We start from the raw sequence: 57671 nt of genomic DNA, 5'->3' as shown, positions 1-57671 counted from the left end.
CATGCAGCAGGACGCCCAGCGCATCACCGAAATCCTCGGGGTGATCGGCGCCATTGCCGGGCAAACCAACTTGCTGGCACTCAACGCCGCGATTGAGGCCGCGCGGGCCGGCGAACAAGGTCGAGGTTTTGCCGTGGTCGCCGATGAAGTCCGCGCCCTCGCCGCCCGCACCCAGGCCAGCACCTCGGAGATCAACGAGATGCTCAGTCGTTTGACCCAAGGTGTCAGCTCTTCGGTGGCGGCGATGGAAAACACCCAGGCCAGCTGTCAGTCCGCCGCCGATGCGACAGCGCGAGTCAACGCCGGGCTGGACGAAATGGCCGGCTCGGTCAGCCACATCAACAGCCTCAGCACCCAGATCGCCACTGCCGCCGAGCAGCAAAGCGCGGTGACCGAGGAGATCAACCGCAGCATGGTACAGATCCGTCACATGGTCGAAGAGCTGGTACAAAGCGGTCACGCAACCGAGCTCAATACGCGCCAGTTGCTGGACGCCAATAGCCGGGTCAGTTCGATCATGGGGCGCTTCAAGGTCAAGTGAACCAGTGAATGCGGCCCGCGCGTTTCGCGTGGGCATCACCTTCAAGGGATATCCATGAATAACTTTGAAACATAAGCAGCCTTTTTCATCGGCGAAAATGGTCAAAATGCGCGGCGTGAAATGATCAATGAGAGACAACCGATGAAAACCACACTGCGTCTGGCCGCCCTTGGCGCCCTGTTCATCAGTTCCCTGGCCCAGGCCGCCGAGCTGATTCCGATTGATGTACACCGCGATGCCAATTGCGGTTGCTGCAAAAAATGGATTGCGCACCTGGAAGCCAATGGCTTCAAGGTCAACGATCACGTTGAAACCAACATGAGCGACGTCAAGCAACGCCTCGGCGTCCCGCCGCGATTGGCTTCGTGCCACACCGCGGTGATCAACGGCAAATTCGTCGAAGGCCATGTTCCCGCCGACCAGGTACTGGCCTTGAGTCAGTCCGACCTGCTCGGCGCGGCCGCGCCGGGTATGCCCATGGGCTCGCCAGGCATGGAAATGGACGGCATGGCCGATGCTTATCAGGTCATTGGGTTGACTAAAAATGGCACCGATAAAGTGATCGCCGACTATCCGGCCCGGTGATGCTCGTTGGCTATCTCGGGCTGTTCTTCGCGGCATTCGGTGCCGCGACGTTGTCGCCGTTGCAGTCCGAGGCCGTGCTGGTAGGACTGCTGCTCAACGGCGAGGCGCCCAACTGACACTGGTGGCCGGCGTGATGCGTGAACCCGTAGGGCGTTTCTTGCTGATCGTGACCTTCGCCAAAGGTGCGCGTTATGGTGTGCTGGCGCTGGCGACACTGGGCTGGATGCCTTGAACCTTGGGTGCGCCTCCTTGTTAATGTCGCCATAATCGCGATGTTCCAGCCTCGGCCGGCTGGTAAAACCACGACAACCCTTTGAAGAGGCGATGCTCATGGCAGTGCAGATTGCAGTGATCGATGACTGGCAGGACGTGGCCCGTAACGTGGTGGATTGGTCGGTGCTGGACGGTATCGGCGAGGTCAGCTTTTTGCATGACTACCCTGCCGACCACGCCACACTGAGCGACCGCCTGCGATCCTTCGAGGTGATTTGCGTCATGCGCGAGCGCACGCTGTTCGACGATGCGCTCCTGCATAGCCTGCCCAAACTGAAATTGCTGGTCACCGGGGGCATGCGCAATGCGGCCATCGACCTCAAGGCCGCCGCGGCGTTGGGAATTCAGGTCTGCGGCACCGACAGCTACAAACAGGCGGCGCCCGAATTGACCTGGACGCTGATCATGGCCCTGACCCGCAATCTGCTCGCAGAAGCCAACGCCCTGCGTGCCGGTCACTGGCAACAAGGCTTGGGTGGTGACCTGTATGGCAAGACCCTGGGTATTCTGGGTCTGGGCAGCATTGGCAAACGGATCGCCGAGTTCGGTCAGGTGTTTGGGATGCGCGTTATCGCCTGGAGCGAAAACCTCACCGCCGAGCGCGCGGCCGAAGCCGGAGTCACTTATGTCAGCAAGCGCGAATTGTTCGAGCAAGCCGATGTGCTGTCGATCCACCTGGTGCTCAGCGAGCGCAGCCGGGGCCTGGTCGATGAACAGGCACTGGGCTGGATGAAACCGTCTGCATTACTGATCAATACCGCGCGCGGACCGATCGTCGATGAAGCCGCATTGATCCAGGCGCTTGAGCAGAACCGTTTGGAGGGCGCAGCGCTGGATGTCTTCGAACGCGAGCCATTAGCCGCCGACCATCCGTTCCGGAGATTGCCCAACGTACTGGCCACACCGCATGTCGGCTATGTCAGTGAGCAGAACTACCAGCTGTTCTTTTCACAGATGATTGAAGATATTCAAGCCTGGACAACCGGCCACTCGATCCGGATGTTGAATTAGGCCATACCGTCCCGACACGCAATCCGTAGCAGCTGGCCGTGTCGTCTTCTGCAAGTTGTTCGCACCAATGCGGTGCGAACGGTGCTTTACCACGCCCCACTCTCTGGCAACCCTCCCCCCCTTTTTGTGCCTTGGCTGCGAAAGAACCTGCACTTCGTCGGTGCGGGCGCGGCTGATTGACCCCGGAAATCGTGACGCCGGACCGATTGTCGAACAATTTCAAATCGTCACACACCCCGCTCTAAGTTCTGACCTAGACTCCATTTCGTGACTGGAAACCGGCCGGTCATTTTGTGGGGAAAAAATCGAAACTTTCTGCCGAAGCAACGGGTCAGGTTAAAGGTGGGGCCGCAGCGACTGGTGCAATCCTTGCAACGACCACTACAGCCTTTGAGATTCAGCGCATCGACCAGCGTTTGCTGCTCCTTGCGTAGCGCTTTTGCGCCCGGCCACAGGAACTGGCCGCCTGCATCATGGGGTGAGATGCCTGAAACAGATCAATAAAACGGGAGAAACACATGAACGGTGCCGCTTTAGAAATCCAGGGAGAGCGTTCTCATCAGCAAATCGGCGAGCCGACCTCGATGTCGGTTCTTGCCCCGGGTGCGAAAACGGTACTGCCGGCTCCACGTCAGAATCCAAACAAAAAGAAAGTGCTGTTCGTGACCTCGGAAATCGCCGATCTGGTGAAAACCGGTGGCCTGGGTGACGTTTCTGCCGCATTGCCCCGAGCCATGGCCCAATTGCACGATGTTCGGGTATTGATCCCCGGTTATCCGCAAGTGATGCACAGCGAAAACCCGATCCACATCATCGGCGAGCTGGGCGGACACGCCGCCTTGCCACCCTGCAAGATCGGCCGCATGGACATGCCCGACGGGCTGGTCATCTACGTCTTGATCTGCCCCGAACTGTACGAACGTGAGGGTTCGCCCTACGGCGCCAACAATGGCCGCGATTGGCCGGACAACCACATTCGTTTTGCCCGTCTGGGCCTGGCTGCCGCCGACATTGCCGCCAACCTGGCACACATTCACTGGCGCCCGGATCTGGTGCACGCCCACGACTGGCCAGCAGGCCTGGCCCCGGCCTACATGCACTGGCGCGGTCAGCGCACACCGACCCTGTTCACCATTCATAACCTGGCTTACCAAGGCGTGGTCAGCCTCGCCTCTTGTCCCGAACTGGGTATTCCCGAACATGCCCTGCAGCAGGAAGGCATGGAGTTCTACGGCAAACTGTCGTTTCTCAAGGCGGGCATGGCCTATTCGAGTCATATCACCACCGTCAGCGCGACCTACGCCCAGGAAATCACTACCCCGGCCTTCGGCTGCGGTCTCGACGGCTTCCTCGCCAGCAAGACCCAGCAAGGTCTGCTCAGCGGTATCCCGAATGGCATCGATGAAAGTTGGGATGCGGCGACCGATCCCCACCTGTTTTGCCCGTTCAGCATCGGCGACTGGGACGGCAAAGCGGTGAATGCCGCCCACGTGCGCAAACTGTTCGGCCTGAAGGACTCCAAGGGTCCGTTGTTTGCCGTGGTCTCGCGACTGGTCTACCAAAAAGGCCTGGACCTGACTGAAGCCGTGTCCGAGCTCATCGTCTCTTCGGGCGGGCAAATCGCAATCATCGGCCGTGGTGAACCGGAAGAAGAACAAGCCATGCGCGCCCTCGCCCTGCGTTTTCCGGGGCAGATCGGTGTACGCATCGGTTTTAACGAAACCGATGCGCGGCGGATGTTCGCCGGCAGTGATTTCCTGTTGATGCCTTCACGCTATGAACCGTGCGGCTTGAGCCAGATGTATGCGCAGCGTTTCGGCTCGTTGCCGGTCGCGCGCAACACCGGTGGGCTGGCCGACACCATCGACAACGGCGTCACCGGTTTTCTCTTCGATGAGTCGACTGTCGCCAGCTACGAGGAAGCCTTGCGTCGGGCGTTCAAGGTGTTCGCCCACCCGCCCCTGTTGAACGCCATGCGTTGCCGGGCCATGGCCGCGCCGTTCAATTGGTGCAAAGCGGTCGAACCCTACGCTGAACTCTATGAGCAACTGGTCGCCAAGGCGTTGGGTCAGTCGGTCAAGCAGTGAGAGGGATTCTTGAATGCCGTTACGGACTCTGGAAACCTGGCCCCACGGCGCTGTCATGCTGGATGCCGAACACACCCGTTTCGCCCTGTGGGCGCCCGATGCGTTTTATGTGAGTGTCGAGCTTGAAGACGGGCAATCACTGCCGATGCTGCCTCAGGCGGACGGCTGGTTCGTGATCGAGATCCGTTGCCCGGCCGGCACCCGCTATCGCTACAACATCGATGGCGAACGCGACGTGCCGGACCCCGCGTCCCGGGCGCAGGCCGGCAGTCTTGCGTCACCCAGCGTGGTGGTTGACCCGCACGCTTACCGTTGGCAGCACCGCTTCTGGCAAGGCCGGCCCTGGCATGAAGCAGTGATCTACGAACTGCATGTGGGTGTGCTGGGTGGTTTTGCCGAAGTCGAAAAGCACCTGCCACGGCTGGCCGAACTGGGCATTACCGCGATCGAACTGATGCCCCTGGCGCAGTTTCCCGGCGAGCGTAACTGGGGCTACGACGGCGTGCTGCCTTACGCGCCCCAATCGTCATATGGCACACCTGATGCGCTCAAACACCTGATCGATAGCGCCCATGGCCTGGGTCTGGCGGTAATCATCGACGTGGTTTACAACCATTTCGGCCCGGACGGCAATTACCTGCATCACTATGCCAAGGGCTTTTTCCGTGAAGACCTGCACACGCCTTGGGGCGCGGCCATTGATTTCCGCCGTCGCGAGGTGCGCGATTTCTTTATCGACAACGCGCTGATGTGGCTCCTTGAGTACCGTTTCGACGGTTTGCGTCTGGATGCAGTACACGCCATCGAAGATCCGGATTTCCTTCAGGAGCTGGCGGCAACCGTGCGCGAGCACATCGATCCACCCCGCCATGTCTGGCTCATCCTGGAAAACGAGCACAATCAGGCCAGCCTGCTGGAGCAGGGCTTCGACGCGCAGTGGAACGACGATGGGCACAACGCGCTACACGTACTGCTGACCGGAGAAACCGAGGCTTATTACGCTGACTTCGCTCAGGGCACCAGCGAAAAACTGGCCCGCTGCCTGAGTCAGGGCTTCGTCTATCAGGGCCATACCAATCGCCATGGCCGTGCCCGAGGCGAACCCAGTGGGCATTTGCCGCCCAGTGCCTTCGTGCTGTTTCTGCAAAACCATGACCAGATCGGCAACCGTGCCTTTGGCGAGCGTCTCCACCAGTTGGCTGCACCTCAGGCGTTGCACGCGGCGACGGTCCTTCTGTTGTTGTCACCGATGATCCCGTTGCTGTTCATGGGCGACGAATACGCCGCTGACGAGCCGTTTCTGTTTTTCACCAGCCACCATGGCGTGTTAGCCAGGCAGGTGCGAGAAGGTCGACGCAATGAGTTCGCGGCGTTCAGCGCCTTCGCCGATCCGCACACCCGCGAGCGGATTCCCGACCCGAATGCCTTGCACACGTTCACCGCTTCGCGTCCGACACTGACCTCATCTGAACCGCTGACACAGCACGCGACCCTGACCCTGTATCGACAATTGCTGCTGATCCGTCATCGGGAAATCATCCCGCGCCTGCCCGGTGCTCACGCACTGGGCGCCACGGTGCTGGCAACGGGCGCGGTGAGTGCGCGTTGGCACATGGGCGATGGCAGCCTGCTGTGCATCGACCTGAATCTCACCGCGGAGCCTGTGCCCCATTCACCACAACCCCACTCCCGGTTGCTGTTCGAGTACCCGCAGCAGTCCTTCGAAGCCCTGCAACAAGGCACCCTCGCCCCCTACTGCGCGCTGGTCAGCCTGACGGCAGCGGCCCCCTTGCTACCCCCTACTGGAGAGCGCCCATGAGCGATGCGCAACTGGAAATCCTCGCCAGCCGTGCCGGCCTGGCAGTCGACTGGATCGACGCCAACGGCCGGCCACAAAAAGTCGCTCCGGCGGCATTGCGAGCGATCCTCACCGGACTCGGCCACCCGGCGGGCAGCGCTCAGGAAATCGACGCCAGCCTGCAGGAGCTGCAACAGCACCAACAAAAAAAAAGCTTGCCGCCATTGATGACCGTCGACGTCGGCGCCGGGCTCGACCTCGGGCGTCATTTTGCCCCTGAAACGCCCTGCGAGATTCACCTGGAAGACGGCGCGATCCTCCACCTTAAACTCGATGACGAAGCGGTTCTGCCGGGGTTGATCCCGGTCGGCTATCAGGACGTTCACATCGCTGGCCAATGCTTTACGCTCGCTGTCGCCCCCTTGCAGTGCCATAGCGTGGCCGCTGCCGTTGACAGCCCGATACCCCGGGCCTGGGGCCTGAGTGTGCAATTGTATTCATTACGGCGCCCCGGCGACGGCGGCTTCGGCGATCTGCAGGCACTGGAAAACCTCGCCCGCGTTGCCGGTGAACGCGGCGCCGATGCGTTAGCGATCAGCCCGCTGCACGCGATGTTCAGCAACGACACGCAACGCTTCAGCCCTTACTCGCCCTCCAGCCGTTTGTTTCTCAACAGCCTGTACGCCTCGCCGGGGGAAATGCTCGGCGAACGCGCCCTGCGTCTGGCCATCGATGCCACCGAATTGGCCGACGAACTCAAACACCTGGAAGAGCAACCGCTGATTGACTGGCCAGCCGCTGCCAAAGCCAAGCAGCAATTGTTGCAGGCGTTGTATGAAGGGTTCTCCCAGGGTGAACATCCCTTGCACGCAGACTTCAGCAGCTTTCGCCACAGCGGTGGCGAGGCCCTGGAAAACCACTGCCGTTTCGAGGCGCTTCAGGAAGCTTGTGCCGCCCTTGGCGAAAGCCTCGACTGGCGCCAGTGGCCTGAGCACTGGCGCGACCCGCGCAGTGCCGAACTGACGGTATTTGCCGAGAAAAATTCCCACCGCATCGGCTTCTACGCCTTTTGCCAATGGTTGATCGCTCGCAGCTTGCAACGCGCACAAACCGTTGCGCGCAGCAGTGGCATGGGCATCGGCTTGATCGCCGACCTGGCAGTCGGTGCAGATGGCGGTGGCAGCCAGGCCTGGAGTCGTCAGGACGAATTACTGGCGGACCTCACCGTCGGCGCGCCCCCGGACATTCTCAACCGCACGGGTCAAGGCTGGGGGATTTCTGCGTTTTCCCCCGAAGGGCTGATACGCAATGGTTTTCGCGCGTTCATTGAAATGCTGCGGGCCAATTTTGCCCATACCGGCGGTTTGCGCATCGACCATATCATGGGTCTGCAGCGGTTGTGGGTGATTCCCCTCGGTGCGCCGCCGAGTGACGGCGCGTATCTGTATTACCCGGTGGACGACCTGCTGCGTCTGGTGACACTGGAGTCCCATCGACATCAGGCGATCGTGCTCGGCGAAGACCTCGGCACCGTGCCCGATGGCCTGCGCGACAAACTCATCGCCCGCTCGATCCTCGGTATGCGCGTTCTGCTGTTCGAGCAGGACCACGGGGCACACTTCAAACCGATTCTCGACTGGCCGGACAACGCGCTGGCTACCACCAGCACTCATGACCTGCCGACGCTCAACGGTTGGTGGCATGGTCGCGACATCGAATGGAGTGTCCGGTTGCGGCTGGTCGACAGCCACGGTGAACAGCAATGGCGCGAACACCGTCAGCGCGAACGTGAAGGTTTGCGTCGAGCCTTGAGTCAGGACCCGCAAAACTTCCGCGAGGAGACCCACGAGACCGACCAGGTGCTCGACGCCAGCGTGCGCTTCCTGGGTCACACCCGCGCCCCTTTGGTGTTGCTGCCGCTGGAAGATGCGCTGGGCATTGATGAACAGGCCAACCTCCCCGGCACCACCGACAGTCATCCGAACTGGCGTCGGCGCTTTGCCGATAAAAGCGACGTGCTGCTGGACGATACGGATGCGGCACGACGGCTGGAACTGCTCGCTTGCGCGCGCCTTCAGGCAGCCGAGCGTGATCAATGAGTGAGGTGCCAACCGTCTCGGTACGGGCGACGTTGCGCATGCAGTTTCATCAGGGGTTCACCCTCGATGACGCCGTGCCGCTGGTGCCGTATTTCTGCGGTTTAGGCATCAGCCACCTCTATGCCTCGCCGCTGTTGAGTGCACGGGCCGGGTCGATGCACGGCTACGACGTGGTCGACCCGGGGCGGGTCAATCCCGAGCTGGGCGGCGAGGCCGCCCTGCGGCGACTGGTCAGTGCGCTGCGCGCCCAGAACATGGGGCTGATTCTGGACATCGTGTCCAACCACATGGCCGTCGGTGGCGCCGACAATCCCTGGTGGCTGGACTTGCTGGAATGGGGGCGATTGAGTCCTTACGGTGAGTTTTTCGACATTCAATGGCATTCGCCGGACCCGTTGCTCGAAGGCCAGCTGTTGCTGCCGTTTCTGGCCAGCGATTATGGCAGCGCCTTGCAGGACGGCACGCTGACGCTGCACTTCGATCCGGGACGGGGCAGCTTCCATGTCGAACACCATGAGCACCACTTTCCGATCTGTCCCACCGACTACGCTGAACTGCTCAAGCCTGACGACTCGCTCGACGTCGAACGGGCACTACAACTCAAAGTATTGGCCGATCAATTCACCACCCTGCATTACCAGACCGATGCCCATTCCCTTGCGCGCCCCTTGCAGCAAGCGCTGACGACACTGGCGACTGATCCGGCGATCCGGCGCTGCATCGAGCACAACCTCAGCCGCCATGACTCCCGCCAACCCGAAGGTTTCAGCCGGCTGCACGAGTTGCTCGAACGCCAAAGCTATCGCCTGGCCAGTTGGCGCACGGCGGCCGATGACATCAACTGGCGGCGCTTCTTCGACGTCAATGAACTGGCCGGGCTACGGGTCGAACGCCCGGCCGTATTCGAAGCCACCCATGCAAAAATTTTCGAGCTGATTGCCGAGGGGCTGGTGGATGGATTGCGTATCGACCACATCGATGGACTCGCTGACCCGCGTGGTTATTGCCGCAAACTCAGGCGCAGGGTGAACGCCCTGTCACCGTCGCGGCACGTACCGATCTATGTCGAAAAAATCCTCGGCGCCGATGAAACGCTGCGTCGCGACTGGCAGGTCGATGGCACCACGGGCTATGAGTTCATGAATCAGCTGTCGTTGCTGCAACACGACCCGCAAGGCGAGCAAGTCCTTGGCGAACTGTGGAGCCGACACACCGAACGGCCCGCGGCGTTCATCGAGGAAGCACAACTGGCACGCCAGCAAACTCTCAACGGTTCGCTGGCCGGCGACTTCGAAAGTGTCGCGCAGGCCTTGCTGCAAGTAGCCCGCGATGACCTGATGAGCCGAGACATGACCCTTGGTGCGATTCGTCGGGCATTGCAGGAACTGATCGTGCATTTCCCGGTGTACCGAACGTACATCGGCCCGTGCGGGCGCTCGGCGCAAGACGAGGTATTTTTTCAGCACGCGATGAACGGCGCGCGCCAGACCTTGGGCGAAGCCGACTGGCCGGTGCTCGATTATCTGGGGCAATGGCTGGGTGGGCAGCCCTGGCGCGAGCGCCCGGTGGGCCGTCAACGCAAGATCCTCAAGCACGCCTGCGTGCGCTTCCAGCAACTGACCTCGCCGACCGCTGCCAAAGCCGTGGAAGACACCGCGCTCTATCGCTCAGGCGTGTTGTTGTCGCGTAACGACGTCGGCTTCAACACCGAGCAGTTCAGCGCCCCACTCGTCGACTTCCACGCGGCGTGCAGCCAACGCCTCAACGAATTCCCGGATTCGCTGCTGGCTACCGCCACCCATGACCACAAACGCGGTGAAGACAGCCGCGCACGTCTGGCATTACTCAGCGAACGCAGTACCTGGTATGTCGAACAGGTCGAAGACTGGCGGATACGGGCCAGCGCCCTGCGCAGCGATCCGTCGACGCCCTCGGCTGCCGATGAACTGCTGCTCTACCAGACCTTGCTCGCCAGTTGGCCGCTGGAGCTGCATTGCGAAGACGCGCAGTCGATGACGGCCTACACCGAACGACTGTGGCAGTGGCAGCAAAAAGCCCTGCGCGAAGCCAAACTCCAGAGCAGCTGGAGCGCACCCAACGAGCCTTATGAACAGGCCACGCGGGCCTTCCTCGAGCGCCTTCTGCTCAGTCCCGAAGGCCTGCCGTTACGCGGCGCCATCGCCGGTGCTGCGCAAGCGATTGCCTGCGGCGGCGCGCTCAATGGATTGGCGCAAACCTTGCTGCGCATGACGGTGCCAGGGGTTCCGGATCTGTATCAGGGCAATGAGTTCTGGGACTTCAGCCTGGTGGATCCGGACAATCGGCGAGCGGTTGATTTCAGCGTCCGCCAGCACGCATTGCAAACCCCGGCGGACACTCGACAGTTGCTGCACAACTGGCGTGACGGGCGCATCAAACAGGCGTTGATCGCCCACACATTGGCGTTACGCGCGCACTACCCGCAACTGTTTCGGCGGGGCCGTTATCAGGCGTTGCAGGTGGTGGGTAGCCAGGCTGGGCGGGTGTTGGCTTTCGCCCGTGAACTCAACGGCCAACGGGCGATTGTACTGGTGCCGGTGCGGGTTGCGTCGCTGCTGGAAAGCAGTGCCACACCCCTGGTGCCTGCCCTGCTCTGGGGCGATACACGGGTCAAACTGCCGTTCACCACCGCTGAAGAAAAGCTGAAGGGACTTTTTACAACAGGTGCAGTCACACACCACAAGGAGTTGCTGATCAGCACCGCGCTGGGAGATTTCCCGGTCAATCTGTTTATCCAGACTTGAGTTCAACTCAGGAGCATTGCGATGAGTACCGATGACAAACGCATTCGTGAATTTGCCTATCTGATCTGGGAGTCCGAGGGGAAACCCGAAGGCCAGGAGACGCGCCACTGGGAGATGGCGTGCAAGCTGGCAGAAGCCGAAGCCCTGGCCCCGAGCAAGTCTGCCCGAACCGCCAAAACCAATAGCGGCAAAACCAACAGCAGCAAAACCAACAGCAGCAAAACGGCTGCCAGCAAACCCACAGCGGCCAAGCCCAAAACCAAAGCCACTGCAACCGCCAAGGTCGCAACGCCACCGGGTGACAAGCCTGTGACCGCGAAAAAGCCTCGAGCGCCACGCAAGCCAGCCAGTTGAGGGTGCCCGATCCTGATTGACCGCGTGGCGAGCAGATTCGCCACTTCGGGGATGGCGCGGCCTTGAGAGGCCAGCAATACCGGCGCCATCACCCAAGCCCAATTGCAGGAGCAATGATGACCACGCCAAAAAAAACCGCGCCAGAACCTCAGATCGAGGCCTCGCGAATCCGTGAAGGCTTGCCCTTCCCGCTCGGTGCGACCTGGGATGGTCTGGGGGTCAACTTCGCGATATTTTCGGCTAACGCCACCAAGGTCGAACTGTGTTTGTTCGACGACGCGGGTGAAGTCGAGCTCGAACGTATCGAACTGCCGGAATACACCGACGAAATTTTTCACGGCTATTTGCCGGATGCCCATCCGGGGCTGATCTATGGCTATCGGGTGTATGGGCCTTACGACCCACAAAACGGTCACCGCTTCAACCACCACAAATTGTTGATCGACCCCTACGCCAAGCAGTTGGTGGGCCAATTGAAGTGGTCCGAATCCTTGTTCGGCTACACCATCGGCCATCCTGACGCCGACCTCAGTTTCGATGAGCGTGACAGTGCGCCCTTCGTGCCCAAGTGCAAGGTCATCGACCCCGCGCACACCTGGGGCCACGACCATCGGGTCAGTGTGCCGTGGGATCGTACGATCATCTATGAGGCTCACGTGCGCGGCATCAGCATGCGTCACCCGTCCGTCCCGCAAGTGCTGCGCGGAACCTTCGCCGGGTTGATGGTCGATGATCTGCTGGAACACATCCGCAAACTTGGTGTGTCGTCGGTGGAGCTAATGCCGATACACGCTTTCGTTAATGACCAGCACCTGTTGCACAAGGGCATGACCAATTACTGGGGCTACAACAGCATCGCCTTCTTCGCCCCCGATCCGCGTTACCTGGCCAGTGGCAAGATCGCCGAGTTCAAGGAAATGGTCGCGCACCTGCACGAAGCCAATCTTGAAGTGATTCTGGACGTGGTCTACAACCACACCGCCGAGGGCAACGAACAAGGCCCGACCCTGTCGATGCGTGGCATCGACAATGTCTCCTACTATCGACTGAAGCCCGATGACAAACGCTTCTACATCAACGACTCCGGCACCGGCAACACCCTCGACCTGAGCCATCCCTGCGTGCTGCAAATGGTCACTGATTCGCTGCGTTACTGGGCCTCGGAAATGCACGTCGACGGTTTCCGCTTTGACCTGGCGACCATCCTCGGGCGTTACCACGACGGTTTCGAGGAGCGTCACAGCTTCCTCGTTGCCTGTCGTCAGGACCCGATTCTGCGTCAGGTAAAATTGATCGCCGAACCTTGGGACATTGGTCCCGGTGGCTATCAGGTCGGTCATTTTCCGCCGGGCTGGGTCGAGTGGAACGACCGGTTCCGCGACACCGTACGCGCCTTCTGGAAAGGCGATGACGGCCAGCTCGCCGACTTCGCCGCACGCATGACCGCATCCGGTGAGATGTTCAATCAACGCGGTCGCCGTCCCTACGCTTCAATGAACTTCGTCACCGCCCATGACGGCTTCACCTTGAATGACCTGGTCTCTTACAACGACAAGCACAACGAAGCCAACGACGAGAACAATCAGGACGGCACCCATCACAACCTGTCGTGGAATCACGGTGTTGAAGGCCCCACCGACAATCCCGAGATCAATGCACTGCGCCAGCGGCAGATGCGCAATTTCTTCGCCACCCTGTTGCTGGCCCAAGGCACCCCCATGCTGGTGGCCGGTGACGAATTTGCCCGGACCCAGCACGGCAATAACAATGCCTACTGTCAGGACAGCGAGATTGGTTGGGTCAACTGGGACCTGAGTGAAGACGGCAAGGCCTTGCTCAAGTTCGTCAAACGCCTGATCAAGCTGCGTCTGACCTATCCGATTCTGCGGCGCGGACGTTTTCTGGTGGGCAATTACAACGAAGATATTGGCGTCAAGGACGTTACCTGGCTGGCACCCGACGGCAGCGAAATGTCCATCGAACAATGGCAGGACGGCCACGGGCGATGCCTGGGTATGTTGCTTGATGGGCGCGCCCAGGAAACCGGTATTCGCCGCAAAGGCGCCGACGCCACCTTGCTGCTGGTGGTCAACGCTCATCACGACATTGTCAATTTTCAGCTGCCGGATGTGCCTGACGGCGGGTTCTGGACCTGCATGATTGACACCAACCAACCCTCGATTCAGGGCCAGGAGCGGTTCGACTTCAATCATCAATATTCGGTAACCGGACGCTCGTTGCTGCTGCTCGAGTTGCAGCATGAAGAGCAAGACTGATACGCAATTGTGCCCCTCATCGGCAGCGTTTGAGCCAGCTACGTCACAAAAACGCCCATTAGGGAGGTGACGGGGGCGACGAATGGTGATGTATGAGCAATACTCTGCTCGCAGCAATCCAGGGTTTGGAGCGCTGCGCCCTGCGATCATCCGGCCGCAAGGGGCCTGCGCCGGCGTGTTCAGCCAGCTGCAATGCACGAGAGACGGCACACCAAAACAAGGACGTATCGCCATGAAATCCACGACCCTCGTCGACAGTAGTTTGCCTGTGCAGATCTGGAACACTGCCCGGCAACTGGACAATATTCCAGTCATCAGCACATCTACCCTTATTCCCGCAGGTGCTCGCGCGGTGGTGATCGCACCGCATCCGGGTGATGAAGTAGTGACCTGCGGTGGCCTGCTGCAGTTGTTGGCAACCCTCGGCCACCCTCTGCAATTGATCTCGATCACCGACGGCAGCGCCGGTCATCCAGGCTCGAACCTGTGGTCGGAGAAGCGCCTGAGTGTGTTCCGCCCACAGGAAAGCGTCGAAGCCCTGCGTCGCCTCGGTTTGCCCATGCATAGCCTGAAATGGATTCGCGGCGGTTTCACCGACAACGGGCTGGCCGAGCGTGAACTCCAATTGACGCAATTCATCGCACGCTACCTGCGGCCAGGTGATGTGGTGTTCAGCACCTGGAGCGAGGACGGCATCATCGACCATGACACGGTAGGTCGGGCCACCGCAAAAGCCGCCCTTACGGTGGGAGCAAGTTTCAATGAGGTGCCGGTCTGGGCCTGGCACTGGCCCGCACGCGATCATGGGCTGATTCCCTGGCACCGCGCCCGCAAGGTTCGCCTCGACACCTGGACCGTCGCACGCAAATGCCACGCCACCCATGCGTATGCCAGCCAGTTGAACGGTGAACCGGAAATCGGCATCGCGCCGAAACTGCCCAGGGCTATCCTGGCGCGGATGCGTCAGCCCTATGAAATCATTTTTGTGTGAATGCGAGCTGCATTGCGTGCTCGATGTGCCGGGGCACACCGAAGTACACGCGATCTGTGTCCACCTGAGCCTGTTGGAAAGCCATCGCCAATTGCAGTTGGCCCTGCTCTGGCAATTGATCGAGTCGCTGCCGGATGACGCCCCCGGGATCATCGCTGGCGGTTGAAGTTAATGTTTAATGTTTCTCCTTGGGCTTGCAGGTGAATCCTTCGGTTTCTTCTTGTTACTGCAAACGATCCTGATTGCCAAATGAACCACATCTTTAAGCACGCCCCTCCCGTCAAAAAGCAGATTTGTCTGAAAGAAATTTCCGAAATCACCAAACAAAAACATGAACACTTGAAATTCCAACCTCCAAAAAATATACATACGCCTACACAACACCAGATCCAAAATCACACGCAACCTTTTCTAGGCCCGAGGCATTATGAAAAACGCGATATCGCCTACAAGAAATGAGAACTTTTCCGAGTGGTATCAACAAGTCGTCAGCCAAGCTGAACTTGCTGAAAATTCTCCCGTCAGAGGCTGTATGGTCATTCGCCCTTGGGGCTATGGAATCTGGGAACAGATTCAGCGAGAACTTGATCAGAAATTCAAAGAATCAGGACATGCGAACGCATATTTTCCACTTTTGATCCCGTTATCCTTCCTTCAGAAAGAAGCAGAGCATGTAGATGGTTTTGCCAAAGAGTGCGCAGTTGTAACCCACCATCGACTCGAACAATCAGCCAATGGAAAATTAATCCCTGCCGGTGAACTGGAAGAACCACTCATCATCAGACCCACCAGCGAAACAGTTATCGGCGCCTCGTTTTCAAGGTGGGTGCAAAGCTACCGAGACTTACCCTTGCTTATCAATCAGTGGGCCAATGTGCTCCGCTGGGAAATGCGCCCAAGGATCTTCCTCAGAACGTCGGAATTCCTGTGGCAGGAAGGTCATACCGTTCATGCGTCCAAAGCAGAGGCTCTGGACGAGACATTGAAGATGCTCGATATCTATGAGCGTTTCACCGTCGACCATCTGGCCATACCAGTTATCAAGGGTGAAAAGTGTTCATGGGAAAGATTTCCGGGTGCCGTCAGTACCTACACCATTGAAGCGATGATGCAGGACGGCAAGGCTTTGCAGGCCGGGACCTCGCATTTTTTAGGTCAAAATTTCGCCGAGGCCTCGGACATTCGTTTCGTCAACAAGGAAGGGATCAAGGAACTTGCCTGGACAACCTCATGGGGCGTTTCCACGCGATTGATTGGTGCCATGATCATGGCCCACGGAGACGACGATGGACTGGTGATACCGCCGTTGGTAGCACCAACGCAGATCATCATCGTTCCGATAGTTGGCAATGAGCAGGATGCCGAAGCTATCCATGCTTACTGCGATGATTTGAAAAAGAAGATCTCACGCAAGAAAATCAAGGGACAGAACCTCAGAGTCAGTGTCGATAAACGCGAGATGAATGGTAGCGAGAAAAAGTGGTATCACATAAAGCGCGGCGTGCCTGTTCGTGTGGAAATCGGGACAAAGGAACTCGAACAAAACATGGTCTCTTATTCTTGCAGAGACAACGCCAAGAGCATTATGAAAATTAACTACGATACCTTTTTAAAAGAAATTCCTAGCACACTACTTGCCATTCAGAAATCCATACTGGACCGTGCAAAATCAAAACTTTCCGAACACACCAAAACAGTGACCAGCCTCGAAGACTTCAAGAAAGCCTTCAAACAAAAAGACAATTTGAATGTTTTCGTTCTAGCGCCTTTCATTGAAGACGAAGAAGTTGAAAAGGCCATTGGAGAGTTCGGCATAACAGTCCGCTGCATTCCTTTGGCTCAACCCAAGGCTACAGCAACCTGTTTATTCACTGGAAAGCCAACCAATACGTGGGCTCTTTATGCGAAGTCATATTAATCCTTAATCAGGATCAGCCCCTCCGGAAAGGGGCTGTTTTTTTAAATAACTATTATTGAGCCAGCTTGCCGCCTTCAACATAAAAGATCAGCCCTCCCACCAGAAGCAAAACCATCAAATACAAGAGAAAATAGAGCGGATTCAAGCCGGAGAGGATAAAACCGCATACCACCGGTGTCGAGGCCGCGCCCAGGTACGTCAGGTTTTGCGAACTGTAATACGCCCCTTTCATCCGGGCCGGCGCAATATGGGTGATGTAAAAAAATTCCAGGGGTTGAATGATAATTTCCCCCACAGTAAAAATAGCAGTGAAGAAGATCCAGGCGTAGAGGGTCTGGGAAAAAGCGAAGCCGATCAGCCCGACTACGAATGCCAGAATGCACCCGGCGATCCAGATTCTGAATCGTTCAGCGGCAACCCGCCGACCGATCAGATACTGCAGCAGTATCGAAGTCAGGGCATTCGTGACAAATACAACGTTGATAATCTCGTACATCTGGGCCGTGGAGTGGGTCGTGATCAGATACTGGCCCACATAAATATGAAACTGCCCGAACACACCTGCCAACAGAACACTGGCAATGGTGAATTTCAACAGGTTGCGATCCTTGGCCATGATTGCCAGAGAACCGAACACGCCTTCGCCTTCGACGCTTTCCTGTTCGACCACACGTGGCAGTGCGAAGGGACTGGCAGCCACTAGGACAAAAAACAACGCCGATGCGCTGCAAAACAATAACGGCGAAACGCCTTGCCGATTAAGCCAAAGCCCGACCAAGGGCCCTAATGCATAGGCTGTGTTAGTGAAAGTGTACTTGAGCGATAGCACCGACGAGGTTTCCTGTGGGGGAAACAACCGAGCAATGCACATGCGTACCGCAGTTTCCAGCGTTAGATATGCAAAGTTGAGTAACAGACAAAGTACAAAAACCAGGGTCAGCGAGTTGAACACAAACAGACTCATGTACACCGCCGACTGAATGATCGATGACGTGAGCATCAGTGCCTTGATGCTCAGTTTGTCGAGCACCGCACCGAACAACAGGCTGGCTAAGGAACTCAAGAGAATAAAGCCGCCGACAAAAAGCCCGATCTCATCGACTGAAAGTGAAAACCTTTCCTTTAGAAAAATCAAAAAATAAGATAGGAAGACGGCCCTTGCCAGCGTCGGAAAGAAAGACAGTGGTACAACGATTGCCGAACCACTGAACAGCGAACCTTTTCGGATGGGCTTAAACACGGCCATAGACAACACGCGTTCTGTAATTGAGCGTGACTTCGCCGTTTTGTTGGTGTTCCTGATGTAAGGTGTTTAAAGCGTTACTGGCCGCCACATACTCGGGTGTCCCAGGCTGTGACGCATACGAACAGGACATGGTTCTTTCCAGCAGTCCCGATGCGCTCAACCGCTGACAGTTGTGGAAAGTCCGCTCCTGAAAGGGCCCGCTGAAAAACTGCCGAATCTTGTCTTCCAACGCATCGTCGATTTGCAATGTCTCCAAGTATCGGTCGAAGGCACCGCTCAACAGACGCTCGTAGGCGATATGAAACCCATCGCAATCCGGGCTTCGAATATTCCAGACGAGAAACACTGGATTATCGGTAGCCAGCACCCGCTTGAATTCGAGCCTGGTATTGTTCGGCTCGAACCAATGAAAGGATTGCCCGCATATCAACGCAGCCACACTACGGTCCCGGACGTTCAAGTGTTCTGCCGAGCCCTGATGATAGATCGCACTCTGTTGCCCCTCGTGCCGCTTGGCCCTGTCCAGCATCTGTGCGCCGCTACCCCCCCAGATAAGGACCACCTCACCTGGTTTGACCGTATGGGGGGCAAAGCCGTGGAGCATGCGATAGGCCGTCGCGCCGCAGAGCATATAGGAGGCCGCCTGCTCCCAACTCAAGTGAGCGGGTTTGGGTAGGATCGCCTGCCGCTTGACCCGGGTGAATTCGGCAAACGCGCCAAAGTTGATTTCGTACCCCCAGATTTTTGCCGATTTGTCCATGATCTCATCGGCAACGGAATCTGAGTCCCACCAACCACAGTGCAAAACAACTTCATCCCCAATACTTATATCGTCGACATCAGCGCCAACAGCCACCACGATGCCTGAGGCATCAGACCCGGCGATATGAAAATCATGTTTCTCACCACGGGATCTTTGAAGATCAATGACGTCGACTGGATATCCTCGTGCAGCCCAAACTCCATTGTGATTGACACCTGCAGCCATGACCCTGATTAAGCACTCATCAGATTGGAAATAAGGCACAGGTACAGACTCAAGAGCAAAAGCGCTTAAAGGTTCGCCATACCTTTCAGGTCTAATAGTTTGAGCCAGCATCATCTCAGGAACATTGAGATCTGTAGGATCAAGGATCATAACCACCCTATTCATATTCTGATCATCCTTGGGAATTTTTATTATTTGATTAGAAATCCTTTCTACCAGCCATACCAAACCCAACAAACAGCAGATCAATTAATCGAAGAACACCGCAAAGTAGACCGGTAGACAAATCGACGCCAGATCGCCGACAAACCAAAACTAGTACAGATAAAAAATTATCGCAAAGAAAACCCCAAAATTTCGGAACTTACGTACAATCAGCGAACTACTAATCCTAATTCAACTCCAGAAATTTCTCGAAATTGCGTAACTTTCTTCCTACAACCATATCAACACATGAACATCAATTTATTAGTTGCTTGCAAGACTCTATATTCACCGAAACAAAGCGAGCGGTAAGATTTTTTCTTGTTATGGAACGTAAGGCGGACCGTAAGCCGTTCGGAGGATGACACCTCCAAGAAAAATTTTTCACGGCACCACTCACGCCTTGGACCAAAGCCTTTGGGACGTGAAAGAAACCTCAAATTTGACGTCAAAATATGATTATCCAGATAAACAACAACTTAGATAATTACTAAAAATCAGTCAGTTGCAGCGCCTAAATTATCCGTACCACTCATCGTTCAATTTCTTGACGCAACGCCAGCAGTCTTCTTAGCTAAACGTTACTACCCCCGGAATTACCTCCTGGGGCACGCCTCGAAAACCCGCTGAAGCGGGCTGCCGGGTCTTGCCTCAATGAAATCGGTCGCCCCTCATTCGGGGTAGGAGAGACGCCAATTGGAAATATGGCATGCGTGCAAGGTAGACCTCCATGAGCACCTCCCTCATTCAACACGAGATCAAAATCACTCTGTACACCGTTTCCACTTCGTTGTTGCTGTGCACCTCCATGGAGATTCAGGCGTCCTCTGTCGAGGACGCGGCGATACCCTGGTATCAGCAAGATGTCCCGGCGCTCAGCCTCCCGACGCCTGATACGAGTAACAGTATCCGCTTCATCCGCAATCCCGGTCTTGATAACCAGTTGCTGACAGTCGAGCGAGCCGCTCCTTCTGCCTGGGATCGGGTTTACGGCCAGCCAGCCAGGCAAGCAGAACTCGATGTCCTCAACTCACCGTTTTCCGGCATGGCCGGCACCGAAGTCAAAGGCCCGGCAGTGCTTACCCTGCAAAGCAGCGCCGGCAGCACTCAGCGTGTTGGCCTGGTGGGCGGTACAAACCAGTTTCAGGGCAATGGCAATGGCCTGTTGATCAGCTCCGCCATCGTCGACCCGAACAACACCCTCAACGTGCAAGGCCCCAATCTTGGCGCTTATTGGAGCCTGACCGGCGCAAGCGGCTGGCATGTGGATTTGACCGCCAGCGGTGGTCGGGTCAGCGGCTACAGCCTCAATGATCAGGGCCAGCGCCAAGCCGCCGAAGGCAGCGCAATGACCCTCTCGGTGCAAGGCGGGTTCCCCATCGGCATCAGCGAAAACTGGGTAATCGAACCCCAGGCGGAATTGATCAACCAGCGTATTAGCCTGGGCACCCCGTATGCCGGTAGCGGCAATGCCTCATCCAGCGACCTGACGTCCTGGAGCGGCAGGGTCGGTGCAAGCTTGAAAGGCAGTTATGACATCAAAGGCCTGCCGATCGAACCCTATGTTCGTACCAACTTCTGGCATACGGTCAATACCACCGACACTGTGACCCTCGGTCAGGTCGACAAGCTCAGCAGCAGTCGAAATTCGTCCTCGATTGGACTGGGACTGGGCCTGGTGGCCAGAGTCACACCTTCTGTTAGCCTGTATGTCAGCGGCGATTACAACAGTGCGACCATCAACAACGACTTGAATGGATTGATCGGCAGCCTCGGGGTACGGATGCGTTGGTGACTGTCAGGAAGATTTACGAACCGTAGGCGCACGGTTTGCCAGCGATGGCAGCCGTAAGATCGCCATCGCCGGCAAGCCATGCGCCCACAGGCCGTGCGCAAAACAGCGCTGATGCAGGCTCTGCACAGCAAAAAAACCTGAATATCCCCCAAGCCAGCCCACAAAACCCAAAAAATCCCTGATCGCCGTTAGTCTCCACCCCCTGCGATGGATTAAAGTAACGCCCCCAGCCCTGGCGTTATTCGAACGCCTTTGCTCACCCTCTCCAGGAACAGTCATCGATGGAACATCGTGAAGCGCTGCTTGCGCTGCGAACCTTTCTTTCAACGCAGATTCTCGGTCAGGAAAAACTTATCGAGCGGTTGCTCATCGCTCTGCTCGCTGACGGTCACATGCTGGTCGAAGGCGCCCCTGGCCTGGCCAAGACCAAGGCCATCAAAGAGCTAGCCGAAGGTATCGAAGCGCAATTCCATCGCATCCAGTTCACGCCCGACCTGTTGCCTGCCGACATCACCGGTACCGAGATCTACCGCCCGGAAACCGGCAGTTTCGTGTTCCAGCAGGGACCGATCTTCCATAACCTGGTGCTGGCCGACGAAATCAACCGGGCACCGGCCAAGGTCCAGTCGGCCTTGCTCGAAGCCATGGGCGAGCGGCAGGTCAGCGTCGGGCGCAGTACGTATGAGCTGTCGCCGCTGTTTCTGGTCATGGCGACCCAGAACCCGATCGAACAGGAAGGCACCTACCCGCTGCCTGAAGCCCAGCTCGACCGTTTCCTGATGCACGTCAAAATCGGTTTCCCGGACGCGGCCGTCGAGCGGCGCATCCTGCAACAGGCCCGCGGTGAAGCGCTGCACGGTGAAACCAAGCCCGAGCGCCGGATCAGCCAGCAAGCGATATTTGCCGCACGCAAGGAAATTCTCGGTTTGTACATGGCCGACGCCGTGGAGGAATACCTGGTGCAGTTGGTCATGGCGACCCGCACGCCGGGCAAGTTCGACCCGGAAATGGCCGAGTGGATCGCCTATGGCGCCAGCCCGCGCGGCTCTATCGCCCTCGACCGCTGCGCCCGCGCTCACGCCTGGCTGGCCGGTCGCGACTTCGTCAGCCCCGAAGACATTCAAGCGGTGTTGTTCGACGTGTTGCGCCATCGCATCATTCTTTCCTTCGAAGCCGAAGCCGCTGGCATTGACCAGGACCGTGTGGTCCAGCGGATTCTCGACGTCGTTGCCGTCGCTTGACCCCGATGACCAAGCCGCTTGCGCCCGAACCGGGTATCCGCGTCAGCCTCTCCGAGCTGATCGAGATGCGCCATCGCGTGCGCGAAGTGCAGTTGTTTTCCACACCGAGCCAGCGCAGCCCGCTGATTGGCCTGCACCACTCCAAGCTGCGCGGGCGTGGCGTGGACTTCGACCAGGTGCGGGTCTATCAGGCTGGCGACGATGTGCGAACCATCGACTGGCGCGTCACCGCACGCACCCAGGAACCGCACACCAAGCTGTTTCACGAAGAGCGCGAGCGGCCGATTTTCATCATGGTCGAGCAAAGTCGCCGCTTGTTTTTCGGCTCGGGGCTGATGTTCAAATCGGTGTTGGCCGCGCAAGCCGCGAGCCTGATCGGTTGGGCGGCACTGGGACACAACGACCGTGTTGGCGGGCTGGTGTACGGCGACAACGAGCACTACGAAATCAAACCCCGGCGCAGCAAACAAAGCCTGCTGCAACTGCTCAACCGCATGGTGCGCGTCAACCAGTCCCTCACGACCGAAAGCGAACCGGATCGCGACAGCCTGGGCATGGCCCTGCGTCGCGCGCGCGAAGTGCTGCGCCCCGGGAGTCTGGTGATCGTGATCTGCGACGAGCGCGCCTTGTCCGAGGGCGCCGAGCAGCAACTGAGCCTGCTGTCGCGGCACTGTGATTTGCTGTTGTTGCCAGTCTCCGACCCTCTGGACCACGCCCTGCCCGCTGCCGGTTTGCTGCGCTTCGCCGAGCGCGGGGCTCAACTTGAACTCGATACCCTGAACTTCGACCTGCGCCAAAGTTATCGCGCCCAGGCCGAAGCCCGCATCGCCCGCTGGGAATTGCTGGCGCAGAAACTGCGCGTGCTGTTAATGCCGCTGAGCACTCAAAGCGAAATGGTCGAACAATTGCGTGAATACCTGAACCCGCAGCGTCCGGGTAAAAGCCAATGAACAGCCTCGATCAACTGCAACCGCTGATGACTCCACCGCCCATCGAGTTCTGGCCGCCGGCGCCGGGCTGGTGGCTGCTATTGGTGCTGCTGCCACTGATCGGCTTTGGCCTGTGGCAGCTACGCCGCTTTATTCCCGTCAAGCGTTCTACCGTGCGCGCCGAACAGCCGCTGGACCCGGTGCGACTGGCGGCGCTGGCGGAACTGGCGCAAATGCCCAAACCCTATGACGGCGCGCCGGCCGGTGCCTGGTTGCAGCAACTTAATGGGCTGCTCAAGCGTCTGTGCCGCAACCATTACCCCTACAGCCAGAGCCACACCCTGAACGGCCGTAAATGGCTGGCGTTTCTCGACAACCGTTGCCCGGCTGCCGGTCTGACCCGTTGGATGATCCTGGTTGAAGGCGCTTACAAACCGGAATGCAAACTCGACGACAAGGCCATTGCCGGCCTGACACAAGCCGTCGACACCTGGATTCGCAAGCATGTTTGAGTTCGCCTGGCCATGGATCTTCGCCCTGCTGCCACTGCCGTGGTTGATGCGGGTTGCGCTGCCGGTCGCCGACAGCGGCGAACCGGCACTCAAGGTCAGCTTTCTGTCCGACCTTGAAGGCCTCGCCCGGCGTCGCGCTCGTGCCAACCTGCCGACCTGGCGCCAGCAAGCACCGTTCATCCTGCTCTGGTTGCTGCTGTTGATCGCCGCCGCACGCCCGCAATGGCTCGGCGAACCGCTGCCGATTGCCGCCAGTGGGCGCGACTTGCTGGTGGCCGTCGATGTTTCCGGCTCCATGGATTTCCCCGACATGGAGTGGCAAGACGAAGACGTCAGCCGCCTGACACTGGTCAAACACTTGCTCGGTGACTTCCTTGAAGGGCGCGATGGCGATCGCGTCGGCCTGATCCTGTTCGGCAGCCAGGCGTATCTGCAAGCACCGCTGACGTTCGACCGGCGCACCGTGCGCATCTGGCTTGACGAAGCGCGGATCGGCATCGCCGGCAAGAACACCGCCATTGGCGATGCCATCGGCCTGGCCTTGAAGCGCTTGCGCCAACGCCCGGCGCAAAGCCGCGTGCTGATTCTGGTCACCGACGGCGCCAACAATGGCGGCGAAATCGATCCGCTGACCGCTGCGCGACTGGCTGCCGAAGAAGGCGTGAAAATCTACCCGATCGGCATTGGTGCCGATCCGGAGCAAGCCGGCCCTCTGGCTTTTCTGGCGGGAAACCCGACCATGGACCTCGATGAACCCGCCTTGAAAGCCATCGCCGAGGCTACCGGCGGGCGCTACTTCCGTGCACGTGACGGCAAGGAATTGCTGGAGATCAAGAAAACCCTCGATCAACTCGAACCTGTGACTCAACAACCGACCCAGGCTCGCCCGGCGCAAGCGTTGTACAGCTGGCCGCTGGCCGCCGCGTTGCTGATGAGCCTGTTGCTGGTGATCCGCGAGCGCTGGCCAGACAACCCGATGCAACGTTTTTTCACCCGGTCGAATTTTCTGCAACAGCACCCAGACTGGCGCCAGCGGCTTAAACGCCTGCGTCTGCGGAGGCGCCGATGATCGCGCTCTGGCCGTATTGGTTCCGTCCCTGGTGGCTGCTGTTGTTGCCGCTATTGGGCTGGTTGCTGTGGCAACTCTGGCACCGGCAAAAACGCGCGGGTCGCTGGCAGATGATCCTGCCGCCGGCCTTCCACGCCACCCTGCTCAGCGGTGGCAACGGGCGTGAAAGCAAGTTGCCGTGGGTCGCCCTGGGCCTGGCCTGGGTTCTGGCGGTATTGGCGCTATTGGGGCCCAGTTGGGAACGGGTCGAACAATCCGCGCAGAAACCTGCCGACCCCTTGGTGGTTCTGTTTGAATTGACCCCGGAAATGCTCGCCACCGACGTGCCGTCCACGCGCCTTGAACAGGCCCGGCGCAAGCTGCTCGATCTGTTGCAAGCGCGCAGCGACGCTCAGACCGCCATCGTCGTCTATGCCGGCAGCGCGCACACGCTGGTGCCGCTCTCGGACGACCTGGCCACCAGCAGCAACCTGCTGGAAGCGCTGAAACCTTCGATCATGCCCGAAGCCGGTCATCGCGCCGATCTGGCTGTGACCAAGGCACTGACATTACTCAACCGCGGCGCCCTCGGCCAAGGCCGGATTCTACTGATTGGCTCATCCCTCAGCGACCAGGAGCGCCAGGGAATTCGTCAGGCTCTGCGCGGCCAGGCACCGCAATGGTTGATGCTTGGCATCGGCACCCCGCAAGGCGCACCGATCGCTGACGAACACGGCAGTTTCCTCAAGGATGCGCAAGGCGCGATCCTCGTGCCGCGTCTCGACGGGCCAAGCCTTAAAGCCTTTGCCAGCGAAATGCAGGGGCGTTACCGGCAAGCGCAGCTGGACGACAGCGACCTGCGCGGTCTCGGGCTGCTCGATAGCCCGCATAGCGTGCGTAACGATGGCCAGACTCTGCGCCTGGATACCTGGGCCGATCAGGGCTATTGGCTGTTACTGCCGCTGTTGCTGCTGACGGCCTGCGCGGGACGCCGAGGCTGGCTGTTCTGCCTGCCATTGCTGTTCATGCTGCCGCAACCGAGTTACGCCTTCGAGTTCAACGATCTTTGGCTGCGCCCCGACCAACAGGGCCTGCACTTGCTCAAGCAACACCAGCCCGCGGAGGCCGCGCAGCGTTTTCAGGATCGGCAATGGCAAGGCGTCGCGCTGTATGAGGCCGGTGAGTATGCCGCTGCTGCCGAGCGTTTCGCCGAAGGCAACGACGCCCGTGCAAACTACAATCGCGGCAACGCCCTGGCTAAAAGTGGTGAACTGGAAGCTGCCGTCGATGCCTATGAACAAGCCCTTGAGCTGCAACCTGATTTACGCCCGGCGCAGACCAACAAAGCGCTGGTAGAAGCGTTGATCAAACAGAAAGCCTCCACTTCATCCAATGAGCCGGATAAAACCGACGGCGAAGAGCACCCGCAAACTCAGCAACCCCCGCCACCGGGTGCGTCGACGCAAACCTCGACCAGTGACGAGCAAAAGACCGACACGCAAACCGCGCAATCGCGCAACGACGCCAACAGCGAAAACCAGACGGACACCCCGCCACAACCGGGCAATAATGAAGTGCCGGGCAGTGAGTCGGGTGACGAACAACGCAGCACACCGCCGATCCGCACTGCCGACGCCAACTTCGACGGCGAGCACCGCCAGGCCCTGGAGCAATGGCTGCGTAAAATCCCGGATGAGCCGGGAGAACTGCTTAAACGTAAATTCTGGTACGAACAGCAACAACATCAGGATCAGGGAAAAACTCGATGACCCGCTTCACCGCTCTATTACTCAGCCTTTCGCTCTGGACCGTGGGTGCCCAAGCTGCGGGTCTGGTTGCCAGCATCGATCGCAGCCGCGTGAATTCCGGCGAGACGGTCGAACTGACCCTCGAATCCAGTGATGTCACGCAGTTCGGCAAACCTGACCTGAGCGCACTTGACCCACTGTTCGAGGTTCGCGGCACCCGCCAGGTCAATCAGCTCACAACCCTGGGTGACGACAGCCACGCCACCACCCGCTGGATCATCACCCTCCTGCCCCGGCACAACGGCACACTGGTCATCCCGTCCCTGGCGCTTGGTGAGTACAAAAGCCAGCCGATCAACTTGCAGGTGGTCGAAAGCGAGAAGCAGGACAGCGCCGACAAACTGGCACCCGTGTTCATCGAAACCAGCCTCGATCAGGACACGGTGTACGTGCAGGCCCAGGCGATTCTGACCTTGCGCATCTATCACTCGGTGTCACTGTATGACGACAGCAGCCTTACCCCGCTGCAAATCCCCGATGCGCGCGTCGAACAACTCGGCGAGTCGCGCACTTACGAAAAAGTCATCAATGACCTGCGCCACGGCGTGATCGAACGGCGCTACGCAATTTACCCACAACACAGCGGCCTGCTGACGATTCCCGCGCAGATGTTCAGCGCCACCCTGGTGGAGACGCAACCTTCTCAGGAGCCGGCCCCGCAAGGGCCAAAAGCGGGCAAACTGATTCGCGTGAGTTCTACCGGGCTCAACCTGACCGTCAAGCCCAAACCGGCCGACTATCCCGCCGACGCCCCTTGGCTGCCGGCGCGCAGCCTGAGTCTCAGTGAAAGCTGGAACCCTACGCCTGATCACGTTCAAGTGGGCGACTCCATGACCCGCAGCCTGACCCTGAAAGCCGAAGGCCTGGCCAGCTCGCAACTGCCGCCCCTGCCCGCCACCGAAACCAGCGGGTTACGGCGATATCCCGATCAACCACAACTGAGCAATCAGCCCGGTGACCGGGGGCTGATCGGCATCCGCGAAGACCGCGAAGCACTGGTGCCCATTCGTATCGGGCAAATCGAATTGCCCCCCGTGGACGTGGTCTGGTGGAACACCCTTCAAGATCATCTGGAGCGCAGCAGCCTGCCCGCTCGCACCCTGAACGCCGTGAACAACCCAAGCCTGATGGTCGACGCTCCGGCGGGTAACGTGCCGGCTACCATAGCGCCCGGCAGTGAAGCACTCTGGTACTGGAAGCTCAGCACCTTTATCCTCGCCTGCACAACCCTGCTTGGCTTCGGCCTCTGGTGGCGTGCGCGTTGGCAACCGGCCATTCTGCGCGCCGCACAAACCGGCCCGAGCCCGCGCACGCTACTCGACGACCTCAAGCGTGCCTGCCAGGCCAACGACCCTCAAGCCACCCGTCAGGCGCTCGACGCCTGGGCCCGTCAACAGCCGGAAACCCTGGCCGACATGGCCGCACGCTTCGTACCGCTGTCCGACGCACTGGACGGCTTGAATGGCGCGCTCTACAGCGAAACCGGGCATTACTGGCAAGGCGAAGAACTCTGGCGCGCCATCCGCGCCATCCCGATCGCCGAACGGGTCCACGACCCGGTCGGCGACAGTGGCTTGCCGCCGCTTTATCCGAAATAAACACCGAATGCCAGCTGCTACAAATGCCAACCTGGAACAATCACCTTCAGGATGATTGTTCCAGTGCTCAGGTCAGGATTGTTTGACCCAAAGCACATTATCGCCGACACCAGGCGCCCAATCCGGCACGTACGAAACATGTGCCTGAATGCATCTCCACGTGCTCCTCGAATGGCTGACCCGTGCGTCTTTTTCATACCTCGCATTCAGTTCCCAAGCCGGATAACCCCCTCCTCCCCCTTCGGTTCTGACGTCCAGAACGTTACTGGATGACGACAGTTTGCCGTTCTGGTCGAGCGCTTTCACAAAATATTCGTAGGTGGTATCTGGCGTCAGGCCTGGATCTTCAAACGTGGTCTTATCGCCGTCTGCGCGGTCGACTTCATGGTCGTTACGGAAAATGACGTATTGGGTAATCGGAGTTGTGCCGATAGAGGCACCCCACATCAGTCTGAGACTTTGCGCAGTCTGGCCCATGCTGTGCAGATTCACTGGGGCAGTGGGTGCTCCATCTTCTGTCAACGTATGCACTTCAATGGCCCGACTCGGTGCAGAAACCTTGCCCTCGTTATTGATTGCGGAAATAAAATAGCTGTATCGGGTTCCAGCCGCCACGCTGTTATCGGTCCAGGTCTGTTGCGTTGCGTCAATATCGACAGTGCTGATCCCGCTTCGTGTAATACGGTACTTGGCAATGGGGGCGACTGCCTGATCCCACGTCAGCACCACTTGCTTGTCAGTAACGTCGCTGGCCGTCAGCCCGGTCGGTGTGTCGGGACGTTCACCTCCGTCGGACGCCCCAAAGAGCAGATCAATTATCTGATAGAAAGCCATCCCCGTATCGGCAACGACATAAATAGCCAGTAACACGTGGTAGCCCTCACGTTTGGGCAACTGGACTTCATGTTCGGTGGGGGAAGGAGGCATCAATTCATCTGGATATTTCCAGAATGGTTGCCAATTGTTTTGCACCGTATAAAACGGCTTTGCGCCGAACTGATTGCGCGCCAGGGGCTTGCTGGAGTCCCAATCGTCTTCGGTTATGAAATAGTCCCAGCGCCTTGCGGGGTGGTTTGCAGTAAAGTTCCATGAGACAGGCAATGATTCGCCACTACGCACTTCGTGCTTTTGCCAGTGGTCACCGGGCTGATCCAGAAACGCACCGGTCAGTTGGCCCGCGCTGGCAATCTTTCCATCCAGAGGTGGCGTGGCGCTGAGCACATCGTCCGGAGCCAAAGGATCCTTCAAACCGCCAACGGTCTGCGGGAAATGCTTTCCAGACTCCCGCTGGTTCAGCGCGCCTTCATCCAGTTTCCCTTCCTGCCAGGCAAAATAGGCCCGTGAAGCGGGGGAAAAGACATGACCGTGACGCGGTGTGTTGCTTCGACTGATCGTGTTCGAGCTACGCTGTGACATAGTGTTTCTCCACGCTTGTTTAATCGCTGCAAGGTATTCATACCCTCCGCCACCATTAAACGCCCTGCCCTGCGCCACGAATACTGTCAGAAGTAACAGGCCGGCGCGCCATTGGTCGGTTATTAACCTCCGCGATCTGCAAGAAGCCCCTCAGCAACCCAAAGCATTTGCCAGTAAACTCTCTCCCCTTTCGCCGCCTCCATTTCCCTGCGGCCATCACCTTATTTCCTACGGAGTTTGCCTTGCGTCTGTTCCACACCTCCGACTGGCACCTTGGGCAGAACCTGCATGGCCAGGAGCGCGACTTTGAACACGGCTGTTTCCTCGACTGGCTGCTGCGTCAGCTGGGGGTGGAAAAGCCCGATGTGCTGCTGATCGCCGGCGATATCTTCGACACGGTCAATCCACCGGTCAAAGCGCAGGAACGTCTCTACGACTTCATCGTCAGCGCGCACGAACAGCAGCCATCGCTGACCATCGTGATGATCGCCGGCAACCATGACTCCGGCTCGCGGATCGAATTGCCTGCGCCGCTGATGCGCCGGTTGCGCACCCATGCACTGGGCCGGGTGTTGTGGCTCGATGACGGGCAGCTGGACGCCGAGCGTTTGCTGATTCCGCTGCCCGATGCCTCGGGTGAAATCGCTGGCTGGTGCCTGGCGCTACCGTTTCTGCGCCCCGCCGAAGTTACCGGCGCCCATTTGGGCGACAACTACCTGCGCGGCATTGGCCAGGTGCATGAATGGCTGATCGAAGCCGCCAATGCCAAGCGCCAACCCGGTCAGGCATTGATCGCCATCAGCCATGCGCACATGGCCGGTGGATCGGTGTCCGAGGACTCCGAGCGCAGCCTGATCATCGGCAACGCCGAAGCCCTGCCCGCCAGCCTGTTCGGCCCGAGCATCAGCTACGTTGCCCTCGGCCATTTGCACAAGCCGCAGAAGGTCAACGGCGAGGCGCGCATTCGCTACAGCGGCTCACCGATCCCGTTGTCGTTTTCCGAAATCGGCTATCAGCATCAGATTCTCGACATCACGCTCGACGGCGAGACGCTGCTCAGCGTCGAACCCCGGTTGATCCCCCGCGCGGTCAACCTGCAACGCCTGGGCCCTGCTCCGCTCAGTGAAATCCTGACGCAACTCGCAGATTTACCGAACATAGACCTGCTAGCCGATCTCCAGCGCCAACCGTGGCTTGAAGTCCGCGTGCGCCTCGACGAACCGCAGCCGGACTTGCGCCAACAGATCGAAACCGCCCTGCAAGGCAAAGCCGTGCGGCTGGTGCGGATCGCTGCCGAATACGCAGGCAATGGCGGTCGAGACGGCGCTGATGACACCGGTCAGTTGGTCGAACTGGACCAGCTCACGCCACAGGAATTATTCAGCCGTGCCTGGCTCGATAACTACGGCAGCGCCGTCGACGAACAGACACTCAAGGACTTTGCGGTGCTGCTGCAAGACGTTCAGCAGGAGAGCGAACAGCCATGAAAATTCTCGCGATCCGCCTGAAGAACCTCGCCTCGCTGGCAGGCCCCTTTGAAATCGACTTCACCGCCGAACCCTTGGCCAGTTCCGGTCTGTTTGCGATTACCGGGCCGACGGGGGCCGGCAAAAGTACCTTGCTCGATGCGTTGTGCCTGGCGTTGTTTGGTGCAGTACCACGCCTCAACAACACCGGACGCGACGCCAAAGTACCGGATGCGGACGGCGAGATCGCCACCGGCGACCCGCGCACCCTGCTGCGCCGTGGCACCGGTGATGGCTATGCCGAGGTCGACTTTGTCGGCATCGACGGCCGTCGCTATCGGGCGCGCTGGGAAGCCAACCGCGCCCGTGAAAAAGCCAACGGCAAACTGCAAGCCAGCCGTCAAAGCCTGCGCGACCTCGACACCGATCAACTGCTGGCCAGCCAGAAAGGCGAATACAAGACTCAACTTGAAGCGGTGCTGGGCCTGAACTTCGAACAGTTCACCCGCGCGGTGATGCTTGCTCAAAGCGAGTTCAGCGCGTTTCTCAAGGCCGATGACAACGACCGCAGCGAACTGCTGGAAAAACTCACCGACACCGCGCTCTACACGCGCCTGGGCAAGCGTGCTTTCGACAAAAGCAAGGAAACCCGCGAAGCCCACAAGTTGCTGCAAGATCAGGCCACTGGCGTAACGCCCCTTGAACCCGAGGCCCGCGCCGAACTCGATCAGCGCTTCAGCGACGCCCAGCAACAACTCAAGACCCAACAGGCACAGCTCAAGCAGCTTGAGCTGCAGAACACCTGGCTCAAGGAACTGCACCAGTTGCAGGACCAGCAACTGGCCGCCGCCGAACAGCTGCAACAAGCCCAGCAGTCGTGGGACGCCCAGGCTGGCGAGCGGCTGAGCCTGGCGCGCCTGGAGCAACTGGCACCGCAACGGCATCAGTTTGCCCGGCAAACCGAGCTGAGCGCGCAACTGAACCCTTTGGCTGCGTTGATTCAGCAACACAGTCAACAGCAGAGCGAGTTGCAAACCCGTCAGGTTCAACTCGAACACAGCCTGGAGTCCGCAAAAACTGCGCTGACCCAGGCCCAAAGCCAACACAGCAGCAACACCCCGCTGCTGCGTCAGGCCTTCGAAGAGCAGAGCAACCTTGCGCGCCTGACGCAGTCCATCAATACCTCAGCCGAACTCAAGCAGAACGCCGAACAGGCCAGTAACGAAGGCCAACAGACCATCGCGCGAATGCTCGAACAGCAACAACGGATTGCCGAACGCCTGGCGACGATTGCGACGCAACTGGAACAGAGCCTCCAACTGGCTCCCGTCAGTGACGCCTGGAACGCTTACCGCGAACGGTTGCAGCAACTGATGCTGGTGGGCAATCGCCTGAAAAAGGGTCAGGCCGAACTGCTCCAGATGGAGCAACGCGCGGCGGACACCGCGAACCAGCTCAGCGCACAACGCCAAAGTCTGGAGCTGCTCTACAACGAAGCCGGGGCCGAACCCGAAGCCGTTGCCGAGCAGATTCAGATCCTCGGCAGCCTGCTGCAAGATAATCGCAAACAGCAACGCGCTGTCGAAGAGCTGGCACGGCTGTGGGCCCGTCAGCAGGAACTGGACACGCGCACGCAGGAACTGCAACAGCGCCTGCAGACCGTGCAGACAGAACGCGAGCGCCTGACCCGCGAAGGCGTGCAGGCCAAGGCCGAACTGACTGTTGCCGAGCAAACCCTGAAAGTCACCCAGGAACTGCTGGAGCGTCAGCGCCTGGCGCGCAGTGCCAGCGTCGAAGAGTTGCGCGGGCAGTTGCAGGACGATCAACCGTGCCCGGTCTGCGGCAGCATCGAACATCCTTATCATCAGCCCGAAGCGTTGCTGCGAAGCCTCGGCCGGCACGATGAAAGCGAACAGGCCAATGCACAAAAAGCCGTTGACCTGCTCAAGGAAAAACTCGCCGACCTGCGCACCGAGGTCGGCGGGCTGATTGCCCAGCAAAAAGAACTGCTGCAACAACAGGAACAGCTGGCCACCCAGCAGCAGAGCCTGACACCGAGCCTTGAAGCGCATCCGCTGGCCGCCCAGTTGCTGACCCAGGAAGCCGGAAAACGCGACGCCTGGCTGAATCAGCAAAGCGCTCAGTTGACTCAGAGCATTGCCCAGGACGAACAACGACAAAGCGCCCTGCTCACCTTGCAGCAAGACGCCGCACGTCTTCAGCAACAACTGCAAGCCGCCGACCAGGCCAGCCAACAGGCTGCCCAGCAACTGGCGATCCAGCAACGCGAGTTGAGCAATGATAGCCAGCGCCTTGAAGAAGAACTGGCAGCGTTCAGCGCCCTGCTCCCGGCTGCGACCCTTGACGGTTTGCGCAACGAGCCTGCCGCGACCTTCATGCAACTCGATCAGCAGGTTGCCCAGCGTCTGGAACAGCTGGAGCTGCAACGCGAAGAGCTCAGCGAACAACAACAGCGTCAGCAAAACCTGGAGAAAGAACAGGACCGGCAGCTGACACGCGTGCAGCAATTGGAAGCCGCGCAGCAGCAATTCAGCGCACTCGCCGGGCAGCAACACGCCGCCCAACAGAAGCTCGCCGAACTGCTGGGCGACCAACCGAGTGCCGAGCAGTGGCAGCAGCAACTGGATCAGGCCGTAGAACAGGCCCGGCAGGCCGAAGCAACGGCCAATCAGCAGTTGCAAGAAGCACGTAGCCAGCAGATTCAACTGGCCGCCGAGCTCAAGGCCGAGCAACAACGCCAGCACGCGCTGGAAGCGGAAAGCCATGAGCTGAGCGGCAAGATTGCCCAATGGCGTGCCCTTCATCCAGAACTGGACGATGGTGGTCTGGAGCAATTGCTCGCGTTCAGCGACGAGCACGTCAGCCAACTGCGCCAACAACTTCAGCTCGGCGAAAAAGCCATCGAGCAAGCCAAGGTGCTAGTGCATGAACGCGAACAGCGCTTGCACAGCCATCAGGCGCAGCACAACGGCAACCTTGACGCCGAACAACTGGCCGGCGCGCTCAATGAGTTGCAAACCCTGTCCGGCATCAGTGAACAGCTCTGCGCCGAACTGCGTGCGCAACAAGCCGAAGATCAACGCCGCCAGGATGCCAATCAGGCGCTGGCCCAACGCATCAGCGATGCCTACAACGAGTGGCAGCGCTGGGCCCGGCTGAATGCCCTGATCGGCTCGGCCACCGGAGACACTTTCCGCAAGATCGCCCAGGCTTACAACCTCGATTTGCTGGTGCATCACGCCAACGCCCAGTTGCGCCAACTCGTGCGCCGCTACCGGCTCATGCGCGGCGGCAGCATGCTCGGCTTGCTGGTGATGGACACGGAGATGGGCGACGAACTGCGTTCAGTGCATTCACTATCGGGCGGTGAAACCTTCCTGGTGTCGCTGGCACTGGCGCTGGGCCTGGCCTCGATGGCGTCGAGCACGCTGAAAATCGAATCGCTGTTCATCGATGAAGGCTTCGGCAGCCTCGACCCCGAGTCACTGCAATTGGCGATGGACGCCCTCGACGGATTGCAGGCGCAAGGACGCAAGGTCGGGGTGATCTCCCACGTACAGGAGATGCACGAGCGAATCCCGGTACAAATCCAGGTTCGCCGCCAAGGCAATGGCCTGAGCACGCTGGAGGTTAAATGAGCACGCCGACGCTCTACTCCTTCCGTCGCTGCCCCTACGCCATGCGCGCACGCATGACGCTGCGTTACAGCGCCGTACCACTGGAGATTGTCGAGGTCAGCCTGAAGGCCAAGCCGCCGCAGATGCTTGCGCTGTCGAGCAAGGGTACGGTGCCAGTGCTGAGCCTCGAAGGTCGGGTGATTGAGGAAAGCCTGGAGATCATGCAGTGGGCGCTGGAACAGAACGACCCGCAGGATTGGCGGCTCAAGGACGATCCTGGGGCGCAGCAACGGGGCGCGGCGCTGATCGAAGCAAACGATCAGGTGTTCAAGTTGCACCTCAATCACTACAAATACGCCGAGCGTTACCCGGAACATCCGATGGAGCATTACCGCGCAGAAGGCGAAGTGTTTTTGCGCGAACTGGATGAGTTGCTGCAACAGCGGGCTTATCTGGTGACCGATCATGTGAGCCTGGCGGATATCGCACTGGCGCCGTTCATACGCCAATTCGCCCATGTCGACCGCGACTGGTTTGCGCAGACGCCTTATCGGCATCTTCAAGCGTGGTTGCAGGGGGTTCTGGAGTCAGAACTTTTTACTGCAGTCATGACAAAGATCTAGTGTGTGCGAGCCTGCTCGCGAAGGCGGTATGACAGTTGATATCAATGTTGAATGTCCGTCATCGCGAGCATCGGAATGGCCCCTTTCATACCCCCACGGCTCCCGCGACGTCGGAATGCTCAGCACTGGCGTGCTGCGCGTGTTCAAACTGGATGGCGGGATAAGCGACCTGAATCGGCGCTTGCATGACGCGCTGCGACTGAGCCGAAAGGCTGACCACCAGAACCATCACCACGTATAAACCAATGGCTACATACGCGCCGTGTTTGGCAGAAGAAAGGATTGCGCTGGCCATGGGATTCTCCGTGGGCAAGTTTCAGTGCCCACAGAATCAATCAAATAACCGGCTATGAATAGCGACCTTTATGCATAGTAGCCATCAGTTTAATTGATCGAAAATCCGACGACTTTCAGTCCTGCAACACGCTCATCAAACGCTCGTGCGCGGCTTCAAGCTCGCCGTCGACCGGTCGGGCAGCCGAGAGAATCGGGGTGGAATAGAGAAACAGCAGTACCACAGCCAGACGCATCGCCATGTCATCGATCCTTGGGAAAGATTGGGTCAATAAATTAGCGTCAAATTTAAACACATGGCCATGTGATATTACACGCGGTATTTGTGCTGATTGGGCTGCGGAGTCGCAAATACTTTATGCAGGAGCGACATCACTCTGGTCTTTCCAGCGAAAGGATCGCCGATCGGATCAAGTGACTTCGCTCCTGCATAAAGTCAGCAGGGTTTGAATCTCAGTGTTGGATCTTGTGATCCAGCGCGGCGTAGAAGTTGGCGCTTTGTTGCAGGTATTTCTGGGTGTAGCTGTGGGTGCCGGATTTTTTCGAGCTGATCTCAGTGTTTGCACTGGCTGGCAGAGCAACGCTGGCTGAGATGGCGGATGCGGCAATCACGGAGAAGAGATTGAAGTTCATGGCGGTAACCCTCGTAGATTCAGTTGGCTTTTGCCGGTGTAGACCGTGAAGCAAACTTACGCCCGAGGGTTGGCGCTCTTGAAATCTTTTGCAGCAGTAGCGGATATCACTCAGATTAATAGAACCGCGCAGGCCCCGGCGCACGGGGCCTGCAGCTTATTGACGCAAGAAGAACTTGATATCGCTGGGTGAGTCGAACGGCAGTTTTTGCACGGTTTTGCCCAGCAGACCGGTCTTCACATCACGCTCGATGATGACGATCTGGTTGCTCTTCTGGTTGGCGACCAGCACGAACTTGCCGCTCGGATCGAGGCTGAACTCACGCGGGTGATCCCCCTCCACCGAGCGGCGCTGAAGCTCCTTGAGCTCGCCACTGGCCGGATTGATGGCGAACACCAGCAACTCGTTGGCGGTGCCACGGTTGCTGACGTAGAGGAACTTGCCATCTGCCGAGGCGTGCAACGCAGCGGCAGCTTTTTGCGCCTGGGGCTTGCCGGCTGCCAGGTCGACCATCTGCCGCTGGGTCAGTTTGCCGGCCTGATAATCGAACACCGCGATTTGGGCGCTCATTTCCAGGGTCAGGTACGCGTGCTTGCCGTCACCACTGAACAGCAAATGCCGCGGCCCGCTGCCCGGCGGCAACTGAACCGAAGCTGGTGTGGCTGCGGTCAGCGGTCGCTCTGGATTGGCCTTGGGGTCATAGCGATAGACAAAGATCTTATCGGCGCCCAGGTCATTGGCAAACACGTACTGACCGTCCGGCGAGGACACTGTCGAATGCACGTGCGCCGACAGCTGCCGCTCGGGATTGATCCGGCTCGGCTGATGGCTGCTCAGTTGCACCGGCAGCGCCAGCTTGCCATCGGCGCTCACCGGCAATGCCGCCAGGTTGCCACCCGGGTCTTCGGCCACCGAGTAATTACTGACAAACAGGTACTTGCCGTCAGCGCTCAGGCTGGAATGGGTCGGCTCGTTGCCCAGGCTCTGTACCTGACCGATCAGGCTCAGCGCATGGGTGTTCGGCTCAACGGCGAAACTGCTGACGCGCCCTACCGGGTCGGCTTGCCCCGGACCATTCTCGTTGACCACAAACAGTCGACGCTGATCGCTGGACAAGGTCAGCCATGACGGGTTGGCACTCTTGACCACCTGCAACGGCGTCGCGTCGAGACGACCGCTCTGGCTGTCGAATTTGAGTCGGTAGATCCCCTGGCTCTGGCCTTGGGTGTAGGTGCCGATCAGCAGTTCATGGAGGTCGGCGGGGGCGGCCTGCACCCCCATCGCGCCGAAACTGCCGGCCATCAACAGTGGCCAGAGGTTACGCATCTTCATTGGTTTCGTCTTCGTCGTCGCTACCGCCGAACGCGTCCACGCAGACCAGACGATGCTCGCCGGAATCGCCGACGATCAGCCAGCTCTGCAGGCCTTGATCGAAGGTCGCAGCCTCAACCTGAGCCGGGGTGAACTCCCAATGTTTGGCCGCTCGGCCGTCCATGCATTCGATGTGCAGATTGTCGTCTTCGTCGAGAGCGAATTCGAAGGCGTGCAAGCCATCGATTTCGACCATGGCGCAGTGTTCGAGAGCGTTGAGAAGAGTTTCGGCAGTCATGGCAGTCAATCTTTGAGTTGGAAAAACGCAATGATAGCGCAATGCGGGAGTGGGCCTGCTGATGAAAGCGGACGTTCAATTAACATCATCTGCTATATCCCAATACCGCACTCACGACGACGAAATGCGATTTCCTGTGCTGGGCCCATTACCGGTCCGCTATCCCGACAGCCACGAAGGCACCGGATTAAAACAGGAAAAAGGATTTCATCATGCCCGACCCGAACACCCCCGCATTATCCACGCTTCCGAGCCAATTGGCCGCTCAGGCAATTCATAAACGTTTCGCCCATCGCCCGGCGCTGTTTTCAGTGGTTTTCAATGCCCTGCGCGACCAGATTCTGGAACACTATCCAACCCTGGAACTGGACCTGCGCTCCGTCAAACTGGCCAGCCCCAACTCATCTGGAGGCTGGACATTCCAACTATTGCTCAATGTCGCTATTGAACATGTACTGAACCCGCAACTGTTGGATCTGAGCCCACGGCGCGAACTGCCGTTCTACCTGACTCAAAAAATACCCAGCCGCCTGAAGACCCCGGCCCCGCCCTATCTCATCGACATGCAGGTCATTGCCGAAATCATCGCCGCGCTGCCATCAACGATCTACATTTATTTCCAGCAGGCGCTGGCCGACTACTGGAGCGAGGCCGACGTCCAGGGCAACAGTTGCTGGCAATGGCTCGGCGAGTTCCTTAACGGACAGATGACCGCTGCCGCGACGCGCGCAGACCTGACCCAGACACAACGGGACATGCTGTCACTCATCGCTACCTGGCCGGAACGGCTCAAACGCTCGTCCGGCTCTGATGCCTATTTCATCGAAACCACGCTCACCAGAGTCGGGAAAGAACTGCGCCTGTTGACACCGGACCTGCTGCTGGTACGTGACAAACAGGTGCTGCTGTACAGCGTGGCCGGGACTATCGAGTCGTTTGACTCCATCGATGCCTTCAGCGAAGCCTGGGGCATCCGGATGCAGCGCCAGTTCCAGTTCGACAGCGTCACCTGGAGGCGCAACGAGCCCGACGGCAATGTATTCGAACAACAGGCTGCCCTGATCCTCAATCAGCAACTCGAAGACTTGGGGACATTGACGTTTCAGGGGCAAAGCGAAAGAGCGCTTGAGCGCCGCCTGGAAAAACTCACGGATCCGGCGCTGCTTTTTTCCAACGTGCCCGAAGCTGCTCCTGCCCGGCTCCAGCAGGTGAGCAATCAACTGCCCGAGTGGATCAAGCAAGCCGACGCCGGCGACCGTTTTGCCTACCATCGTCATTTGCAGGACATGGCCCAAGTGTTGAAGCAGAACCAGGGGCGCTCATTCAACGAAGGCATTGAAAACATCCACAGCTTTTGCCGCAATGCGTTGCGCAAGCAGATGCAAACAGATCATGGTGACTATGATCCCGACGATGTGGTGTTGGACTTCTCCGTGGCCGCCGGCTACCCCGGCGGCGCAGGCATTATCGGCCACGTGCGAATGTCGCTGACGGAACTGGCCCTGAAGAATCTCGCCGGCAAACCCAAAGGCACCCTGAAGCTTTCCTCCAAAAGTGGCAAGACACTCCCGCACTGGCTGAATGAAGATTACGTGTTGGGCGGCAATGGACTGATCCAGTGCGTTGACATCGGCACGACCTACCCGCAGAAAATCAAGGATCTGCTGCTTTCCGACACTGCCGACGCCCGGCGACGGGAAACGCTGTTTGCTCGCGAACTCAAGGTCCAGTTGCCGATGCAGACGCTGGAATACAAGATCAGGAACCAGTACCGGGTTTCTGCCAAGGGCTACCACTATGTGAAGGCCCTGCTGGGTGAAACGGCCTCGGACAGAACCGTCGACGGCCAGGAGATCGTCCTGCGGCCACTGGCCCTGTGCAGAAAAGCTGGTGCCACACCCGATACAGCGAACAACATCTTTATTATCGAACCCCGCGACACAAACGTCGGCCCGCACCTGCTTTATCGGCCGCTGTACGCCGACTCCCTGTACGAATACCCGACCCGCCAGGACTTGCTGAATGCCATTGCCGCACCCGGCGACCTGCAGAACAGCGTGCTGACCTGGCTGACAGACAAGGCTCGCCCCATTTATGACCACGGCGGAATCAAAGAGCCGCACATCGTTCACTTCACGATCGGGGACGAGTTCGGACCCTATGAAAAACCGGCACCCGCAACCCTGGCCGTTGATGAGGGGGCTGAAGAATGGCTTCAGTCACACGTCAACGGCACGCTGCTCAACCATTTGTTCGACAGCACCGCACAGGCGCTGGTAGACCTGGCCGATCGGGATTCGGTGTCCAACAGCGAAAGTCGCTGGGCCATTGTGATGGAAGGTGCGTGGCTGCTGTTCAATACCTTGCTATTACCGCTGGTACAAGGGCCGGCCATGTTGGCGGGTTGGTTCCTGGTGTTGGTCAGCAGTCTGGAACAGGACCTGGCAGGTCTCGACAGCGATGACCCGACCATCCGGGAGCAGGCGTTGATCGACCTGTTGCTCAATACCGCGATGGTGCTGCTGCACGCCGCCACGCCATCCAACGGAACCCGACAGCCATTGACAGAACCGGCGCCGGAAGACAGCGCCCTGCACCTGGCGTCCTGGCGCCACCCCGCAGGCCTGCCCCATCAGGAAGGCGCTCCAGTGGTCCGACATGGCCCGGCGGCGCTACCTGGTGAACCCCCGGCGACAGGACACACCACATTGGATTTCAGCCGCTCCATTGCCAGCCCCAAGGCAAGCGCGAAGTTGCTGAACGCTTTGCTCGAAGTCCGTGTGCCTTGGCCCGAGTCCCTGCCGAACCCCGAGGCCGGCGGCCCCTTGAAGGGGCTGTACCGGATCGGCAGTACATGGCATGCCAGTGTCGGTGGATTGCTCTTTCAGGTCAGCATCGAAACCGGCTTCGGGGATGTTTACCTGGTCGATCCCGAGCGCCCGCACCATCCCGGTTTCAAGCTTGCCAGCGATGGCCTGGGGCATTGGCGTCTGGATCGCGGGGCAAGGTTGGAGGGCGGTATGCCCAAAGAAAGGGTCCAACGATGGAAAGGCGGAAATCAAACTCATCTGGATGAGTTAACTGCCCACGCGGAGGCTCTCAGATTACAAGCCCAGCCACTGGTTACGGCTGCACGGGAAGCCAGGGAAACAGTGATTAAAGCCCGCAAAGAACTGGATAAGCAGAAGAAAATCTTAAGGCTGTTGTGGGAGATCCTCGCTAAAGCGACTCCTGAACAGAAAGACAAGTACATCGGACGTTATGAGGAACAACGGTCCGAAACGGCGCGCGTCAAGCTAGGCATGCACATCGCACTCCAAAAACACCAGGAAGCCGTCGCAGCGCTTGCGCCTGTGATACACAAGCTAGTCGAGAAGCGTACCGAGCAAATGGCAGCCAACATAACGAACAAGGATCACCTGGAAAACCGCAACGCAGCGGCCATGCACGAATTTAATAGTTGGACCACCGTCTATGACTTACTGGTTAAAGCTCGCCTGGACCTGCTGGAACTGGAGAGCGGTGAGAACGTCGATGAACTGAGCATCCGTATCAACGATGAGTTGAGTCGAGGCATCACGACCGCCTATGAGACGTTCCTCAACAATACAAAGGCCTTGCTTGAGATAGAACAAAAACAAATTCCGGTAGCCCACGAAATAGAAACGCTCTTCAATCAAGCTGATCCTGCTCTGCGTCAGTATCTGTTAAGCGTGTCGCCTATAGATCAATATATCTCCCCGGCCCCCTTGAAACTGTCCGAATTGCTGGTGCTTCTCGAGTTAGCGCTTGATCGCAGCTACCGCCCTCGAGAGCAGACAGAGTTTTCCTTCGCTCAACAACTCCTGGACCCTCAAATAACTCGAAGCATACTTGCGCATTCGGAAATGCGCTCCAGTTCAGGTTACTCGGCAATCGAGCAGACGGTGGTCCTCAAGGATATTCTGGAGCACTACGAGCGTATCGAGAACGCCTTCAATTCATTAAGTGATATGAATTCAGGTTACTTGCGTGTCGAATATCGAACGCCTTTTCTGGAGCAATTTCGTGAGACCCGTTCCAGCCTTGAGGCACAACTGGCCGACTTGATCCTCGTAGACGAAGGGTTCGCCCCTGCACCAGTCACCGACAAACCCACCAGGGCGAAGACGTCCAGCAAAAAAGTCATCAAGACCAGCAAGGGCAGCCTGGTGGGCGATCTGCGACCGCCCCAGTCCGAGACCCCGGGCAGTTTTGTCGACATCAAAGACCCAAGTACCGGCCAGACCGTTGCCACGTACCTTGAACACGCCAATGAAGGGGTTTGGGTTGAGGTGGTCCCAGCAAGGCCAACGGAACCCGCCCCAGCACCTGCAGTTCGCTCGTTTAACGCGATCAAAAAGGATGCAGAAACCGTGATGGCCCAAAGGGCCGGTATTGAACGTACGATACGCGCCCAACAGAGAAAACTTCAGGATCCCACGCGACGCGAAGACCTCAGCCCGCTGGATTGGAATGACATGCTGATCCAGCATGCGCACAAACTCGAAACCCTGGCCGGGGAAATCCAGCGTGACTACAGCACTGATGCAAACGCCGCAGCGCTGAGAAATATCTACCTTGAGGAAGCAAACACCGCGACGAAACTGGCCCGCGAGGTTTGCAGCGAAGGGTACAAGCAACAGCTTCCCAAAGCCTCCAATATCGCCTATCTGTGGAAGCACGGCTTTGTCGATATCAACCTGGTCAGCAGTCGCGTCCCCACCAAGGCCGGTGACTATCTCACCGAGTATGCGGTGCGTGAAAAAAACACAACCAAGGTCTTTTGGTATGCGCATTTCCACTACTCCGCCGTCGATACGCCAGCTTCGCAACATAACTTCGGCCATTTGAAGCGGCCTGCAGAGCGCTTCATGACGCGCAAGCAACTGATCGAAATAGCCCTTGCAAACAACCGTGCGGTGGTCAATCTGGATAAAGCGGTGATCAAACCGCCCCTGGATCAGGAGCTGTTCCTTAAACTGGAACCCCCTCTACCAACAGCGGACTGATAAAAAAACGCAGCCCAGGCTGCGTTTTTTCAAGCATTGAAATCAGTGAGCGAACAATGAATTACCCTTCTGCCCCGCCAGTTTCTCTGGCTTGATCAGGAACCGTGCCAGCGCCGGCAACAGCCACAGCGCACCGAACATGTTCCAGAGCAGCATGAAGGTCAGCATCAACCCCATGTCAGCCTGGAACTTGATCGCCGAGAAGATCCAGGTGCACACGCCGATGGCCAGGCACAGACCGGTGAACAGCACCGCTTTACCGGTGGATTTCAGGGTCTGGTAGTACGCCTCTTGCAGCGGCAAGCCGGCACGCAGGAAGCTTTCCAGGCGGCTGTAAATATAGATGCCGTAATCCACGCCAATCCCTACCCCGAGCGCCACCACCGGCAAGGTCGCGACTTTCACGCCGATGCCCATGAACGCCATCAGCGCGTTGCCCAGCACCGAGGTCAGCACCAGCGGCAGCACGATGCACAAGGTCGCCGCCCAGGAACGGAAGGTGATCATGCACATGGTCGCCACGCAGATGTACACCAGCACCAGGATGGTCAGCTCCGATTCCTTGATCACCTCGTTGGTGGCCGCTTCGATCCCGGCGTTCCCGGCAGCCAGGATGAACTCCAGACCGTCCTTGTTGTTCTCCTTGGCGAAGTCCTGCACCGCATGCACCGCACGGTCGAGGGTTTCGGCCTTGTGGTCGTTGAGGAACACCAGCACCGGCGCCAGCGAGCAACTGTTGTTGTACAGGCCATCGGCACGGGCGATGGAGTTGTTCAGCACGTCGGGGTTACGCGACAGGGTTTCCCACTTCAGGTTGCCCTCGTTCATGCCCTTGATCATCTGCTTGGAGACGGTCACCAGGGAAATCGCCGACTGCACGCCCTCGGTGTTCTGCATCTTCCACATCAGTTCATCGATTGGCGCCATGGCTTCGTAACGCGAGCAGCCTTCCGCCTTGGTCTTGACCATCACCACCAGCACATCGGAGCTGGTGGAGTAGTTCTTGATGATGAAATTGTTGTCCTGGTTATAGCGCGAGTCCGGACGCAGCTCCGGCGCACCTTGGTCAAGGTCGCCGATTTTCAGGTTCTGGCTGTACCAGAGGCCACCACCGAAGGCGATCAGCGCCAGCAGGATCGAGACCGGGGCGACTTTCGAGCTGGCAAAATTCGACAGCAGACGCCAGAACGAATGCTCGCGGATTGCATCTTTCTTGCTGCGCTCGACCGCACGTTTGCTGATGCCGACGTAGGAAATCGCTACCGGCAGCAGGATCAGGTTGGTGAACACGATCACCGCCACGCCAATGGACGCGCCGATGGCCAGCTCACGAATCACCCCGATATCGATGATCAGCAAGGTAATGAAGCCCACCGCATCCGCGAGGATCGCAATCATCCCCGGCAGAAACAGCTGACGGAACGTACGCCGGGCGGCGGTCAGGGCGTTGTCGGCCTCGCTGGACTGCAAGGCAATCCCGTTGATCTTCTGCACGCCGTGGGAAATACCGATGGCGAAGATCAGGAACGGTACCAGCATTGAATACGGGTCCAGACCAAAACCGAACGCGTGCATCAGCCCGAGCTGCCAGACCACCGCCACCAGGGTGGTGCTCAACACCGCCACGGTGCTGCGCAGGCAGTTGGTGAACCACAACAACAGGATCAGGGTGATGACGAACGCCACGCCGAAGAACATCACCACCATGATCAGGCCGTCAATCAGGTCACCGACCTTCTTGGCAAAACCGACGATGTGGATCTGTACGTTGGGGTTCTGTTTTTCGAACTTGTCGCGGATCTTGTTTTCAAGTTCGTGGGAGAACTTCTGGTAGTCCAGCGCCAGCAACTTGCCCTGGTCCTGCGGGTCCGGGTAGGACTCCAGCAGCGGAATATCGACGATGCTCGATTTGAAATCGTTGGATACCAGTCGCCCGACCTGACCGGACTTGAGTACGTTGTTACGCAGCAGATCGAGGCTGTCGGCCGAACCGTTGTAGCTCTGCGGAATCACTTCGCCGCCGGCAAAACCCTCCTCGGTCACTTCGGTCCAGCGCACGCTCGGACTCCACAGCGACTTGAGGCCGGAACGGTCGACACCGGAGATGTAGAACACCTCGTCGTTGATCTGGCGCAGGGTCTCCATGTACTCCTTGGAGAAGATGTCGCCATCGGTGGCTTCCACGGAAATACGCACGGTATTGCCGAGGTTGGCCAGGTCGTTGCGGTGTTCAAGCATCTTCTCGATGAAAGGATGCTTGAGCGGGATCATTTTTTCGAAGCTGGTGGACGGCCGGATCAGCGTTGCCTGCCAGAACAGGAACATGCTGACCAGCAGGCAGATGACGATCACTGCCGGGCGGTTGTTGAAAATCAGGCGCTCGAGAAACGTCGCCTTGTCCTGATGATGACTGCTCATGGATGTCATAGCTCCGCCTTCTTATTATTTGCCCAGCTCGGCGCCGATTGGCGAAGTAGCGCGAACGCCGCCCTGTCCTACCAGAATCAAGTTGCCATTGCCCGCCGCCGTGACCGCCGAAACGGAAATGCGGTCGGGACGGTTGAATACGCTGAAGGTCACGCCGTCGTCGCTGCTACGCACCACGCTGCCGCCATTGCCGACGATCACGATGCTGCCGTCGTCAAGCAAGGTCGCACCGGACAGACCGAACTCTAGCGCACCGCGTGCAGCCTTGAGCTCGACCTGCTCCCAGGTGCTGCCAAAGTCAGTGGAACGGAATAGATTGCCGCGCAGACCGTAGGCCAGCAATGTCGCCGGTTTGGCGGTGCCGATCACCCCGAACAGCGACCCCTGATACGGACCTTGAAGGCGTTCCCAGGTTTGCCCCCAGTCAGGGGAACGGAACATGCTGCCCTGCTCGCCCACGATGAACAGCCCGGAATCCTTGACGGCCGCGATAGCGTTGAGGTGGTACTGATCCGGGTTATCGAGGCGATCGCCGACGTCCGCCCAGTTCTTTCCACCGTCAGTGGTTTCCAGCAGAGCGCCGTAAGCGCCCACGGCAAAACCTGTGCTGAGATCCTTGAACCAGACAGCCAGCAGCGGCGCTTCGCGCTTCAAGTCTTCAAATTGTTTGATCCAGGTAACGCCACCGTCTTCACTGGCGAGAATTTGCGCGTCATGACCGACAGCCCAGCCATGCTTGTCATCGACGAAATACACCGCAGTCAGCAGTTGCCGACTGGGCACTTTGGCCTGGGTCCAGGTCTGGCCCTGGTCATCGGAATACAAAATGTGGCCACGATCGCCGACGGCCACCAATCGCTTGCCTGCATGCGCAACATCAAGCATCAGGCCCTTGGCGGACTTCGCGGATTCAATCGAATAGACCGTATCGGACGCCGGTGCGTCTGCGGCCAGGACGGGTGCCGACAGCGCAGCAGAACCCAACAGCGAGAGCGCTGTAGCCAGCAACGCGAATCTGCGTAGCGCCGGCGGGCGGCAAAAACCCACACCCATGACAGGCTCACTCATAGACCTTTCCCCCATTATTATTGTTAGGTCGTTCAACCTTTCAGGGCGCCGCAGGGCTGCTCGTCGCGATTGAGCGTTTTTGGAGCATAGTCCTGAAACACGCAATCTAGAGCCCCTTCGGAAGCTGGCCTATCCTATCCAGCTTTCGAAAGGTCTGACAATCAACGCCACGTTATCTTTTGTTAACTGGGGGGAATTCCGGACAGTCGCTGAATGACAAGGCATTCGGGAGGAGGATGTGAATCAGCAAGCAAGCTGAAATTTCCGACACACAGGTTTGAGCTTTGGCTTTTGATCTTGATCTTGCTTTTGATCCACCCGCCCCTTCGGCAGGCCGAGTGGAGGTGTTCATCGGGGGGTGGGCGCGCAGCGCCGTACGGCGCAGCCGGACACATCGAGAGGAGGTCGTCGCGAAGCAGACCGTAGGCGATGCCCCCTGATGAATGCCGGAGCGAGAGAACTTGGAGCTTTAGCGACAAGCCGTACGCTTGGGGCGAAGACCTTTGCTTCCTTTGGGGCGTTTGCCAAAGGGAGTCGCTGTAAGAGCGAAACCGTAAGTAGCCGTTACCGCAGGAATGGATATGTACACCTGCAAGAGATTGGTCGGCTATAAGGCCGCCATCGCGAGCAAGCTCGGCTCCCACAGTTTTGATTGGTGTACATACGCAAGAGATGGGGCGGTTGTCAGGCCGCCTTCGCGAGCAAGCTCGCTCCCACAGGGTTCGGGTGAACACCTGCGGGAGCGGTGGTTGCATCAGGCCAGGCTTTTGCTGACCACCTCAAACACATCGCTGGACAGCTGACCCGAAGCGCGAATGCGCTCCAGCTCTGCCTTCATCAACGCCTGACGGGCGCTGTCGTATTTGCGCCAGCGCGTCAGAGGCGCCAATTGGCGGGAAGCGATCTGCGGGTTGAAGCCGTTCAGCTCGATCACCAGATCCGCAAGGAATCGATACCCCGAACCATCGGCCGCATGGAAGTTGATCAGGTTCTGCCCGGCAAACGCACCGACCAGTGCCCGCACCTTGTTCGGGTTCTTGATGTTGAACGCCGGGTGCTTCATCAACTGCCGAACCCGCTGCAAACCACCCGGCAACGTGCTGCCGGCCTGCACACTGAACCATTGGTCCATGACCAGCGGATTGTCCTTGAAGTGCTCGGCGAAACTGGCCAGTGCCTTGGCCTTATCAGCCTCGTGCGGCGAGTTCACCAGCACCGCCAATGCGGTCAGACGCTCGGTCATGTTGTCGCTAGTCTCGAACTGCTCCAGCGTCGATGCCATCACCAGAAATTCTGGCTTACTGCTCAGCATCAAGTACGACAGTGCGATGTTTTGCAGGCTACGACGGGCGAAATGCTCGGCTGCAGCGATGTAAGGGGTTTGCTTCGACAGATCACGATTGGTCTGATAACGCAGCCACAGTACGTCGAACAGGTTATCCGCCAGTTGCTTGCGGGCAAACTCACGGGCCGCGTGAATCGCGTCAACGTCTGCCACTTCGCTGATTTCGGTCAGGTAGGCCTCGCTTGGCAGCGAGAGCATTTCGGCGACCATCGCCTGATCCAGGGATTCATCCGCCAGCACCGTGCGCAATGCACTGATCAATCGCTGATCGAGCACCAATGCCTGACCCGCTTGATGCTGAGCGATCAGTTCCTGCAACACCTGCACCGACAATTGTTGGCCGGCTTCCCAACGGTTGAAGCCGTCGCTGTCGTGCTGCATCAGGAACATCAACTGATCACGGTTGTATGGGAAGCTCAGTTTCACCGGCGCCGAGAAACCGCGCAGCAACGAGGGCAACGGTTGTTCAGCAATATCGACGAAGGTGAAAGTCTGCTCGGCTTCGGTTACCGACAGCACGCGGGAGGTCCCGTCAGCAGCCGCTTCACCGGCCAGGCGCAGCGCGATCGCCGTGCCTTTGCTGTCCAGCAGGCCCAGTTCGACCGGAATCACGAACGGCAGTTTTTCAACCTTGTCCGGGGTCGCCGGGCAGCTCTGACGGAAGGTCAGGCTGTAGGTTTTGGCCGCCGCATCGTAAGACTCGCTCACCGCCAGACGCGGTGTACCGGCCTGGCTGTACCAGCGTTTGAACTGGGTCAGGTCGACGCCGTTGGCATCTTCCATAGCCTTGATGAAATCGTCGCAGGTGACTGCCTGGCCATCGTGACGCTCGAAATACAGGTCGCTGCCTTTGCGGAAACCTTCAGCACCGAGCAAGGTGCGGATCATGCGCACCACTTCCGAACCTTTCTCGTAGACAGTCAAGGTGTAGAAGTTGGAAATCTCGATGAACGCATCCGGGCGCACCGCATGGGCCATCGGGCCGGCATCTTCGGCGAACTGGTGAGTGCGCAGGTAGGCCACGTCCTCGATGCGCTTGACCGTGCGCGAGTGCATGTCGGCAGAGAACTCGGCGTCACGGAACACCGTGAACCCTTCCTTCAGCGACAGCTGGAACCAGTCGCGGCAGGTCACGCGGTTGCCCGACCAGTTGTGGAAGTATTCGTGGGCAACCACCGCTTCAACCCGCTGGTGCGCGGCGTCGGTCGCGGTTTCGGCACGGGCCAGCACGCAGCTGGAGTTGAAGATATTGAGACCCTTGTTCTCCATCGCGCCCATGTTGAAGTCGTTGACCGCCACGATCATGAAGATGTCCAGGTCGTACTCGCGGCCATAGACTTCTTCGTCCCAGCGCATGGACTTCTTCAGGCTGTTCATGGCGTGCTGGCACTTGTCGATATTTTCCGGCTCGACGTAAATGCGCAGCGCCACACTGCGCTGGGTCATGGTGGTGAAGGTGTCTTCGACGCACCACAAGTCACCGGCCACCAACGCGAACAGGTAGGCCGGTTTCATGAACGGGTCTTCCCAGGTCGCCCAGTGCCGACCGTCTTCGCCCGGACCACTGGCAATCGGGTTGCCGTTGGACAGCAGCACCGGGTAGCTGTGCTGCTCGGCGACCACCGTGGTGGTGAACTTGCTCATCACGTCCGGACGGTCGAGGTAATAGGTGATCTTGCGAAAGCCCTCGGCCTCGCACTGGGTGCAGAACATGCCGCTGGACTTGTACAGGCCTTCCAGCGCGGTGTTGGTTTCCGGGTGAATCCTGACGCTGGTGTCGACCGTAAAGCTTGTACTGGTCGGGTGCAGGGTCAGGTGATTTTCCGTTAATTGATAGTCACCGGCAGTGAGCTCGGTGTCGCCCAGGGCGACCGACAGCAGCTCCAGTTGCTGACCATCGAGCACCAACGGCGGCAGGCCAGCGCCGCGGGCAGGATTGCGGCGCATCACCAGTTGCGCATGGACCAGGCTGTGGTCCTCGTACAACTCGAAGGTCAGGTGCGTCTCGTCGATCAGGTACTCGGGCGCCTGATAGTCCTTCAGGTAGATCATCTTCGGTTGTTCGGTGCGCATGCTGGAGTCCTTTTACTGATGCACGGCGAGCTGGTAGGCCGTGTATTTACGAATATTGATCACGCCGGTATCGAAGATCAGGTATTGACCCTTGATCCCCAACAGCGTGCCTTCGGCAATCGGGTTCTTGTCCAGATTGAAGCTGACAATCTTGGCCGGGTACTGCTCGACCGGGTAACGGATTTCAATCGGCTCGACATCAAATACCGGTTGAATCGCTTGCAGACCGAAGCGCTCCTGCAGTCCTTGCACGCCCTCGGCACAGCTTGCGAAGAGTTGATCACGAATCTGTTTCAGGTCAACCGGAGCCGCATCGCCCTTGAGCAAGGCGCGCCAGTTGGTCTTGTCGGCCACCTGACTGCGGAACAGGTCTTCGACGAAGCCGGATTGCTGACGGGTCGACACGCGCATGATCGGCAATGCCTGGCTGGCGCCCTGATCGAGCCAGCGGGTCGGCAACTGAGTGGCGCGGGTGATCCCGACCTTGACGCCCGACGAATTGGCCAGATACACCACGTGGTCGGTCATGCAGAACTGCTCGCCCCAGGCCGGCTCACGGCAAGTGCCGGCGTCATAGTGGCAACGCTCGGGGCTCATGATGCAGACATCGCACTGCGCCAGTTTGGTCATGCACGGGTAGCAGTAACCTTGGCTGAAGCTGGTTTTGGTTTTGCGTCCGCAATGGATGCAGTGGATCGCCCCCAGGTATTCCAGGCGAACCGTGCTGCCGATCATGGGATTGACCGGCACCTCGGTATCGCCCAGGCGAAAAGCGTATTGCACCGCCGACGCGTCAAGGCGTGCCGACATCTTGCTGATTGCACCGCGGCCAATCTCGATCAATGGATGGCATCCGACTTGAACAGGATATTCGGCACAGTGATCGACTTCGAACTGCATTCCTGCGGCCCCATGTAGCCGGTGCGCTGATCTTCGGGCAGGTTCTGTACTTCCCAGGCAATCATCGCCTGCAACGACAGCTCGCGCTGCTCGGCAGTCAGTTTGCCGCCGTCGGACCACTTGCCGATCTCTACCGCCAGCTTCAGGCTCTGGTAAATTTCCGGCGTGATGTTTTTGATCATTTCGTTAAAAGAGGACATCAGGTCTCCGCGCTCGTTATTCACAGCACAATTTAGGCGGCAAGTTTACGGCGACTGTACAAGCCGCCCAACAAACCGGTGAGGCATCCGACGAGTAACCCGCCGACGTGCGCCGCATTGGCAATTTCACCGAAGCCGATCATCGAGATCAGCCCCGACATACACAGCAGCAACCACACCAGCATCATCACCAATACCCCGCGAGGCAGGCGATACGCCGGGTTCGGCGACAGCAACTGGTAGATCCAGCAATGCCCGAGCAGGCCGTAAAGCACTCCGGACAGGCCGCCGAACAAGGTCGCGCCGCCGTAATAATATTGGGCATAGTTCGACACCAGGCTGAACAGCAACGTCAGCCCCAGCAGGTTGATACTGCCCTGACGCGACTCGATACGCCGCCCCAGTTCCCAGTACCACATGCCGTTCATGGCCAGGTGGAGAACGCCGAAGTGGATCAGCATCGGCGTCACCAGACGCCACCACTGCCCCGCTGCCAGGCTGTCGGCCAACGGCGTGAAGTGGATGTATTCGCCCACCACACGAAACTCGAGGAACGTCAGCCAGCGCATGGTATCGAGGTTCTCGCCGAGCAACGTCACCGCGCCGACGATCATGCTCAGCAGCAGAATCAGCGCCGTCATCGGGCTGTGGCGCAGTTGCTCGACGAACCCCGGACGCTGGAGGTTCGCTTGTGCGGCCGGGATATCCAGTTGATGCTCGGGATCGCCCGCAGGAAACCGTTCGTACAACGAGCGCACGTCTTCGCTGATCGCGTCCGGCACCCACAGCACCTGTTCACCGGCTTCTTCGCTAACCCGATGCGGCACGTGCATGCGTTGCAGCAATTTGACGAAACCACTCAGGTCCACCGCCAGCGGCAGACGCAAAACAGCAACAACACTCATCGCAATACCTCTGGCCGTTCAACATCGACCCAGACAAATTTGTGTGGATCGAGACGGGTTTCCTGGTCCAGCCGATAGGCAACCAGCTTGCCGTACAACACCGCGCTGTAATCCAGGCAGGCCAGGTTCGGGCGGATCGGCGCCGGTTTGCCGCTACGCCAGTAGTGCCCGACAAACAACAGCGGTTCGTCGATGCCGTAGCGCAACAGGTTATCTTTTTCTACCGGCGACAGCGGCGTGCGAGCCACGGACTCTGGCAAGGCATCTGGCTGGAACACAATATCGCCATAGGTTTGCGGGTTGTCTTCCCAGAATTTGGTGCGAAAGAACGAGCGCGTCAGACCGTCGCCGCTGGTCATGGTCAAGCCGTGCGGCAGGCGCATGTCGGTGCCGCGCAGCAAGCGGTCGAAAGCCATGCAGGCGAAACTGCCGGAAACCGCCGCCGCCTGGACAAAGTGCTCATCGACGCAGCCATCAGGGTGTTGCGCGCGCAGCACGTCGATCAGGCCACCGTCCCAGCAGGCGTGGACGACCCGGAAGCGCCCGGCATCGACAAACAACGGCATCTCGTAGAACCAGGCAAGAAAGTCATGCCAGTCCGCCGGGTGATTGGCAAATTGAGTCAGGGTTTCGTCGAGCAGGCGCGCATGCCGTGGCGTGTGATCACGCACATACTGTTTGCCACTGCCGGGCGGCGCTGGCGTGCTCCAGCCAAGGGCATTGAATTCATGGTTGCCCATGATGCACAGCGCCTGACCGGCCGCGACCATGTCGTGAACGATGTGCAGCGCTTCGCGAATCCGCGGGCCGCGGTCGATGATATCCCCGAGAAACACGGCCATGCGTGACGGATGGCGCCAGACGCCGGCTTGCTTGTGATACCCGAGTCGGTCCAGCAAATGCTCAAGGGTATGAGCGCAACCGTGCACGTCACCGATCAGGTCGTAGCTACGCGCGGGATCGAGCATCAGTCGCCTCCACCGCCCAACCGGCTGCCCCAGCCAAGCTTGGTCCGGCAGACTTCGTAGTAGTTGTGGTCCAGCGGATGAATCAGCCGCAGTTTCTGCGCCTTCTTGCTCACAGTGATGGTGTCGCCGGGGGCGCAGGTGAAGTGGTTCTGCCCGTCACAGGAGACTTGCGGGTAAATCTGCATATCCTTCGACACGACGATTTTCAGCTCGCTATTGCCATCGACCACAATCGGCCTTCCTGACAAGGTATGGGGGTACATCGGCACAATCACAATGGCATCGAGCTTGGGATGCATGATCGGGCCACCTGCCGAGAGCGCATAGGCCGTGGAACCGGTGGGTGTGGCGACGATCAGGCCGTCGGCCTTTTGGCTGCAGACGAACTGGCCGTCGATGTACAGCTCGAACTCGATCATCCGCGTCGACTTGCCGGGGTGCAGCACCACGTCGTTCAGCGCATCACCCTGGCCGATGGCCTCGGCGTGACGGCGAACTTCGGCCTGCAACAGGAAGCGGTTTTCGACCAGATAGTGCCCGTCGAGCACTTCGGCGACTTTGACTTCGAGCTCATCCGGGCGGATGTCGGTCAGAAAGCCCAGGTTGCCGCGGTTGATCCCCAGCACCGGAATGTTGTGCCGTGCCAATGCCCGAGCGGCGCCCAGCAGGCTGCCGTCACCGCCCACCACAATCACCATGTCACAGACTTCGCCGAGCATCTTGCGCGATGAGGTTTGCAGGCCATGGCCAGGCAGGACTTCGGCGATGGTGTCCTCGAGAATCACATGCAAGTGCCGGTCAAGCAGGAATCTTTTCAGTCGGCGAACGGTATCCAGCACCTGTGAACTGCCCAGGCGACCGATGATGCCGATATTGCGAAATTGCTCCATGGGGCTCCTAGTCAGGATCTGTCGACGCTTGGTCTGCGCCGGCGAAAAACACGATTATGGGCGAAAGCGGGCCGTAGACAAAATCCTTTCAGCCGCGAGCCAAAGCGCTATGCTCGCAACATGACCTTATTTCCTGGCTTGCTCGCCCTGCCCCGCCAGTTGCGCCATCCCGAAGTGCGCGACCTGGCTTGGGTCATCCTCGCGCCTCCGATGCTCAGCGAAACACCCTGGCCACAACGCCATCCACTGGCCGGCAGCGACTGGGTACAAGCCCCCGAACGACTGGAACACTGGCTGCGTCAGCTCGATCAGGACAGCCGTGAGCTGCAGCGCTGGCTGGCACTCGGCCCGACTCGTCGCCTGGGCCTGTATTACGAACGCCTCTGGCAGTTTGCCGTGCAGCATGCGCCGGGGGTCGAGCTGATTGCCGCCAACCTGCCGATCCGCCGCGAGGGTCACACGCTGGGCGAGCTGGACATGCTGCTGCGTGACCGCGATGGCGTGCATCACCTGGAACTGGCGATCAAGTTGTATCTGGGCCCACAGAACGGCGAAGGCCACGACACTGCCCAGTGGCTTGGCCCGGGCTGCCATGACCGACTGGACCGCAAGCTGGCGCACCTGACCCACCATCAACTGCCAATCTCCGCGCGCTCCGAAAGCCGCGAAGCGTTGGCCGCACTGGACATCCTGCGGTTCAGCGCACACCTGTGGCTGGGCGGTTATCTGCTGTACCCATGGCCTGGCCAAACCCAATCACCCGACTGTGCCCATCCGCAGCACCTCAAAGGGCGCTGGCTGCATCAGCGAGACTGGGCACACTTTATCGCCCAGAGCCCACCCGGCCGCTGGCAACCCTTGCCACGGCACGCCTGGCTCGCGCCCGCCCACTATCTTGCCGAGCACACCTGGGACCGCACGCAACTGGAGACCTGGCTGAGCGGACTCGACCCGCAGGCACCTGCGCAGTTGCTGGTACGCCTGACTGAAAACAACGACGGTGACTGGGAAGAAGCCGAGCGATTGTTTCTGGTGGCCGATTTGTGGCCGAACGTACCGGGCCAGGGTTAAGTCTTGTACCGTCCGAACCTGCCTGCTCACGATAGGGCCGACACGGTCTAGATAGACAGGCGCAACGCCAACGCCGCCAGGGTCACCAGCAACACCGGCACTGTCAGCACAATCCCGACCTTGAAGTAATACCCCCAGCCAATCTGGATATTCTTGCGCGCCAGCACGTGCAACCAAAGCAAGGTCGCGAGGCTACCGATCGGGGTGATTTTCGGCCCCAGGTCGCTGCCGATCACATTGGCGTAGATCATTGCCTCTTTCACCACCCCGGTGGCCTGGCTGGCATCGATCGACAACGCCCCGATCAACACCGTCGGCAGGTTGTTCATCATCGACGACAACAGCGCGGTCAGCAGCCCGGTGCCCATGGCGGCGCCCCACACGCCGTAGTCCGCGAACACGTCCAGCCAACCGGCCAGGTACGTGGTCAACCCGGCATTACGCAAGCCATAAACCACCAGGTACATGCCCAGGGAAAAAATCACGATGTGCCACGGGGCTTCTTTCATCACCTTGCGTGTGGAAATCCTGTGCCCACGGGCAGCGATAGCCAACAGCAATGCCGCGCACACCGCCGAGATCGCGCTGATGGGAATCCCCAATGGCTCCAGGGCAAAACAGCCCAGCAGCAAAATCACCAGCACCCACCAACCGGCAACGAAGGTTGCCTTGTCATGAATCGCGGTCTTCGGGTCTTCCAGTTGTTCCAGGTCGTAATCGGCAGGAACGTCCCGTCGGAAGAACCACAGCAACACCGCCAGCGTCGCCGCGACGGCCACCAGGTTGACCGGCACCATGACCGCTGCATAACGGTTGAACCCGATGTGGAAGAAGTCCGCGGAGACGATGTTCACCAGGTTCGACACCACCAGCGGCAGGCTCGCGGTATCGGCGATAAACCCGGCACCCATCACGAACGCCAGCGTCGCCGTCGGAGAGAATCGCAAGGCCAGCAGCATCGAAATCACGATGGGCGTGAGGATCAACGCTGCACCATCATTGGCGAACAACGCCGATACCAGCGCCCCGAGCAATATCATGTAAGCGAATAGCTTGCGCCCGTTACCGCGCCCCCAGCGAGCCACATGCAACGCCGCCCAGGCAAAGAAACCCGCTTCATCCAGCAGCAGGCTGATGATGATCAGCGCCACAAACGTCCCGGTGGCGTTCCAGATGATGTCCCATACCAGCGGAATGTCGCTGACCTGTACCACCCCGCAGAGCAGCGCCAACACGGCACCCAGCACCGCACTCCAGCCGACGCCGAGGCCTTTGGGTTGCCAGATCACCAGGGTAATGGTCTGGAGGAAAATCAACGACGCGATCAGCATGCGAAACAGCCTTGAGCAAGAGGTAAAAAGGTGTAGGGAGAATCAGCAGCAACGGACCGGACGATCATCCATCGCCTGTAGTCGCGCGACATCAGTGCCAAGCCATGCGCCGTTGGCTGCCAGCGCGCCGTGCAACAACGTCACGACCCACGGAGATAATTGCGGGTGCAGGCGATAAAAAACCCATTGCCCCTGACGACGGTCCGCCAGCAAGCCATGACTGCGCAATTGCGCCAGGTGACGGGAAATTTTTGGCTGACTCAGGTCCAGCGCCGCCGTCAGCTCGCACACGCACAGCTCACCCTCTTTGGCGATGAGCAACGCGATACGACTGCGGGTGTCATCGGCCAATGCCTTGAACACATCGACGGGATTGCAGGAATCGGACATGGAAGTGAATGCGCCTGAACAAACGAAGCGCGAATATATGGAATTTCGAATATAGGGTAAAGCGAATAAACCGTATTGCACGCACCCCCTAGAGCCTCACAAACGAATCACATGCCCCTCGATCGGCGCGACCTGCCCGTGAAACAGCCGCGAAATCACCGTTTGCGCCGCTTCAAGCCCACCACTCTCCACCACCCTGAGCAATGGATTGGCCGGTGCCGTCACTCGCCGATGAAACTTCTGCCCGCCCTCACCGATGTACTCGATAAGCCGCTGCGCTCCCCATTCGGCATTGCGTTTGCGAATCTGGATCGGTGCGAAGAAAAACGCCGGCTGCGGCCCTGTTATAGCGCTCAGTTGCGCCTCATCCGTGCTCTGGGTAGAACCTACAGCGCAGCTGTAAACCAATTGCCCGGCGAAATGCTGATGCACCTGATCGCGTAAATCCAGACGGCCAGAGAAATCCACGTACAAGGTCGGACGGTCAGTGGGCAACGACGCCAACTCGGCGTACCCGAGCGTGCGTTCGTAACACCCAAGATGCTCAACAAACGCCTTGTTCCCGGCCGATGTCAGTGCCACGCGTTCCAGATTCGACTGGTCCTCCAGACAAATAGCCGTGCCGAAAGCGGTTTTGCTCGAAGCGCTGGAGAACACCACGCGCGTCGCACCGAAGAACTGATTGTCCTGTAGGAAGTCTGCCAACATCAATGACGTCAAAAACAGCGGGTTGAGCAGCATTTGCAGGTTTTCATTCGCAGGGCTGTAGTACCGATCCCAGCTGCAACGGGTGTACTGGTTGTAAACCGAGTTCAATGTTTGACGATGCTCGACGGCGTCATGAAAACCGCGTTCGGTCACTCGATCTGGACGCACCCAGAGATGGCTGGCCAGTGGAAAGTACCCGTAAAAGCGCTCCCCTACCGTAATGCCATCGACTTCGGAGGCGAGCACATCGGCAAAACCCCAGGTCGGGATGTGGCCCCATTCCGATTGCCCCGTCGGAAAGAACCCCCAGTAATTCATCGACTCGCCATAGGCAGCGTAGGTGATGTTATTGGTGGTCAGAGCACAGCGATCAATCTTCAGGATCACTTCACCAACCGCCGGAATCAGGCTGCGCTGCTCACGCACGAGACGATTCTGGTCGATGACGTTTTTACGGATGATCAGCCGTGTGACCGTGCCCAGGCTTTGCATTGTTCAGACTCCTTGTCGTGTGGCTGTCCAACATCCAGTGGCTCGATCATTAGTCGACTGGCCAGCGCTTCCGAAGCGCAAGCACTGGCCCCCGACCGATCAATCCTTT

General features: G+C 58.9%; 42 protein-coding genes and 3 pseudogenes (1 of these 45 cut by a window edge). 25 read left to right on the top strand and 20 right to left on the bottom strand.

The features are described 5' to 3' along the window. Positions 1 to 13: 13 nt before the first annotated feature. The 13 genes and pseudogenes from FPT12_RS28325 to proS all read left to right on the top strand — a co-directional run. A pseudogene (locus FPT12_RS28325) lies at positions 14 to 541 on the top strand (methyl-accepting chemotaxis protein); the annotation flags it as partial. A gap of 141 nt (positions 542 to 682) precedes the next feature. Further along, positions 683 to 1126, top strand: a complete 444-nt coding sequence (locus FPT12_RS12670; RefSeq protein WP_145016558.1) for a DUF411 domain-containing protein — start codon at positions 683 to 685, stop codon at positions 1124 to 1126. Next, positions 1126 to 1358, top strand: a pseudogene (locus tag FPT12_RS12665) (hypothetical protein). The gene FPT12_RS12670 and the pseudogene FPT12_RS12665 overlap by 1 nt, the downstream one beginning before the upstream one ends. Positions 1359 to 1456: 98 nt before the next feature. Then, the gene (locus FPT12_RS12660) at positions 1457 to 2410 is read left to right on the top strand and encodes a D-2-hydroxyacid dehydrogenase family protein (RefSeq protein ID WP_145016557.1); all 954 of its coding nucleotides are present in this window, start codon (positions 1457 to 1459) and stop codon (positions 2408 to 2410) included. Between the two features lie 518 nt (positions 2411 to 2928). Further along, positions 2929 to 4497: a glycogen synthase GlgA gene (gene glgA, locus FPT12_RS12655; RefSeq protein ID WP_145016556.1), complete on the top strand. Its 1569-nt coding sequence runs from the start codon at positions 2929 to 2931 to the stop codon at positions 4495 to 4497. A gap of 13 nt (positions 4498 to 4510) precedes the next feature. Next, the gene (treZ, locus tag FPT12_RS12650; RefSeq protein ID WP_145016555.1) at positions 4511 to 6316 is read left to right on the top strand and encodes a malto-oligosyltrehalose trehalohydrolase; all 1806 of its coding nucleotides are present in this window, start codon (positions 4511 to 4513) and stop codon (positions 6314 to 6316) included. Continuing rightward, positions 6313 to 8394: a 4-alpha-glucanotransferase gene (malQ, locus tag FPT12_RS12645; protein WP_145016554.1), complete on the top strand. Its 2082-nt coding sequence runs from the start codon at positions 6313 to 6315 to the stop codon at positions 8392 to 8394. Before treZ ends, malQ begins: the two co-directional genes overlap by 4 nt. Continuing rightward, positions 8391 to 11177, top strand: coding sequence for a malto-oligosyltrehalose synthase (locus FPT12_RS12640; protein WP_145016553.1), 2787 nt, complete (start codon positions 8391 to 8393; stop codon positions 11175 to 11177). The genes malQ and FPT12_RS12640 overlap by 4 nt, the downstream gene beginning before the upstream one ends. Before the next feature lie 21 nt (positions 11178 to 11198). Continuing rightward, positions 11199 to 11531, top strand: a complete 333-nt coding sequence (locus tag FPT12_RS12635) for a DUF2934 domain-containing protein (protein ID WP_145016552.1) — start codon at positions 11199 to 11201, stop codon at positions 11529 to 11531. A 116-nt stretch (positions 11532 to 11647) separates the two neighbouring features. Further along, positions 11648 to 13807, top strand: a complete 2160-nt coding sequence (gene glgX, locus FPT12_RS12630; protein ID WP_145016551.1) for a glycogen debranching protein GlgX — start codon at positions 11648 to 11650, stop codon at positions 13805 to 13807. A 232-nt stretch (positions 13808 to 14039) separates the two neighbouring features. Then, positions 14040 to 14798: a PIG-L deacetylase family protein gene (locus FPT12_RS12625; protein WP_145016550.1), complete on the top strand. Its 759-nt coding sequence runs from the start codon at positions 14040 to 14042 to the stop codon at positions 14796 to 14798. Positions 14799 to 14805: 7 nt separating this feature from the next. Then, positions 14806 to 14958: pseudogene (locus tag FPT12_RS12620) on the top strand (EEP domain-containing protein); the annotation flags it as partial. A 267-nt stretch (positions 14959 to 15225) separates the two neighbouring features. Beyond that, positions 15226 to 16716, top strand: coding sequence for a proline--tRNA ligase (proS, locus tag FPT12_RS12615; RefSeq protein WP_145016549.1), 1491 nt, complete (start codon positions 15226 to 15228; stop codon positions 16714 to 16716). Between the two features lie 52 nt (positions 16717 to 16768). On the opposite strand, the gene FPT12_RS12610 is transcribed toward proS, so the two are convergent. Continuing rightward, positions 16769 to 17962, bottom strand: a complete 1194-nt coding sequence (locus FPT12_RS12610; protein ID WP_145016548.1) for an MFS transporter — start codon at positions 17960 to 17962, stop codon at positions 16769 to 16771. Further along, a complete protein-coding gene (locus FPT12_RS27650; protein ID WP_178098736.1) occupies positions 17949 to 19187 on the bottom strand; it encodes an alcohol dehydrogenase catalytic domain-containing protein in 1239 nt (412 codons plus the stop codon). Before FPT12_RS27650 ends, FPT12_RS12610 begins: the two co-directional genes overlap by 14 nt. 697 nt (positions 19188 to 19884) lie before the next feature. Here FPT12_RS27650 and FPT12_RS12600 point away from each other — a divergent pair. The 7 genes from FPT12_RS12600 to FPT12_RS12570 all read left to right on the top strand — a co-directional run bounded on the left by FPT12_RS12600 (position 19885) and on the right by FPT12_RS12570 (position 28085). Beyond that, on the top strand, positions 19885 to 20949 hold the full coding sequence (locus tag FPT12_RS12600) for an autotransporter outer membrane beta-barrel domain-containing protein (RefSeq protein ID WP_145016547.1): 1065 nt from the start codon (positions 19885 to 19887) through the stop codon (positions 20947 to 20949). A 281-nt stretch (positions 20950 to 21230) separates the two neighbouring features. After that, the gene (locus FPT12_RS12595) at positions 21231 to 22190 is read left to right on the top strand and encodes a MoxR family ATPase (RefSeq protein WP_071550307.1); all 960 of its coding nucleotides are present in this window, start codon (positions 21231 to 21233) and stop codon (positions 22188 to 22190) included. 5 nt (positions 22191 to 22195) lie between these two features. Further along, positions 22196 to 23140, top strand: a complete 945-nt coding sequence (locus tag FPT12_RS12590) for a DUF58 domain-containing protein (protein WP_145016546.1) — start codon at positions 22196 to 22198, stop codon at positions 23138 to 23140. Next, the gene (locus FPT12_RS12585) at positions 23137 to 23631 is read left to right on the top strand and encodes a DUF4381 domain-containing protein (RefSeq protein WP_019690593.1); all 495 of its coding nucleotides are present in this window, start codon (positions 23137 to 23139) and stop codon (positions 23629 to 23631) included. The genes FPT12_RS12590 and FPT12_RS12585 overlap by 4 nt, the downstream gene beginning before the upstream one ends. Continuing rightward, entirely contained in the window at positions 23624 to 24700 is a 1077-nt protein-coding gene (locus FPT12_RS12580; RefSeq protein ID WP_145016545.1) for a VWA domain-containing protein, read from the top strand. Before FPT12_RS12585 ends, FPT12_RS12580 begins: the two co-directional genes overlap by 8 nt. Further along, positions 24697 to 26448, top strand: coding sequence for a VWA domain-containing protein (locus tag FPT12_RS12575; protein ID WP_145016544.1), 1752 nt, complete (start codon positions 24697 to 24699; stop codon positions 26446 to 26448). Before FPT12_RS12580 ends, FPT12_RS12575 begins: the two co-directional genes overlap by 4 nt. Then, positions 26445 to 28085 carry a BatD family protein gene (locus FPT12_RS12570; RefSeq protein WP_145016543.1) on the top strand — a complete coding sequence of 547 codons (1641 nt, stop codon included), beginning with the start codon at positions 26445 to 26447 and terminating at the stop codon, positions 28083 to 28085. The genes FPT12_RS12575 and FPT12_RS12570 overlap by 4 nt, the downstream gene beginning before the upstream one ends. 72 nt (positions 28086 to 28157) lie before the next feature. Here FPT12_RS12570 and FPT12_RS12565 read toward each other — a convergent pair whose 3' ends face one another. Continuing rightward, positions 28158 to 29501 carry a lytic polysaccharide monooxygenase gene (locus tag FPT12_RS12565; RefSeq protein WP_145016542.1) on the bottom strand — a complete coding sequence of 448 codons (1344 nt, stop codon included), beginning with the start codon at positions 29499 to 29501 and terminating at the stop codon, positions 28158 to 28160. A gap of 242 nt (positions 29502 to 29743) precedes the next feature. On the opposite strand from FPT12_RS12565, the gene FPT12_RS12560 reads away from it, so the two are divergent. The 3 genes from FPT12_RS12560 to FPT12_RS12550 are packed head-to-tail and all read left to right on the top strand — an operon-like array spanning position 29744 to position 35228. Beyond that, positions 29744 to 30988: an exonuclease SbcCD subunit D C-terminal domain-containing protein gene (locus tag FPT12_RS12560; protein ID WP_145016541.1), complete on the top strand. Its 1245-nt coding sequence runs from the start codon at positions 29744 to 29746 to the stop codon at positions 30986 to 30988. Next, complete coding sequence (locus tag FPT12_RS12555) at positions 30985 to 34626, top strand: AAA family ATPase (RefSeq protein ID WP_145016540.1); 3642 nt, start codon at positions 30985 to 30987, stop codon at positions 34624 to 34626. The genes FPT12_RS12560 and FPT12_RS12555 overlap by 4 nt, the downstream gene beginning before the upstream one ends. Continuing rightward, the gene (locus tag FPT12_RS12550) at positions 34623 to 35228 is read left to right on the top strand and encodes a glutathione S-transferase (protein WP_145016539.1); all 606 of its coding nucleotides are present in this window, start codon (positions 34623 to 34625) and stop codon (positions 35226 to 35228) included. The genes FPT12_RS12555 and FPT12_RS12550 overlap by 4 nt, the downstream gene beginning before the upstream one ends. Positions 35229 to 35313: 85 nt before the next feature. On the opposite strand, the gene FPT12_RS12545 is transcribed toward FPT12_RS12550, so the two are convergent. The 5 genes from FPT12_RS12545 to FPT12_RS12530 form a co-directional block, all read right to left on the bottom strand. Beyond that, positions 35314 to 35523 (bottom strand): hypothetical protein, encoded by a 210-nt coding sequence (locus FPT12_RS12545; protein WP_123584962.1) that lies wholly within the window; start codon positions 35521 to 35523, stop codon positions 35314 to 35316. A 115-nt stretch (positions 35524 to 35638) separates the two neighbouring features. Further along, the gene (locus tag FPT12_RS27960) at positions 35639 to 35764 is read right to left on the bottom strand and encodes a hypothetical protein (RefSeq protein WP_256676719.1); all 126 of its coding nucleotides are present in this window, start codon (positions 35762 to 35764) and stop codon (positions 35639 to 35641) included. A 211-nt stretch (positions 35765 to 35975) separates the two neighbouring features. Further along, positions 35976 to 36155 (bottom strand): hypothetical protein, encoded by a 180-nt coding sequence (locus FPT12_RS12540; protein WP_054597153.1) that lies wholly within the window; start codon positions 36153 to 36155, stop codon positions 35976 to 35978. 156 nt (positions 36156 to 36311) lie between these two features. After that, positions 36312 to 37487: a lactonase family protein gene (locus FPT12_RS12535; protein ID WP_145016538.1), complete on the bottom strand. Its 1176-nt coding sequence runs from the start codon at positions 37485 to 37487 to the stop codon at positions 36312 to 36314. After that, positions 37474 to 37764, bottom strand: coding sequence for a DUF5629 family protein (locus FPT12_RS12530; RefSeq protein WP_145016537.1), 291 nt, complete (start codon positions 37762 to 37764; stop codon positions 37474 to 37476). The genes FPT12_RS12535 and FPT12_RS12530 overlap by 14 nt, the downstream gene beginning before the upstream one ends. A 212-nt stretch (positions 37765 to 37976) precedes the next feature. On the opposite strand from FPT12_RS12530, the gene FPT12_RS12525 reads away from it, so the two are divergent. After that, on the top strand, positions 37977 to 42794 hold the full coding sequence (locus FPT12_RS12525) for a dermonecrotic toxin domain-containing protein (protein WP_145016536.1): 4818 nt from the start codon (positions 37977 to 37979) through the stop codon (positions 42792 to 42794). Positions 42795 to 42836: 42 nt separating this feature from the next. Here the strand turns inward: FPT12_RS12525 and FPT12_RS12520 are convergent, their stop codons facing one another. From FPT12_RS12520 to FPT12_RS12480, 8 genes are all read right to left on the bottom strand, one after another. Beyond that, on the bottom strand, positions 42837 to 45212 hold the full coding sequence (locus tag FPT12_RS12520; RefSeq protein ID WP_371922546.1) for an RND family transporter: 2376 nt from the start codon (positions 45210 to 45212) through the stop codon (positions 42837 to 42839). A 24-nt stretch (positions 45213 to 45236) separates the two neighbouring features. Further along, entirely contained in the window at positions 45237 to 46289 is a 1053-nt protein-coding gene (locus tag FPT12_RS12515) for a YCF48-related protein (protein WP_145016534.1), read from the bottom strand. A 754-nt stretch (positions 46290 to 47043) separates the two neighbouring features. After that, positions 47044 to 49707 carry an aminopeptidase N gene (gene pepN / locus FPT12_RS12505; protein ID WP_145016533.1) on the bottom strand — a complete coding sequence of 888 codons (2664 nt, stop codon included), beginning with the start codon at positions 49705 to 49707 and terminating at the stop codon, positions 47044 to 47046. A gap of 12 nt (positions 49708 to 49719) precedes the next feature. After that, entirely contained in the window at positions 49720 to 50550 is an 831-nt protein-coding gene (locus FPT12_RS12500; protein WP_145016532.1) for a DUF2797 domain-containing protein, read from the bottom strand. Next, the gene (locus FPT12_RS12495) at positions 50547 to 50807 is read right to left on the bottom strand and encodes a YeaC family protein (protein ID WP_145016531.1); all 261 of its coding nucleotides are present in this window, start codon (positions 50805 to 50807) and stop codon (positions 50547 to 50549) included. The genes FPT12_RS12500 and FPT12_RS12495 overlap by 4 nt, the downstream gene beginning before the upstream one ends. A 32-nt stretch (positions 50808 to 50839) precedes the next feature. Beyond that, a complete protein-coding gene (locus tag FPT12_RS12490) occupies positions 50840 to 51712 on the bottom strand; it encodes a rhomboid family intramembrane serine protease (RefSeq protein ID WP_145016530.1) in 873 nt (290 codons plus the stop codon). Then, positions 51709 to 52683, bottom strand: coding sequence for a metallophosphoesterase (locus tag FPT12_RS12485; RefSeq protein WP_178098740.1), 975 nt, complete (start codon positions 52681 to 52683; stop codon positions 51709 to 51711). The genes FPT12_RS12490 and FPT12_RS12485 overlap by 4 nt, the downstream gene beginning before the upstream one ends. After that, the gene (locus tag FPT12_RS12480) at positions 52680 to 53570 is read right to left on the bottom strand and encodes an NAD(+) kinase (RefSeq protein ID WP_019690613.1); all 891 of its coding nucleotides are present in this window, start codon (positions 53568 to 53570) and stop codon (positions 52680 to 52682) included. The genes FPT12_RS12485 and FPT12_RS12480 overlap by 4 nt, the downstream gene beginning before the upstream one ends. Before the next feature lie 120 nt (positions 53571 to 53690). On the opposite strand from FPT12_RS12480, the gene FPT12_RS12475 reads away from it, so the two are divergent. After that, entirely contained in the window at positions 53691 to 54641 is a 951-nt protein-coding gene (locus tag FPT12_RS12475; RefSeq protein ID WP_145016528.1) for a DUF1853 family protein, read from the top strand. 47 nt (positions 54642 to 54688) lie between these two features. Here the strand turns inward: FPT12_RS12475 and FPT12_RS12470 are convergent, their stop codons facing one another. The 4 genes from FPT12_RS12470 to FPT12_RS12455 all read right to left on the bottom strand — a co-directional run. Beyond that, entirely contained in the window at positions 54689 to 55972 is a 1284-nt protein-coding gene (locus FPT12_RS12470) for an arsenic transporter (RefSeq protein WP_145016527.1), read from the bottom strand. Between the two features lie 42 nt (positions 55973 to 56014). Then, positions 56015 to 56362, bottom strand: a complete 348-nt coding sequence (locus tag FPT12_RS12465) for a metalloregulator ArsR/SmtB family transcription factor (protein ID WP_019690616.1) — start codon at positions 56360 to 56362, stop codon at positions 56015 to 56017. 96 nt (positions 56363 to 56458) lie between these two features. Next, entirely contained in the window at positions 56459 to 57562 is a 1104-nt protein-coding gene (locus tag FPT12_RS12460) for a DUF2855 family protein (protein WP_145016526.1), read from the bottom strand. A 99-nt stretch (positions 57563 to 57661) separates the two neighbouring features. Further along, positions 57662 to 57671, bottom strand: the end of a protein-coding gene (locus FPT12_RS12455) for an NADPH-dependent FMN reductase (protein WP_145016525.1). It continues 548 nt past the right edge of the window; only the last 10 of its 558 coding nucleotides appear in the window; its start codon lies beyond the right edge, outside the window; the stop codon is at positions 57662 to 57664.

Source organism: Pseudomonas sp. H3(2019) (assembly GCF_007713465.1).
Taxonomy (GTDB): domain Bacteria; phylum Pseudomonadota; class Gammaproteobacteria; order Pseudomonadales; family Pseudomonadaceae; genus Aquipseudomonas.
This window is presented reverse-complemented; position numbering and strand designations above follow the sequence as displayed.

Coding starts and splice junctions, on each gene's coding strand:
- FPT12_RS12470 (WP_145016527.1), bottom strand. CDS start 55,972: ATGCTGATCGCGTCGTTGATTTTCCTCCAGACCATTACCCTGGTGATC.
- FPT12_RS12550 (WP_145016539.1), top strand. CDS start 34,623: ATGAGCACGCCGACGCTCTACTCCTTCCGTCGCTGCCCCTACGCCATG.
- FPT12_RS12540 (WP_054597153.1), bottom strand. CDS start 36,155: ATGAACTTCAATCTCTTCTCCGTGATTGCCGCATCCGCCATCTCAGCC.
- FPT12_RS12545 (WP_123584962.1), bottom strand. CDS start 35,523: ATGGCCAGCGCAATCCTTTCTTCTGCCAAACACGGCGCGTATGTAGCC.
- FPT12_RS12585 (WP_019690593.1), top strand. CDS start 23,137: ATGAACAGCCTCGATCAACTGCAACCGCTGATGACTCCACCGCCCATC.
- FPT12_RS12525 (WP_145016536.1), top strand. CDS start 37,977: ATGCCCGACCCGAACACCCCCGCATTATCCACGCTTCCGAGCCAATTG.
- FPT12_RS12580 (WP_145016545.1), top strand. CDS start 23,624: ATGTTTGAGTTCGCCTGGCCATGGATCTTCGCCCTGCTGCCACTGCCG.
- FPT12_RS12460 (WP_145016526.1), bottom strand. CDS start 57,562: ATGCAAAGCCTGGGCACGGTCACACGGCTGATCATCCGTAAAAACGTC.
- FPT12_RS12660 (WP_145016557.1), top strand. CDS start 1,457: ATGGCAGTGCAGATTGCAGTGATCGATGACTGGCAGGACGTGGCCCGT.
- FPT12_RS12520 (WP_371922546.1), bottom strand. CDS start 45,212: ATGAGCAGTCATCATCAGGACAAGGCGACGTTTCTCGAGCGCCTGATT.
- FPT12_RS12515 (WP_145016534.1), bottom strand. CDS start 46,289: ATGAGTGAGCCTGTCATGGGTGTGGGTTTTTGCCGCCCGCCGGCGCTA.
- FPT12_RS12590 (WP_145016546.1), top strand. CDS start 22,196: ATGACCAAGCCGCTTGCGCCCGAACCGGGTATCCGCGTCAGCCTCTCC.
- proS (WP_145016549.1), top strand. CDS start 15,226: ATGAAAAACGCGATATCGCCTACAAGAAATGAGAACTTTTCCGAGTGG.
- FPT12_RS12635 (WP_145016552.1), top strand. CDS start 11,199: ATGAGTACCGATGACAAACGCATTCGTGAATTTGCCTATCTGATCTGG.
- FPT12_RS12495 (WP_145016531.1), bottom strand. CDS start 50,807: ATGTCCTCTTTTAACGAAATGATCAAAAACATCACGCCGGAAATTTAC.
- FPT12_RS12490 (WP_145016530.1), bottom strand. CDS start 51,712: ATGAGTGTTGTTGCTGTTTTGCGTCTGCCGCTGGCGGTGGACCTGAGT.
- FPT12_RS12670 (WP_145016558.1), top strand. CDS start 683: ATGAAAACCACACTGCGTCTGGCCGCCCTTGGCGCCCTGTTCATCAGT.
- FPT12_RS12570 (WP_145016543.1), top strand. CDS start 26,445: ATGACCCGCTTCACCGCTCTATTACTCAGCCTTTCGCTCTGGACCGTG.
- malQ (WP_145016554.1), top strand. CDS start 6,313: ATGAGCGATGCGCAACTGGAAATCCTCGCCAGCCGTGCCGGCCTGGCA.
- FPT12_RS12595 (WP_071550307.1), top strand. CDS start 21,231: ATGGAACATCGTGAAGCGCTGCTTGCGCTGCGAACCTTTCTTTCAACG.
- FPT12_RS12555 (WP_145016540.1), top strand. CDS start 30,985: ATGAAAATTCTCGCGATCCGCCTGAAGAACCTCGCCTCGCTGGCAGGC.
- FPT12_RS12600 (WP_145016547.1), top strand. CDS start 19,885: ATGAGCACCTCCCTCATTCAACACGAGATCAAAATCACTCTGTACACC.
- glgA (WP_145016556.1), top strand. CDS start 2,929: ATGAACGGTGCCGCTTTAGAAATCCAGGGAGAGCGTTCTCATCAGCAA.
- treZ (WP_145016555.1), top strand. CDS start 4,511: ATGCCGTTACGGACTCTGGAAACCTGGCCCCACGGCGCTGTCATGCTG.
- glgX (WP_145016551.1), top strand. CDS start 11,648: ATGACCACGCCAAAAAAAACCGCGCCAGAACCTCAGATCGAGGCCTCG.
- FPT12_RS12535 (WP_145016538.1), bottom strand. CDS start 37,487: ATGAAGATGCGTAACCTCTGGCCACTGTTGATGGCCGGCAGTTTCGGC.
- FPT12_RS12625 (WP_145016550.1), top strand. CDS start 14,040: ATGAAATCCACGACCCTCGTCGACAGTAGTTTGCCTGTGCAGATCTGG.
- pepN (WP_145016533.1), bottom strand. CDS start 49,707: ATGCGCACCGAACAACCGAAGATGATCTACCTGAAGGACTATCAGGCG.
- FPT12_RS12480 (WP_019690613.1), bottom strand. CDS start 53,570: ATGGAGCAATTTCGCAATATCGGCATCATCGGTCGCCTGGGCAGTTCA.
- FPT12_RS12465 (WP_019690616.1), bottom strand. CDS start 56,362: ATGTCCGATTCCTGCAATCCCGTCGATGTGTTCAAGGCATTGGCCGAT.
- FPT12_RS12640 (WP_145016553.1), top strand. CDS start 8,391: ATGAGTGAGGTGCCAACCGTCTCGGTACGGGCGACGTTGCGCATGCAG.
- FPT12_RS12575 (WP_145016544.1), top strand. CDS start 24,697: ATGATCGCGCTCTGGCCGTATTGGTTCCGTCCCTGGTGGCTGCTGTTG.
- FPT12_RS12610 (WP_145016548.1), bottom strand. CDS start 17,962: ATGGCCGTGTTTAAGCCCATCCGAAAAGGTTCGCTGTTCAGTGGTTCG.
- FPT12_RS27960 (WP_256676719.1), bottom strand. CDS start 35,764: ATGGCGATGCGTCTGGCTGTGGTACTGCTGTTTCTCTATTCCACCCCG.
- FPT12_RS12475 (WP_145016528.1), top strand. CDS start 53,691: ATGACCTTATTTCCTGGCTTGCTCGCCCTGCCCCGCCAGTTGCGCCAT.
- FPT12_RS12530 (WP_145016537.1), bottom strand. CDS start 37,764: ATGACTGCCGAAACTCTTCTCAACGCTCTCGAACACTGCGCCATGGTC.
- FPT12_RS12565 (WP_145016542.1), bottom strand. CDS start 29,501: ATGTCACAGCGTAGCTCGAACACGATCAGTCGAAGCAACACACCGCGT.